The sequence below is a fragment of the Streptomyces diversicolor genome, assembly GCF_057537855.1.
Genome location: NZ_BAAJXA010000007.1, coordinates 170,438 through 228,108 on the forward strand (window position 1 = coordinate 170,438; position 57,671 = coordinate 228,108).

Annotated in this window: 33 protein-coding genes and 2 pseudogenes (2 of these 35 running past the window's edge); 9 read left to right on the forward strand and 26 right to left on the reverse strand. The window is 73.2% G+C overall.

Going from position 1 to position 57,671, the window contains the following annotated elements; translation table 11 throughout:
* The 3 genes from AC27LF_RS10610 to AC27LF_RS10620 all read right to left on the reverse strand — a co-directional run.
* On the reverse strand, positions 1-172 hold the beginning of the coding sequence (locus tag AC27LF_RS10610) for a TauD/TfdA dioxygenase family protein (protein WP_479662736.1). Its footprint begins 707 nt before the window's first position; only the first 172 of its 879 coding nucleotides appear in the window; its start codon is at positions 170-172; its stop codon lies beyond the left edge, outside the window.
* Positions 173-361: 189 nt separating this feature from the next.
* Positions 362-9,514 carry an amino acid adenylation domain-containing protein gene (locus tag AC27LF_RS10615; protein ID WP_479662737.1) on the reverse strand — a complete coding sequence of 3,051 codons (9,153 nt, stop codon included), beginning with the start codon at positions 9,512-9,514 and terminating at the stop codon, positions 362-364.
* A complete protein-coding gene (locus AC27LF_RS10620; protein WP_479662738.1) occupies positions 9,514-13,494 on the reverse strand; it encodes a non-ribosomal peptide synthetase in 3,981 nt (1,326 codons plus the stop codon). Before AC27LF_RS10620 ends, AC27LF_RS10615 begins: the two co-directional genes overlap by 1 nt.
* Positions 13,495-14,199: 705 nt before the next feature.
* Here AC27LF_RS10620 and AC27LF_RS10625 point away from each other — a divergent pair.
* Positions 14,200-15,939: a sensor histidine kinase gene (locus tag AC27LF_RS10625; protein WP_479662739.1), complete on the forward strand. Its 1,740-nt coding sequence runs from the start codon at positions 14,200-14,202 to the stop codon at positions 15,937-15,939.
* Positions 15,940-15,992: 53 nt separating this feature from the next.
* Here the strand turns inward: AC27LF_RS10625 and AC27LF_RS10630 are convergent, their stop codons facing one another.
* From AC27LF_RS10630 to AC27LF_RS10675, 10 genes are all read right to left on the reverse strand, one after another.
* Complete coding sequence (locus AC27LF_RS10630; protein WP_479662797.1) at positions 15,993-16,502, reverse strand: MFS transporter; 510 nt, start codon at positions 16,500-16,502, stop codon at positions 15,993-15,995.
* Positions 16,503-17,145: 643 nt separating this feature from the next.
* Complete coding sequence (locus tag AC27LF_RS10635; RefSeq protein ID WP_479662740.1) at positions 17,146-17,646, reverse strand: hypothetical protein; 501 nt, start codon at positions 17,644-17,646, stop codon at positions 17,146-17,148.
* Positions 17,647-17,793: 147 nt separating this feature from the next.
* The gene (locus tag AC27LF_RS10640) at positions 17,794-18,807 is read right to left on the reverse strand and encodes a 2-hydroxyacid dehydrogenase (RefSeq protein ID WP_479662741.1); all 1,014 of its coding nucleotides are present in this window, start codon (positions 18,805-18,807) and stop codon (positions 17,794-17,796) included.
* A gap of 180 nt (positions 18,808-18,987) precedes the next feature.
* Positions 18,988-19,737, reverse strand: coding sequence for a pyruvate formate-lyase-activating protein (gene pflA / locus AC27LF_RS10645; protein WP_479662742.1), 750 nt, complete (start codon positions 19,735-19,737; stop codon positions 18,988-18,990).
* Positions 19,734-21,995, reverse strand: a complete 2,262-nt coding sequence (pflB, locus tag AC27LF_RS10650; RefSeq protein ID WP_479662798.1) for a formate C-acetyltransferase — start codon at positions 21,993-21,995, stop codon at positions 19,734-19,736. Before pflB ends, pflA begins: the two co-directional genes overlap by 4 nt.
* 174 nt (positions 21,996-22,169) lie before the next feature.
* Entirely contained in the window at positions 22,170-22,571 is a 402-nt protein-coding gene (locus AC27LF_RS10655) for a pyridoxamine 5'-phosphate oxidase family protein (protein WP_479662743.1), read from the reverse strand.
* Positions 22,572-22,864: 293 nt separating this feature from the next.
* Positions 22,865-23,857 carry an XdhC family protein gene (locus AC27LF_RS10660; RefSeq protein ID WP_479662744.1) on the reverse strand — a complete coding sequence of 331 codons (993 nt, stop codon included), beginning with the start codon at positions 23,855-23,857 and terminating at the stop codon, positions 22,865-22,867.
* A 35-nt stretch (positions 23,858-23,892) separates the two neighbouring features.
* Positions 23,893-26,082 (reverse strand): xanthine dehydrogenase family protein molybdopterin-binding subunit, encoded by a 2,190-nt coding sequence (locus AC27LF_RS10665; protein WP_479662745.1) that lies wholly within the window; start codon positions 26,080-26,082, stop codon positions 23,893-23,895.
* 38 nt (positions 26,083-26,120) lie between these two features.
* Entirely contained in the window at positions 26,121-27,110 is a 990-nt protein-coding gene (locus AC27LF_RS10670; RefSeq protein ID WP_479662746.1) for an FAD binding domain-containing protein, read from the reverse strand.
* The gene (locus tag AC27LF_RS10675; RefSeq protein ID WP_479662747.1) at positions 27,107-27,649 is read right to left on the reverse strand and encodes a (2Fe-2S)-binding protein; all 543 of its coding nucleotides are present in this window, start codon (positions 27,647-27,649) and stop codon (positions 27,107-27,109) included. Before AC27LF_RS10675 ends, AC27LF_RS10670 begins: the two co-directional genes overlap by 4 nt.
* A 186-nt stretch (positions 27,650-27,835) precedes the next feature.
* On the opposite strand from AC27LF_RS10675, the pseudogene AC27LF_RS10680 reads away from it, so the two are divergent.
* Positions 27,836-28,050: pseudogene (locus AC27LF_RS10680) on the forward strand (AraC family transcriptional regulator); the annotation flags it as partial.
* 12 nt (positions 28,051-28,062) lie between these two features.
* Here the strand turns inward: AC27LF_RS10680 and AC27LF_RS10685 are convergent.
* Positions 28,063-29,805 carry a pyruvate dehydrogenase gene (locus tag AC27LF_RS10685; RefSeq protein WP_479662748.1) on the reverse strand — a complete coding sequence of 581 codons (1,743 nt, stop codon included), beginning with the start codon at positions 29,803-29,805 and terminating at the stop codon, positions 28,063-28,065.
* A 245-nt stretch (positions 29,806-30,050) separates the two neighbouring features.
* Between AC27LF_RS10685 and AC27LF_RS10690 the strand changes: the two genes are divergently transcribed.
* The gene (locus AC27LF_RS10690) at positions 30,051-30,626 is read left to right on the forward strand and encodes a Dps family protein (RefSeq protein ID WP_479662749.1); all 576 of its coding nucleotides are present in this window, start codon (positions 30,051-30,053) and stop codon (positions 30,624-30,626) included.
* 69 nt (positions 30,627-30,695) lie between these two features.
* Here AC27LF_RS10690 and AC27LF_RS10695 read toward each other — a convergent pair whose 3' ends face one another.
* From AC27LF_RS10695 to AC27LF_RS10720, 6 genes and pseudogenes are all read right to left on the reverse strand, one after another.
* Positions 30,696-30,929 carry a hypothetical protein gene (locus AC27LF_RS10695; RefSeq protein ID WP_479662750.1) on the reverse strand — a complete coding sequence of 78 codons (234 nt, stop codon included), beginning with the start codon at positions 30,927-30,929 and terminating at the stop codon, positions 30,696-30,698.
* 112 nt (positions 30,930-31,041) lie between these two features.
* Entirely contained in the window at positions 31,042-32,010 is a 969-nt protein-coding gene (locus AC27LF_RS10700; protein WP_479662751.1) for a helix-turn-helix domain-containing protein, read from the reverse strand.
* A complete protein-coding gene (locus AC27LF_RS10705) occupies positions 32,004-33,044 on the reverse strand; it encodes a helix-turn-helix domain-containing protein (protein ID WP_479662752.1) in 1,041 nt (346 codons plus the stop codon). Before AC27LF_RS10705 ends, AC27LF_RS10700 begins: the two co-directional genes overlap by 7 nt.
* A gap of 72 nt (positions 33,045-33,116) precedes the next feature.
* Positions 33,117-34,103, reverse strand: a complete 987-nt coding sequence (locus tag AC27LF_RS10710; protein WP_479662753.1) for an alpha/beta hydrolase — start codon at positions 34,101-34,103, stop codon at positions 33,117-33,119.
* Positions 34,104-34,172: 69 nt separating this feature from the next.
* Complete coding sequence (locus tag AC27LF_RS10715; protein ID WP_479662799.1) at positions 34,173-36,677, reverse strand: helix-turn-helix transcriptional regulator; 2,505 nt, start codon at positions 36,675-36,677, stop codon at positions 34,173-34,175.
* Between the two features lie 585 nt (positions 36,678-37,262).
* Positions 37,263-37,658 (reverse strand): annotated as a pseudogene (locus tag AC27LF_RS10720) (ATP-binding protein); the annotation flags it as partial.
* Positions 37,659-37,726: 68 nt separating this feature from the next.
* Between AC27LF_RS10720 and AC27LF_RS10725 the strand changes: the two are divergent.
* Positions 37,727-40,537: a helix-turn-helix transcriptional regulator gene (locus AC27LF_RS10725; RefSeq protein WP_479662754.1), complete on the forward strand. Its 2,811-nt coding sequence runs from the start codon at positions 37,727-37,729 to the stop codon at positions 40,535-40,537.
* Between the two features lie 175 nt (positions 40,538-40,712).
* On the opposite strand, the gene AC27LF_RS10730 is transcribed toward AC27LF_RS10725, so the two are convergent.
* Positions 40,713-41,633 (reverse strand): UTP--glucose-1-phosphate uridylyltransferase, encoded by a 921-nt coding sequence (locus tag AC27LF_RS10730; protein WP_479662755.1) that lies wholly within the window; start codon positions 41,631-41,633, stop codon positions 40,713-40,715.
* A 358-nt stretch (positions 41,634-41,991) separates the two neighbouring features.
* Here AC27LF_RS10730 and AC27LF_RS10735 point away from each other — a divergent pair, with 358 nt between their 5' ends.
* Together AC27LF_RS10735 and AC27LF_RS10740 are read left to right on the forward strand one after the other, a co-directional pair.
* Entirely contained in the window at positions 41,992-42,327 is a 336-nt protein-coding gene (locus tag AC27LF_RS10735) for a trypco2 family protein (RefSeq protein ID WP_479662756.1), read from the forward strand.
* Positions 42,314-46,660: a trypsin-like peptidase domain-containing protein gene (locus AC27LF_RS10740; protein ID WP_479662757.1), complete on the forward strand. Its 4,347-nt coding sequence runs from the start codon at positions 42,314-42,316 to the stop codon at positions 46,658-46,660. Before AC27LF_RS10735 ends, AC27LF_RS10740 begins: the two co-directional genes overlap by 14 nt.
* 78 nt (positions 46,661-46,738) lie before the next feature.
* Here the strand turns inward: AC27LF_RS10740 and AC27LF_RS10745 are convergent, their stop codons facing one another.
* A complete protein-coding gene (locus AC27LF_RS10745; RefSeq protein WP_479662758.1) occupies positions 46,739-48,562 on the reverse strand; it encodes a heavy-metal-associated domain-containing protein in 1,824 nt (607 codons plus the stop codon).
* A 17-nt stretch (positions 48,563-48,579) separates the two neighbouring features.
* Here AC27LF_RS10745 and AC27LF_RS10750 point away from each other — a divergent pair, with 17 nt between their 5' ends.
* Together AC27LF_RS10750 and AC27LF_RS10755 are read left to right on the forward strand one after the other, a co-directional pair.
* Positions 48,580-49,890, forward strand: coding sequence for a magnesium transporter MgtE N-terminal domain-containing protein (locus AC27LF_RS10750; RefSeq protein ID WP_479662759.1), 1,311 nt, complete (start codon positions 48,580-48,582; stop codon positions 49,888-49,890).
* Between the two features lie 437 nt (positions 49,891-50,327).
* Entirely contained in the window at positions 50,328-51,893 is a 1,566-nt protein-coding gene (locus AC27LF_RS10755) for an NRAMP family divalent metal transporter (protein WP_479662800.1), read from the forward strand.
* 280 nt (positions 51,894-52,173) lie between these two features.
* Here the strand turns inward: AC27LF_RS10755 and AC27LF_RS10760 are convergent, their stop codons facing one another.
* On the reverse strand, positions 52,174-52,836 hold the full coding sequence (locus tag AC27LF_RS10760) for a phosphoribosyltransferase (protein ID WP_479662760.1): 663 nt from the start codon (positions 52,834-52,836) through the stop codon (positions 52,174-52,176).
* 285 nt (positions 52,837-53,121) lie between these two features.
* On the opposite strand from AC27LF_RS10760, the gene AC27LF_RS10765 reads away from it, so the two are divergent.
* A complete protein-coding gene (locus AC27LF_RS10765) occupies positions 53,122-54,813 on the forward strand; it encodes a PP2C family protein-serine/threonine phosphatase (protein WP_479662761.1) in 1,692 nt (563 codons plus the stop codon).
* 56 nt (positions 54,814-54,869) lie between these two features.
* Here the strand turns inward: AC27LF_RS10765 and AC27LF_RS10770 are convergent, their stop codons facing one another.
* The 3 genes from AC27LF_RS10770 to AC27LF_RS10780 form a co-directional block, all read right to left on the reverse strand.
* Positions 54,870-55,616 (reverse strand): GNAT family N-acetyltransferase, encoded by a 747-nt coding sequence (locus tag AC27LF_RS10770; RefSeq protein ID WP_479662762.1) that lies wholly within the window; start codon positions 55,614-55,616, stop codon positions 54,870-54,872.
* 136 nt (positions 55,617-55,752) lie between these two features.
* Complete coding sequence (locus AC27LF_RS10775) at positions 55,753-56,853, reverse strand: glycoside hydrolase family 172 protein (RefSeq protein WP_479662763.1); 1,101 nt, start codon at positions 56,851-56,853, stop codon at positions 55,753-55,755.
* Positions 56,854-56,913: 60 nt separating this feature from the next.
* Positions 56,914-57,671 carry the 3' portion of a carbohydrate ABC transporter permease gene (locus tag AC27LF_RS10780; protein ID WP_479662801.1) on the reverse strand. The gene runs 31 nt beyond the window's last position, so only the last 758 of its 789 coding nucleotides appear in the window; the start codon falls outside the window, past its right edge; the stop codon is at positions 56,914-56,916.

Sequence of the window (57,671 nt, forward strand, 5' to 3'; positions counted from 1 at the left end):
GGAAGGCGTGCTTGAGTTCCTTCTCCTGCTGGGGCGTCAGCTCCCGCGACAGGTCGAGCCCGGTGATCTCGGCGCCCAACACCGGGGTGAGGGGGGCGACGGTGATGGTGTCGTAGCATCCGGCGGGACGGGTGGTGAGCCGTTCGACGGCCCGCAGTGCGTGGTCCTCCATGAGGAACCTCCCTGGGATCGAGTGGGCGGGGGCGGAGTCACCGTCCGCGGTCGAGGAGTTCGGCGACCACGAGGCGGCCGAAGGCGAGGTTGCCGCGGATCGTGTCGCCGTCCGGGTTCGGGGAGCGCGGTGCGCCAGAAGGACCGGGCGGGCAGGCGCGGACAGGGGTGCCGCACGCGGGTCCCCTCCTCAGGGCCGTCCGGCCGGGTCCGGCACGTCGGGCGGGGCCGCCGCGAGGACGGCGGCGATGTCCCGGGCGTGGGGCTCGGTGACGAGTTCGTAGTGGTCGGCGTCGACGCGGTGGACGCGCAGCGGCCGGGGCAGACGGTCGGCCCAGTCGTCCGGTGCGGTCGGTTCCGGCGCGAGGTGTCCTTCGGCGACGGGGCGTCCGGCGAGCCACAGGGTGGTGGGTGTGGCGTCGAGGCGCGGCAGCCGGTGTTCGGCCATGGCGGCGAGGTTGGCGCGGCAGCAGCGCGCGAGGCGTTCGGCGTAGCCGCGGCCCCGCTCCGTCAGCCGTTCCGTGCCGTTGCCGCTCAGCTCGCGGGTGAAGACGGCGCGCACCTGTTCCTCGTCGTAGCCGACGAGGCGTCGCCCGGCGCCGGGCGGGGGCGGATCGAGCAGATACAGGGCGTCCACGGGACGGTTCTCGGACTCGGCCCGCGCTGCCATGGACAGGGCGGTCCAGGCGCCGAACGACCAGCCGCCGAGCCGCAGTCGCCGGTCGGGGCCGGGCAACGCGTCCCGTACGGCCGACAGATAGCGTTCGGCGCGGTCGCTGATCGACCAGGAGGGCAGCGTCGGGTCGCGCAGCGCCGGGTCGGCGATCAGACAGACCGTCAGGTCGCCCGGCAGGGCCGCCGCCAGGGGGCGGTAGCACTGGATGTCGCCGCCGACCGGGTGCACCAGGCACAGCACGTCCCGGCCCGCGCCGGGCTGCCACACCTCCACGTCCACGGCGTGCGACGGCCGGGTGCCGGTGCCGAGGTGGCCGAGGATCTCGGCGAGACTCACCCGGTGGCTGAGGCGGGACAGTTCGATGTCGGCGCCGAGACGGCGCTTGATCTCGTCGAGGAGTTCCAGGAGGGTCAGCGAGTCGGCGCCCAGGTCGTACAGTGCGGCCCGCGGATCGATGGTGTCCACGCCGAGCAGGTCGAGCAGGATGCCGGTGAGTTCGGCGGCGGGGTCGGCGACCGCGGGGACCGGGCGCGTCTCGGCTGCCGGTCGGTGGTCGGCCACGGGGACCCAGCGGGTCTCGGACGCCGGGCAGGTCTCGGACGCCTGGCGGGTCTCGGACGCCGGTTCGTAGTGGGCCCGTGCGGTGGTCAGGTCCGTGGTGCTGACCAGCAGGTGCGGCAGTTGCAGGTGCAGGGCACGCTCGAACACGGCCGTGCCCTCCGCGGGCGTGAGCGCGACCGCCAGGTGTGCCTGGTGACGGGCGTCGCCGCGCAGCGCGTCCGTCGCCATGCCGACGTCCCGCCACGCGTCCCAGCCGACGCTCGTACGCACGGTGGTGTCGCCGCCCGGGGACGCGTAGTGGGCGTAGGCGTCCAGGCAGGCGTTGGCCGCCGCGTAGTCGAACTGGCCGAGTCCGCCGAACCGGGCGGCCATCGACGAGCAGTAGAGCGCGTAGTCGGGGTGGTGCCGGGCGATGAGGACTTCCATGAGCAGGGCGGCGCGCAGCTTGGCCGCCGTGCCGCGGCGGGCGGTGCCGGGCTCACGCCGGGCGAGCAGGCCGCCGGCGCCGGTTCCGGCGGCGTGGACGATGCCGGTCAGAGCGCCCAGGTGCGGGGCCAGCCGGTCCGCGACCGCCTCCGGTTCCTCGGTGGCGAGGTCGGCGGGGACCAGGGTGACGCGGTCGGTGAACGCCGTGAGCGCGGCCGGCGCGTCGGTGCCGCGCGCGACGAGCACGACGCGGTTGCCGGGGTGTGCCAGCAGGTGTGCGGCCAGGGTGCTGCCGATGCCGCCGGTGCCGCCGAGCACGAGGTGGGTGCCCGTGGCGGCCGGGCGGAGCGGGTCCGCGACGGTGTGCGGCGCCCGGACGGGCTGGGTCGTGCGGTGCCACCAGAACCCGTCGCGCAGCGCCGTCGCCGTCACCGCCCGGGCAAGGCCGGTGTCGAGGAGCAGATCCGGCAGTCGGGCCGCCCAGTCGGCGGGCCGGGGCCCGGGCAGGTCGGCCCAGCGCAGGGACACACCCAGTTCCTGCCGGGGTACGTCGAGGGCCGCGGCGAGCAGGCCGGCCTCGGGGGTGCGGACGGCGCCGGTGACCGGCTGCGCCTGGTGGGACAGCAGCCAGGCGCGCGGCCGTCGGCCTTCGGGGACGTCGGCGAGTGCCCGGGCGAGCGCGGCGACGGTGTCGAGGCAGGCCCATCGGGCCGCCTCCAGGGCCGAGGTGCGCGGGCGGCCGTCCAGGGCGAGCGGCAGCGCGTGCAGCCAGTCCACGTCGGGTGCGGCGGGGCCGGTGACGCGGGCGAGCAGGGCGGCGAGGTGCGCGGGCTCGGCCGGGTCGGCCTCGTAGCGGTCCTCGTCGAGGCGGACGAGGCGGTCACCGGCGCGCACGGTCACGACGCGGGCGTAGTGCGGTGCGAGGGACCGCCACGACTCGTCGTCCGAGTCGGGTGCGGTGACCACCACAGCGGTGCGGCGGGGTGTGCGGGCGGTGACGCGGGCGCGGCGCAGCCGCGTCCACAGCGGCTGGTGCAGCCAGTGGGCCGCGGGCAGCCGGACCCCGGCCTCGGACCCGGATGCTTCGTCCGGTCCGCCCGCCGACGGGACGGAGTCAGGCCGGTGGGGTGCGCGCGGGAAGTCGTACTCGGCCGTCTCGAAGGCGGGCGGCGGGAAGTCCCAGGGTGCGCCGGCGGGGCCCGCGGGCCATACGAGGTCCTGTCCTGCCGTCCATGCCGCGGCGAGGGCCTGCGCGTCGAGGCCGTCGACGGGCAGCGGCGGGGTGGCGGACGGTGGTGCGGCGGTCGTCGTCAAGGAGCGCAGCCAGACGGCGGCGGACGCCGCGTCCGGGCAGACGGCCGCCGCCCGGTGGCCGAGCGCGGGCCGGCCGGCCTGGAGGTGGCGCAGCACCCGCGGATAGGCGTCGGGGTGTGCGTCCAGGTAGTCGGCGACGCGGCGGGCGTCGGCGTGTACGGCGGCTGGGGAACCGCCCGACAGCGTCAGGCAGGGCACCGTCTCCGGCATGGGCGGGGTCCGCGTGTCCGGCGGCCGTTCCAGCAGCACATGGGCGTTGGTGCCGCCGATGCCGAAGCTGCTCACGGCGGCCACCCTCGCCACGTTTGCCGGCCAGGGCTCGGCGGCGACCGGTACGCGGAACGGGCCGTCGTCGATCTCGGGGTTGAGCCGGTCGAAGTCGGCGGTGGGCGGGACGACCCCGTGGTGCACGGCGAGCACGGCCCGTACCAGGCCGACCACACCGGCGGCGGCGCCGAGGTGTCCGATCTGGCTCTTCACCGACGACAGCGGTACACGGGCGTCGTCCGCCAGTTCGTAGGCCTGGCGCAACGCGGCGGCCTCCACGGGGTCGCCGAGCCGGGTGCCGGTGCCGTGTGCCTCGATGTAGCCGAGGTCGGTGGCGTGACGACCGCTGCGTATCAGGGCGGCCCGGATGGCGGCCCGCTGTCCGGCGAGGGCGGGGGCGCTGTAACCGAGCTTGCCTGAGCCGTCGTTGTTGACGCCCGAGCCGGTGAGGACGGCGTACACGGTGTCGCCGTCGCGGCGGGCGGCACAGAGCGGTTTGAGGACGACGACGCCGGTGCCGCTGGCCGCGACGGTGCCCTCGGCGTCCGCGCTGAAGGGCCGGCAGTGTCCGTCCGGCGAGAAGATGTGCTGCGGCCGGTAGGTGTAGCCGTCGGTCAGTTCGGTGTCGACGAGGACCCCGCCGACGAGCATCACGTCGGCATCGCCCTGCCGCAGCATCCCGGCGGCGACGTGCACGCCGACGAGGGAACTGGAGCACGCCGACTGGAGGGTGAACGCCGGGCCCGTCAGTCCCAGGTGGTAGGCGGCCTTGGTGGCGAGGAAGTCCTTCTCGTGGTGCTGGGCGAGGCGGAAGGCGTCGGGCAGGGCGTCCGGGTCGCCCTCGCGCAGCATGCGCTGGAAGTAGGTGTTCTCGCCGCAGGAGGCGATGATCCCCACCCGCCGGGTGCCTGGGTCGCCGAGACCGGCGTGGGCGAGCGCTTCGACGCAGTTCATCAGCAGGTGGCGTTGCTGGGGATCCATCAGCCGGGCCTCGTGCGGGCTGATCCTGAACCGGCCGGGGTCGAAGTCGAGCAGGCCCGCCAGCTGGCTGCGGGCGCCGGTGCGGCCGTCGGTCGTGGGAAAGTGCTCGATGCCCCGGCGGCCGGTGGTGACCAGCTCCCAGAAGGCGGCCAGGTCGGGCGCGCCGGGCAGCCGCACGGCCATTCCGACGACGGCGACGGGGTCGTCGGCGGCGGGTTCGGCCGCTCGCGCCGCGGCGTTCGCACGGGCCGGGGCGGCGGTGGTGGACCCGTCCGTGATGACCCGGGCCAGCGCGCGGAGGCTGACGTGCTCGAACAGGTCGGGGACGGTGAAGGGGAGGTCGCCCTCCGCCGCGCATCGCAGATGGAAGCGCATCAGGTCCAGGCTGGTCGCCCCGGCGTCGAAGAACCGCTGGTCCACGCCGGCCGTCCTGCCGGTCGCCGTCTCGAACAGGCCGGCAAGGCGTCGTTCGAGGGGCGTAAGCGTGCCGGACGTCGCGGCGGCCGGCAGCAGGTCCCGGCCCGGTGCGGTGAGCGCCGCCCGGCGGTCCAGCTTGCCGCTCGGTGTGCGGGGCAGGGCGGCGAGCAGGCGGAAGCGGGCGACGCGTACATACGCCGGGAGCAGGCCGGCGAGGTGTGCGGCGAGGCCGGCCGGGTCGGGGTCCTCGCCCCGGCACTGGAGGACGGCCAGCAGCCGGCCCTCCGCCACGGCGGCGACGGCGCCCGTCACCCCGGGGTACTGGAGCAGTGCGGCCTCGACCTGTCCCAACTCCAGCCGGTGACCGCCGATTTTGACCTGTCCGTCGTCGCGGCCCGCGTAGTGCAGCAGGCCCCGCCGGTCGAAGTGGGCCCGGTCGCCGGTGCGGTAGAAGGTGCCGAGGTCCGGGTCCTCGACGAACCGGTCGTGGTGTGCGCCGTCGTCGCCGACGTAGCAGCGTGTGGCCATCGGGCCGCCGATGAGCAGGTCGCCGGTGACCCCGGCCGGGGCGGGGAGGCCGGCCTCGTCGACCACGCGGAGCACGGCCCCCGCCACCGGGCGTCCGATCGCGGGGCGGACCGGCCAGTGGGCGGGGTCCCCTTCGAGGCACAGGCCGCTGACGACGTGGGTCTCGGTCGGGCCGTAGTGGTTGAACAGCCGGGCGCCGGAAAGCCCGGCGAACCAGCGGCGGATGGCGTCGGTGCACACCAGTTGCTCGCCGGCGGTCACGACGTCACGCAGCCGGGACGGGAACCGCCCGAGGCGCACGCCGTGTTCGGCGAGCAGGTGCAGGGCCACGTACGGCAGGAAGATCCGTTCCACCGACCCGTTCTCCAACTGTTCCAGCAGGGCCGGCATGTCCTGCCGCCAGGCCGGTTTCACCAGGCGCAGCTCGCCGCCGGAGCACAGGGTGGTCAGGATCTCCTGGAAGGAGACGTCGAAGGACAGCATGGAGAACTGCTGGGTGACGGCGGGCCCGCGCAGTGCGCCCTCGGCGCGCTGCCAGGTCAGCAGGTTGCACAGGGTACGGTCGGGGACCCGGACGCCCTTGGGCGTGCCGGTGGAGCCGGAGGTGAACAGGGTGTACAGCGGGCGCAGCCCCGCATGCCGGTGGGGTACGCGGGCGGCCCGGGGGGTGTCGGTGCGGGTGACCGTGTGCCGTGGCAGGTGGGGCGGTGCGATGGTGTCGAGGGCGTCGGTGTCCTCGGGTGCCACCACGACGCACAGCGGATCGGCCTGGTCGAGCACGTGCCGCAGCAGGGCCGGCGGATAGGCGGGGTCGAGGGGGACGACGGTCAGGTTGAGCCGGGCCGCCGCGAGCAGGGCGACGATGTGTTCGACGGAGGGCTGGAGGTAGAGGGCGACGGCCGCCGGCGCGGCGGGGTCGGCCGGCCGGTGGACGCTGAGGACGGAGGCGAACTCGTCGGCCTGTGCGTCGAGTTCGGCGTAGGTGAGGGTGGTTTCCTCGACGGTGACGGCGGGCGCCCTGGGGCTGCGGGCGACCTGGCGGGCGAATCCGTCGGCCACGGTGGCGAAGTCCGGCTCCGGCTCGGCTCCGCGGCCGGCGCCGGCCGTCGTACGGCGGTAGGGGGCGACCAGTTCACGCAGGGTGATCCCGGTGTCGGCGCTCAGATGGTCGAGGGTGTCGCAAAAGAGCCGGGCGGCGGCCTCGGCCCGCTCGGTGCCGATGTCGTCGCGGTACTCCCACAGGCAGTCGAAGCCGGATTCGTGCTCGATCACCGACAGGGTGAGGGCGCACTTGGCGCCCGTCGGCTGTGGCCAGTACGGCCGGACCTCGCAGCCGTCCAGGCGCAGCCGGGAGAACTCGGTGTTCTCCAGCACGAACAGGTAGTCGAACAGGGGGGTGCGGTCGTGGAAGGCCGGGTCGGCGAGGACGTCGGCGAGGGCGACCTCCTGTCCTTCCAGGACGGCGCGTACGGTGTCGGCGTGCTCGGCGAGTTGGGCGTTCAGGGTGTCGTGCGGCCGGGCGGTCAGGTCGAGGAGCACGGTGTTGGCGAACATGCCGACCGCTTCGGCGAACTCGGGGCGCAGGCGGCCTGCGACCGGGGTGGCGACCAGCGGGCGGGTCTGTCCCGTCACCGCGTACAGGGCCGCGGTGAACGCGGACACCAGCAGTTGGAACCGTGTCAGGCCGGTGGCCGCAGCGCGCCGGTCCAGGGCGGTGCGGCGGACCAGGTCGAGGGAGGTGCGCAGCAGCCTCGCCCGCGGTGGGCCCGTGCGCTCGACGGCGGGCAGGGCGGGTGAGTGCGGTGTGCCGCCGCCGTAGTGGGCGAGCAGCCGCGTGCGGCGGCGTGCGTAGCCGTCGCTGGTGTGCCAGTCGCGTCGCCAGCGTGCGAAGTCGAGGGGTGTGGTGTCCGGTGCCGGACGGTTGCCGGTCCCCGCGTATGCCTCGCTGAGGTCGCGCAGGAGCAGGTTGAGGGACCAGCCGTCCACGGCCACGTGGTGCAGATGGAGGAGCAGGAGACCGCCGTCGGCCCGTGCGGCCCAGGCGGCGCGGAGCATCCGGGGCTCGGTGAGGTCGAAGCGGTGGGCGAAGAAACGGTCGGCGGTGTCCTGCCACCGCTCCCCCGGCCGGCCGTCGAGCGGTCGCCAGGGGTCGTAGGGCTCTTCGACGCGCTGGAGCAGCCCGTGCGCGGCGGGGATGAGCCGGGTGCGCAGGGCGGGGTGCCGCTCCACCAGGGAGCGCACCGCGCGGTGCAGCGCTTCCGGGTCGGCGCGGCCCTTGATCCGGAAGACGAGCGGCACGTCGTAGGAGCGGTCGTGCGGGTCTCGTGCGTGCAGCAGCCAGAGGCGTTCCTGCTCGCCGGTGGCCGGTGCGATCGGCTCGCCCGCCTGGGGCGGCACCGGCGGGTGCTCGCCCGCGGCGGGTCGCGGGGCGTGGACCGCGTCCGCGAGGGCGGCGAAGTCGACGCGCAGCACCAGGTCCTGGGGCAGGTCCACGGCGAAGCGGTTGAGGATTTCGAAGCGGAACCGCAGCGCCTGCAGTGAGTCGCCGCCGCTTGCGGCCCAGCGGTCGCCCGGGCGCAGCCCGCGGACGCCGAGGATCTTCTCGGCGACGTCCAGCACCGGCCGCTGCTCGGCGCCGATGTGTGCGGCGCCCGTCCGGGTGCCCCGCCACGGTGTTCCCGCGGCGCCGAGCAGGGCGGCCCGGTCGACCTTTCCGTTGCCGGTCAGCGGGAACGCTTTGACGAGGTAGGTGTGGTGGGGGCGCAGATACGGCGGCAGGGCGGTGGTGAGGTGGCGTTCGTAGGCGTCGAAGGCGAGGCCGTCACCGGGGACGAGGAAGGCCAGCAGTTCGTTGCGGTCCGCCGCGTCGCGCCGGGTGCACACGTATGCCTGGCGGACGGCGGGCAGGGCGAGGAGCTGCCGTTCGACCTCGCCGGGTTCGATGCGGAAGCCGCGCACCTTGACCTGCCGGTCGGCCCGGCCGACGTAGGTCACGCGTCCCTGCGCGTCGCCGCGCACGAGGTCGCCGGTGCGGTACCAGCGGCGGGTGGCACCGCTTGCGTCCGGCAGTTCGACGAAGCTGCGCGCCGTCTGCTCCGGCAGGTTGCGGTAGCCGCGGGCCAACGCCGGTCCGGACAGCAGCAGTTCGGCCAGTTCGCCCGGCTCCGCGATGCGGCCGTCCTGGGTGCGCAGCAGCAGGCCGGTGCCGGGCAGTGCGGTGCCGATCGGTACGGAGTCGCCGTCGAAGTCCCGTGGGATGGGGTGGCACAGGGCGAACGTCGTCGCCTCCGTCGGCCCGTACACGTTGTGCAGGACCGTGCCCGCGTCGGGGTTGGCCGCGTACCAGCGGCGTATCACCCCCGCGTCGAGGCGTTCGCCGCCGACGAGGACCTGGGCGGCGTCGGCGAAGCAGTGGGGCGCCTGCTCGACGACCGCGTTGAACAGGGCCACGGTGATGAACAGGGTGTCCACGCGGCGCTCGCGCAGTGCGGCCGTGAGCCGGTGCGGGCTGTGCACCTGGGTGTCGTCGAGTACGACGCAGACGCCGCCGGTCAGCAGCGGGGTCCACACCTCGAAGCTGAGGGCGTCGAAGGCCGGGTTGGCCAGGCAGGCGTAGCGGCTGCCCGGTTTCAGGTCGATGTAGCCGGGGCGGGCCAGTCGCAGCACGCCGGTGTCGGTGACCTCGACGCCCTTGGGGCGGCCCGTGCTGCCGGAGGTGTAGAAGACGAAGCTGGCCCCCGTGGTGTCGTGGTGCGCCGGTGCGGGCCCGGCGGCCGGCTCCGGGGACAGGAGCTGGTCGACGTGGAGTCCGCCGGGGTGGGTGCTGTGTCCGTCGTGGACCACGCTCACGGCTCCGGAGTCCTCAAGGATGTGCCGCTGCCTCTCGTGCGGGCTGAGCCGGTCGAGGGGGACGACGGTGGCGCCGGCCCGCCGGATGCCGAGCAGTACGCACACCAGCTGCCAGGAGCGGGGCAGGCAGACGGCGACGGCCTGGCCGGGGCCCGCTCCGCGGCGGCGCAGCCGCGCGGCGACCCGGCCGCTGAGCCGGTCGAGTTCCGCGTAGCCCAGGACCCGCCCGCCGTCCTCGACGGCGGGGGCCGTGGGTGTGCGGCGGGCCCGGTCGAGCACGGCCTCGGCGAGCGAGGCGGACGCCGGGAACGCAGGGGTGTCCATCACGCCTCACCCACCGGCGCGGCGACGGCGTCCGGCCGCGGTGTCAGCCGTGGGTCGTGGTGGGCGAGTTCGGCGGCCAGCAGCGCGGCGACCCGGGCGCCTGTGGCGCCTTCCAGGATCTCCCAGTGGTCGCAGTCCATCGTCTCGACCCGGTACTCGCCCTGTGCGCGGCGTCGCCAGAACGCGCGGACCTGGGCGTGGAAGGGGGTGTCGGTGCCCTCCGGCACGGCCTGGGCGAGGACGAGGCGGGCCGGGGAGACGGCCGGCACATGGTCCCGGGCGGTGAGCCTGTTGTGGTTGTACAGGCGGAAGTAGCGGTCCACCTGGGCGTCGTCGATGCCGGGGTACATGCCGTTGAACCTGACAAGTTTCTCGCGGAACTCGGCCGCGTCGACGGCGGTGATCGCTTCTCGGGCCGCGGCGTCGTCGGTGGCCTGTGTGTCGAGCAGGACGACACTGATGTCACCGCGTCCGGCGCGGCCGAGCAGGCGGCCCATCTCGTGGGCGACGAGCCCGCCGTAGGACAGGCCGGTCAGCACGAGCGGTCCCTCGCCGAGCGGTTGGAGCAGGCGCAGATATTCCTCGGCCATGGCCTCGACCGTGGGCAGGACGTGCTCCCCGGGGTTCACACCCGGGGACTGGATGCCGTACAGACCGGTGTGTTCGGGCAGGTGGGCGGCCAGCGGCAGATAGCAGAAGGCGGTGCCTCCGGCGGGGTGCACGCAGATCACCCGGGGGCCGGTGCCCCGGCGGAACTCGATCAGGCTGCCCGGCGCGCGGTGGGTGCCGTCCTCGCGCAGCAGCGCGGCGAGCGATTCGATGGTGGGACGCATCATCACCTCGGCGACCGGCAGCCGGCGCCCGAAGGTCTCGCTGACGTGGTGGGCCATCTTGATGGCGGACAGCGACGTGCCGCCGATGGCGAAGAAGTCGTCGCCGACCCCGATGGCGGGATGCAGCAGGACGCGCTGCCATATCCGGTACAGGGCGTGTTCGACGTGGTCGCGTGGGCTGGCGGTGTTGACCTGGTCGGGCGTCTGTTCGTGGGCGAGCCGCACCAGTGCGGGGCGGTCGAGTTTGCCGTTGCGGTTCAGCGGGAGGTCCGCAAGGTCCAGGACCACGGCGGGGATCATGTGGTCGGGCAGGGTGCGGGCGAGCGCGGTGCGCCAGTCGTCGCGCGGCGGCGCGGTCCCCCTGCCGACGCCGGCGATCAGCCGTGGCCGGCCGGCCGGGTCGTGGTCGGCGAGGACGACGGCCTCGCGGACGCCCGGCAGGCGCAGCAACGCCGCCTCGATCTCGGCGGGTTCGATCCGGAAGCCGCGGAGCTTGATCTGGTCGTCGGCGCGTCCCGCGTAGTGGGCCTGGCCGTCGTCGTCCCAGCGGGCGAGGTCGCCGGTGCGGTAGACGCGGGCGCCGGGCACGAACGGGTCGGGCAGGAAGCGTTCCCCGGTGAGGTCGGGGCGGTTCAGGTAGCCGCGGGCCAGACAGGCGCCGCTGAGGTAGACCTCGCCCACGACGCCGGGCGGCACCGGCTGCATCCGGGCGTCGAGCACATAGCAGCGGGTGCCGGGCAGCGGCCGGCCGATGGGGCAGGGGCGCTCCAGCGGGCGGGGCCGGTAGTAGGCGGTGCTGTACAGCGTCGCCTCGGTGGGGCCGTACCCGAAGCAGACGCGCAGGCCCGGCAGGTGCTCTGTCATGCGGTGCAGTGCGGCCTCGGTCAGCGACTCGACGCCGGTCAGCAGCTTGCGCAGGGGCAGGCCGCGCAGGCGCGTGGCGGGATCCTCGTCGATCCACCGGACGTAGGCGGGCGGCAGGAAAGCCTGTGTCACCCGGTGTTCGCGCATCCACTCCAGCAGGGCGTCCGGGTCGGCGCGCAGTTCCTCGGGGACGATGTGCAGTTCGCCGCCGGTGGTCAGGGGCAGCAGCAGTTCGTGGACGGAGGCGTCGAAGGCGATGCTCGACCAGGCCGAGCCGACCTCGCCCACGGCGGTGCCCATCCGGTCGTGCCAGGCCGTGAAGAGGTTGAGGACGCTGCGGTGCTCGACGGCGACGCCCTTGGGCCGTCCCGTGGACCCGGACGTGAAGATCACGTACGCGATCCGGTCCGGGGCGCGGCCGACGCCGGACGGCGGCCGGTCCTGCGTCGCGCCCTCGGCCGTCACGGCGTTCAGGTCCAGCCATGGCTCGGGGCGCTCCCCGGCGGCGTGGTCGCTGAGGACGACGGGGCAGCGGGCGTCCTCGACCATGGCGGCGAGGCGGGCGAGGGGCTGTCCGGGGTCGAGCGGGAGATAACCGGCCCCCGCCTTGAGGATGCCCAGGATGCCGACCACCAGGTCATGGGTCCGTCGCGCGTGCAGTCCCACCACATCACCGGGACGCACACGGCGGGCGGCGAGGGCGTGCGCGAGCCGGTTGGCGCGCCGGTCGAGGGTCGCGTAGTCCATCGCGTGGGCGTCGTCGACGACGGCCGTACGGGCGGGGTGCTCGCGGGCGCGGGCCTCGAAGAGCTCGGTGATTCCCGTGGCCGTGCGCAGGGCCGTCGCCATCGGGTCGCCCGGTGTGGCCTCGTCCGGGTGCTGTGCCGCGTCCCCCTGGCCGATCAGTCGTAGGCGCTCCGGCGCCGTCATCAGCTCCAGGGTGCGGATGTCGCGGTCCGGGTGCCGGGCCATGTCGGTGAGCAGGTGGCGCAGGTGTCCGGCCCAGCGCTCGACGGTGGTGGTGTCGAACAGGGCGGTCGCGTGGTCGAGGTGTCCGGTCAGGCGTCCCCGGGACTCGGTCACCGACAGGGCGAGGTCGAACTTGGCCGGGGCGTGCGCGATCGGCAGCGGCTTCGCCGTCACCCCGGGCAGCCGCAGCAGGTCGTGCCGGTCCGGAACCCACGCCAGCATGGTCTGGAACAGCGGGGTGCGGGAGGCGCTGCGCGGCGGGTTCACCAGCTCGACGATGCGTTCGAAGGGCACGTCCTGGTGGTCGAGTGCGGCACGGACGACGGCACGGGTACGGGCCAGCGCCTCGGCCGCGGTGGGGGTACCGCCCAGATCGATGCGCAGCGGCAGGGAGTTGACGAGGAAGCCGATGAGGCCGGCGGCACCGGGTCCGCGCCGGCCGGCGACGGGGCTTCCGACAACGATGTCGTCCTGCCCGGACAGCCGGGACAGCAGGGCGGCCCAGCCGGTCAGCACGGCGACGAACAGGGTGGCCCCCCGGGACCGGGCGAGGTCGCGGAGCGCGGCCGTGACATCGGCGTCGAGGGTGAACTCGACGCGCCCGCCCGCATAGCGCTGTTCCGCCGGGCGCGGTCCCCGGGTGGGCAGTTCCAGGGCGGGCGGCGCATCACCGAGCACGCGTTTCCAGTAGTCCTCCTGGGCGGCGAGGGCGCCGCCGAGAACGGCCTCGCGCTGACGCCGCGCGTGGTCCGCGTACTGCGCCCCGAGTTCCGGCAGTCCGGCCGTGGTGTGTGTCACCGACGCCGTGTAGAGGAGGGAGACCTCCTTCATCATCACGTTCATCGAGGCGCCGTCGTAGATGCTGTGGTGGAACGTCAGCAGCAGCACATGGCGCTCGGCGTCCAGCGCGATCAGCCGGCCGCGCCCGAGCGGTCCGGCCGCCAGGTCGAACGGCCGCTCCGCCTCCGCCCGTTGGCGCTCGGCCACGCGCTCGTCGGGGTCGGTGTGCGCGCTCAGGTCCTCGATGTCGAGGGCGAACCCGGCTCCGGGCGGGTCGATGTGCTGGCTGACGCCGCCCGCCTCGGCCACCAGCCGTGTCCGCAGGCTCTCGTGACGGTCGGTCAGCGAGTCGAAGGCACGCGCCAGGGCGTTCCGGTCGAGCGGGCCGGTGAGCGTGAAGGCGAGGGTTTCGTTGTATGCGGCGCTCGCGCCCGGGAGTTGGGCGAGGAACCACAGTCGCTGCTGGGCGAAGGAGGCTGGGCGGACAACGGGCCCAGCTGCGGGGACGGGGTGGGGCGTGTTCTGCACCGGCAAGGCCTGGCCTCCTATGGGGGGTGGGACCGGGGGCGGTACGAAGGCGCGGCGAATGACGGCACCGTGCGGAGTGCCGAATTCGGGGGAAATCAGGGAAGGCAGGGATAGCGGCAAAGCAGGGTGTCTCGGATGAATTCGGGGAGACGTCGTTCGACGGGTGAGATGTGCCGGAGAGTGCGATGTATGTACCTGGTCACAGTGATGCACTGGTCATGTGGAGTTGCCAAGGGGACTCCGTGACACACCTGTGATGGTCAGCCAGACCCCGAGGGCCTGTCAACACCCCACCTTTGTCGGTGAGTTGACAAAAGCACACGGAATCGCGCGGCCCGGACACCACCCGCGCCGGCGGGTGTGGATCGCCATGGCACTGGCCCGGCAGACGGATCCGCTGCTGCGCGACGAGCCGTACGGGTCCTGTACGGCATGGACAGCCGCGTCATCGAGGACGCCCTCTCCGGCACACCCCTCGTCCTGCCCATCGGCCGTCACCACGCACCCCGCGTACATTTTCTGCCGCGCCGACCTGCTGTGACGGCACGGCGAGCGGGAACCGGCGGCCTGCCACCGCGGTGACCCGGTGACGGGCGAGCGCGGGGGCGGACGACGCCACGCGCCGCGCCCCGCCCGCAGCCCCGGGTGCCGTCCGACGGGTTCGGCCCGTGCGGCATTCTGGGGGTGGGTCATGTCGTGAGGGGAGCTGTGGTGGACGAGCACGCGCGGGTTTCGCGTGAGGTGGAGGCATCCGGGCTGGCTCCCCAGTTGCGGCTGGACGCACTGCTGGACGACCTCCAGCAGCAGGTGGCGCAGGTCCGCGGGGCCCGGGACCGGGTGCACACACTGCTGGACGCCGTGCTGGCGGTCGGCTCCGACCTGGACCTGGAGGTGGTGCTGCACCGCATCGTGCAGTCCGCGGCCACGCTGGTCGACGCCCGGTACGGGGCGCTGGGCGTGCTCGGCGAGGAAGGCACGATCAAGCAGTTCGTCACGGTCGGCATCGACGACGAGGCGATCGCCCGCATCGGGCACTACCCGCGCGGCGAGGGCATCCTGGGGCTGCTCATCCGGCGCCCGGAGCCGCTGCGCCTGGCGAACCTGACGGAGCATCCGGCCTCGGCCGGCTTCCCGGCCGGGCACCCCGCGATGACCAGCTTCCTCGGCGCCCCCGTCCGGGTGCGCGACCAGGTGTTCGGCAACCTGTATCTGACGAACAAGAAGAGCGGCGCGGAGTTCGACAGCGACGACGAGGCGGTGCTGCGCACCCTGGCCGCGGCGGCCGGTGTGGCCATCGACAACGCCCGGCTGTACGACGACGCGCGCCGCCGGCAGCGCTGGCTCGCGGCCAGCAACGAACTGACCCGCAGTCTGCTCTCGGGCGCGGAGCCCGCCGCGGTGCTGGCGTCCTTCACCGGCACCGTGCGGGAGATCGCCCGCGCGGACCTGGTCACCTTGGCGGTGCCCGTCGGCGATCGGGGCGAGTTGGTCATCGAGGCCGCCTCGGGAGCGGGGGCCGAGGAGGTCCGCGGTCTGGTGCTGCCCGCCACCGCGCTGGCCGCGAAGGTCTACACGTCCGGGGAGACGATCACCAGTGAGGCGGTGAGCGCCGACCCGCGCGCCGAGGGCGGCAGCGCCTCGGTGGTGGAGCTGGGGCCGGCGTTCTTCGTACCGCTCGGCACCCGGGAGCATGTCCGCGGGGTGCTCCAGGTCGCGCATCTGCCGGGCGGTGCCCTCTTCACCGACGCCGTGATCGACATGGTCACCGGGTTCGGCCATCAGGCCGCGTTGGCGCTGGACGTCGCCGAGCACCGGCGGGACAGCGAACGCATGGTCGTGCTGGGCGACCGCGACCGGATCGCGCGAGACCTGCACGACCTCGTCATCCAGCGGATGTTCGCCGGCGCGCTGACGCTGCAGTCCACGCTGGGTCACATCTCCGACCGGCCCGGGGTGAGCGAGCGGATCCAGCGGGTCGTGGACGACCTGGACGACACCATCAAGATCATTCGGGGCACCGTCTACGCCCTCCGGGAGCACGATCAGGACCGTCGTGGCTGCGGGCTGCGCGCCCAGTTGGTGGCGGCCACCGAACGGGCCACCGAATCGCTCGGCTTCGCTCCCGCGCTGCGCATGACCGGGCTGCTGGACACGGCCGTCTCCGCCGAGCAGGCCGAGCATCTGCTGGCCGTGCTCGGCGAGGCCCTGTCCAACGCCGCCCGGCACGCGGACGCCACCGCCGTCGATGTCGGTGTCGAGGTCACCGATGCCGTCGTGAAGCTGCGGGTGGCCGACAACGGCCGCGGGATCGACCCCGCGGTCACCCGCCGCAGCGGCCTGGCGAACCTTCGCGAGCGCGCGGAGGAACGGGGCGGCGAGTTCACCCTGTCCGCAAACCGGCCGAGCGGCACCGTCGTCGAATGGGTGGTCCCGCTGGCCCCCACCGGCTGACGCCGCCGCCCGTGCCCGGCCCCGTTCCCGTTCCCGTGCGCCGGTTCCTGTTCCTACGCCGTGGTGCCCGCGGTGCGGACACCGGTGAGGGTGTAGGCGAGTGCGGCGGCGGCCACGATCGCGAGCAGCGCGAGCCCGGCCGCGTAGGTGCCGTACTCGCCGTAGAGCGAGCCCATCACCAGCGGCGGGAGGAAGCCGCCGAGGCCGCCCGCGGCGCCGACCACGCCGGTGACCGAGCCGACCTGGGCGGCCGGGGTCATGAGGGCCACGTTCACGAGCGGCACGCCGACGGCGAACGCGGTGCCGCCGATCCCGAGGAAGAAACCTCCCACCAGCAAGGCGGCGAGCGAGGAGTGTCCGGCCAGGCCGAGGTAGAGCACGGGCACGATGGTGGCGGCCGAGACCAGCGGAGACATCACGCGCCCGCCGTAGCGGTCGGTGAGCGCGCCCACCGGGATCCCTCCCAGCGAGCCGACCACCACCGGGACCGCCACCAGCAGCGACTGCTGGAACGAGCTGAGACCGAGGCCGTCCTTGAAGCGCGGGCCGAGCGGGCTGAGCAGCGTGCGGCGTGGCGGCGGCGCCGGACAGCAGCGCGGCCAGTTCGCGTTGGCGGGGGAAGGACCCGGCCGGTAGCCGCACCAGGGCTCCTCGGCGAAGGGGTCGCCGGTGCCGCCGTAGGCCGCGACGTCCTGGTGCTGTCGGCGGATCACTCGGGCGGCGCTCACCAGGCGCTCCGTGCGCGATGGGTGCGTATCGTACGTCCGGCCGCCCGGGAGTCAGGGCAGACGTGGCGGGCGGCCGGGCCGTGACCGGACCGGACCGTGCGCAGCACCCGTGTCGGGGGACGGCCGTGTCGACGGCCGCATGGATGCCGGTTGCAGTGGTGCACGGGATTCCTCCGGATCGGTCGAGAGCCAGCATGCGGCATCGGACGCCGGGGCGCGGCGGCCGATGCGCCCCTCGGCATGGGCCGAGGGTCCCCGGTTCCGGCGGCTGCGGCAGGGCCGGACGGTCCGTCGGAAATCGTGCCGAAGGACTCCGGCGCGCCGCCTTCGCGCCCCGTCAACTGCCGCCGCCGGAACGGGACATGCTCAAGCGGGGTCGGTCGTGAACGGCCGGGACGTGGTGTCCCGCACGACGTGGGTGGGCCGCCGGGCTGTCGGCCGGCGGCCCACTCGGCGAGCACGGACGGTGCAGGGCAGGTCAGGGGTGGTGCCGGTCCGCGCCCAAGGCGTTGGCCGTGGCGACCAGCGCCGCGCCGAGGCCGGTCAGCGCCCCGCCCAGGCCCATGACCAGCGTGGTGAGGTGCCATGCCTGGTAGGCGGACAGCAGGGAGCCGCGCAGGGTTTCGCCCATGAAGGCGGTCTGGCGCAGCTCGGCGAGCTTTTCGTCGTCGTTCCCGGTGGCGTGCAGCTCTTCGGTGATCTCCGCGTAGGTGCGGCCGCCGGTCGCCTGGGCGACATGGTCCTTGATCAGCTCGGCGTATGCGTGGGCCTGGGGGCCGGTCTCGACGCGCTGCCCGGTGAAGGGGGCGAGATGGGCGGGCAGCCCGTGCCGGGGGAACGTGATTTTCTGGGCGGCCAGTTCGCCGCGGATCTCCTTGCGGCCCTTGCCGCCCTGCAGCAGCATGACGGGTCCGGCGGCCACCAGGGCCGCGCCGACCGCCCTGACCAGCGCGGCGGTCCGCAGGTGTGCTCTGTCCATGACGTGCCTTCCTGTCCTGTCAAGTGATGCGCCCACGGTCATGTCCGCGCAACCCCGTTGGGCCGCCGTCCGGGGTCAGGGCCGGGCTTCCCCCGGCGGCAGGGCCCATCGGTCCGGTCCCCGGGAGCGTGCGGCATCCCGCGGGTGTCACGCCGCCGCCGGGTGGACGAGCGTGTTGTCGCTGGTGTTGCCTGCGAGGTGGTCCACGATGTTGGCCACGGTGGTCTGGGCGATCTGCCCGACGGCGTCCCTGGTGAAGTACGCCTGGTGCGAGGTGACCAGGACGTTGCTGAAGGTCATCAGCCGCGCGAGGCGTTCGTCGGTCATCACCTCCAGGGACTTGTCCAGGAAGAACACGCCGGCCTCCTCCTCGTACACGTCGAGGCCGACACCGCTCAGCCGTCCGGCGCGCAGTGTCCCGAGCAGGGCGTCCGTGTCCACCAGGCCGCCGCGGCTGGAGTTGACCAGGATGGCGTCGTCCTTCATGAGAGCCAGGGCCTCGGCGTCGACGAGGTGATGGGTCTGCGGCAGCAGCGGCACATGGAGGCTGACCAGGTCCGCTTCGGCGAACAGCCGCTCGCGCGGCACGTACTGCATGCCGAGGGCGAGGCAGTCGGGATTCTCCGCGACGTCCCAGCCCAGCAGCCGCATGCCGAACCCGTGGGCGATCCGGGTGAACGCGGCCCCGATCTTCCCGGTGCCCACCACGCCGGCCGTGCGGCCGCGCAGGTCGCGACCCATCAGCCCGTCGAGCCGGAAGTCGAAGTCCCGGGTGCGTTGCGCGGCCCGGACGATCCGGCGATCGACCGCGAGCGCGAGGGTCCAGGCGAACTCGGCGACCGAGTACGGCGAGTAGGAGGACACCCGGGCCACTGTCAGGCCGAGTTCCCGGGCGGCGGTCACGTCGATGTTGTTGTAGCCGGTGGACCGCTGGGCGATCATCCGGGTGCCGCCGTCGGCCAGCGCCCGCAGTACGCCGGCGTCCAGGGTGTCGTTGACGCTGCTGAGCACGACCTCGTGACCCGCGGCGGTCAGCACGGTGTCCCGGTCCAGGAAGAGCCTCAGACAGCGCAGCTCGTGACGGTCCGCGAACGCCCTGTCGAACTCCTCGCGCAGCAACGGCTCCTCGTCCACCAGGACGCCGTACGCGACGATCTCCACTTGGCTCTCCTCCTGCCGCTTCGGGTGATCTCCTCTTCCACCGTAGGCCGAGATCACGGCCGCGATGCGGACCGATGGTCCCGAGGACGGTGCCCCGCCGGCCCGGGCCTGGGGCCACGTCGCCGGTGCGAGGAAGCCCTTCGTCGGGAACGTGTCCGCGGGTGCGGCGTGCCGCTTTGCTCAGATCGCCCTCAGCCCGTGTTCCCGGAGCTGTTCACGCACCCGTTCCGTCAGCTCGGGGGCCGGGACGGGGGTGTCGCGCAGCGGGAAGTCGATGCCGAGGGCGTCGTACTTGTGGGCGCCGAGCTTGTGGAACGGCAGCACGTCCACCCGGTCGACGTTGCCCAGCCCGGACAGGAAGGCGCCGAGGCCGTCGACGGCGGACGGGTCGTCCGTCCAGCCGGGGACGAGGACGTAGCGGATGTGGACGGGGACACCCAGCCGGTCCAGGCGGGCGGCGAAGCTGAGGGTGGGGGCCAGCCGGCCACCGGTGAGCCTGTGGTAGGCGGCGATGTCGAAGGACTTGATGTCCAGCAGTACCAGGTCGACGTCGGCCAGGAGGTCGTCGCGGGCACGGGCGCCGAGGAACCCGGAGGTGTCCAGTGCCGTGTGCAGTCCGGCCTCCTTGCAGCGCCGCAGCAGGGACCCGGTGAAGGCCGGCTGGAGCAGCGGCTCGCCGCCGGTGACCGTCACCCCTCCCCCGGCCGTGGTCACGAAGCCCCGGTACTTCCCGATCTCGGTCATGACCTCGTCGACCGAGGTCTTCCGCCCGTCCCGCAGGCGCCAGGTGTCGGGGTTGGCGCAGTAGAGGCAGCGCAACGGGCAGCCGCTGACGAACAGGACGAACCGGGTCCCGGGACCGTCCACGCCGGTGGACAGGTCCCAGGAGTGGATCCGGCCGGTCGTCGCCGGCGCCGTCGTGGCGTTCACAGCGACCCGTGGAACGTCCGGCTGATCACGTCGAGTTGCTGCTCGCGTGTCAGACGGACGAACTTGACCGCGTATCCGGAGACCCGGATGGTCAGCTCCGGGTACTTCTCCGGGTGTTCCATGGCGTCCTCAAGGGTCGCCCGGTTCAGCACGTTGACGTTCATGTGGAAGCCGCCGGTGTTCGTGTACCCGTCGAGGATGCCGACCAGGTTGCCCGCGCGTTCGGAGGGGTTGTGGCCCAGTCCCTCGGGTGTGATGGTCGTGGTCAGGGAGATCCCGTCGGACGCCTGCTCGTAGGGCAGTTTCGCCACCGACAGGGCCGACGCGACGACCCCGTGCCGGTCCCGGCCGTTCATCGGGTTCGCACCGGGCGCGAAGGGCTGTCCGGCGCGTCGGCCGTCAGGAGTGTTGCCGGTGCGCTTGCCGTAGACCACGTTGGAGGTGATGGTCAGCACGGACTGGGTGTGCTCGGCGTCCCGGTGGGTGGGGTGCTCGCGCACCTTGGCCATGAAGGATTCCACCAGGTCGACGGCGATGCCGTCGGCGCGGTCGTCGTTGTTGCCGTACGCCGGGTACTCGCCCTCGACCTCGTAGTCCACGGCCAGCCCGGTGTCGTCCCGGATCACCTTCACCCGGGCGTATTTGACGGCGGACAGGCTGTCGACGGCGACCGAGAGGCCGGCGATGCCGCAGGCCATGTAGCGGTGCACGGGATGGTTGTGCAGGGCCATCTCGATCCGCTCGTAGGCGTATTTGTCGTGCATGTAGTGGATGACGTTGAGGGTGTTGACGTATGTCCGCGCCAGCCAGTCCAGCATCCGGTCGTACGCGGCCGACAGTTCCCCGTGGTCCAGGTACTCGCCGGTCAGCGCGGGCGTCTCGGGCGCGACCTGTTCACCGGTCATCTCGTCCCGGCCGCCGTTGATCGCGTACAGCAGTGCCTTGGCGAGGTTGACGCGGGCGCCGAAGAACTGCATCTGCCTGCCCACCGCCATCGCGGAGACACAGCAGGCGATCGCGGTGTCGTCGCCGGTGCGGGGGCGCATCAGGTCGTCGGACTCGTACTGGATGGAGCTGGTGTCGATGGAGACCTGGGCGCAGAACTCCTTGAACGCTTCGGGCAGTCGGGGCGACCACAGCACCGTGAGATTCGGCTCCGGGGCGGGCCCGAGGTTGTAGAGGGTGTGCAGGAAACGGAAGGAGGTGCGGGTGACGAGGGTGCGGCCGTCGGTGCCGATGCCGCCGATGGACTCCGTCACCCAGGTCGGGTCGCCGGAGAACAGCGCGTCGTACTCGGGGGTGCGCAGGAAGCGCACGACCCGCAGCTTGATGACGAAGTCGTCGACCAGCTCCTGCGCCCGCGTCTCGTCGATGCGCCCCTCGGCCAGATCGCGCTGGAGGTAGACGTCCAGGAAGGTCGAGGTGCGGCCGAGGGACATCGCGGCGCCGTTCTGCTCCTTCACCGCGGCCAGGAAGCCGAGGTAGAGCCACTGCACCGCTTGGCGCGCGGTGGACGCGGGGCGGGTGACGTCGCAGCCGTAGGAGGCGGCCATGCGTGTCAGCTCGCCCAACGCGCGGATCTGCTCGGCCAGTTCCTCGCGGTCGCGGATGACGTACGGTGTGGAGGGCCGGTCGTCCAGCAGGGCACGCTCGGCCCGCTTGGCCTCGATGAGCCGGTCGGTGCCGTAGAGCGCCACCCGCCGGTAGTCGCCGATGATCCGGCCGCGGCCGTAGGCGTCCGGCAGCCCGGTGATGATCCCGGCCTTGCGTGCGGCCCGCATCTCGGGGGTGTAGGCGTCGAAGACGCCGTCGTTGTGTGTCTTGCGGTAGGTGCCGAAGACCGTGGTCACGAACGGGTCGGGCTCGTAGCCGTAGGCCCTCAGGCCGTTCTCGACCATCCGCAGTCCGCCGGCCGGCATGATCGCCCGCTTCAGCGGGGCGTCGGTCTGCAGCCCGACGATCAGCTCACGCTCCCGATCGATGTAGCCAGGGCCGTGCGAGGTGATCGTGGAAGGGACGGCGGTGTCCACGTCGAGGACGCCCTTGCGCCGTTCCTCGGGGAACAGGGCGCTGACCTTGTGCCAGACGGCGCGCGTGCGCTCGGTCGGGCCGGCCAGGAACTCCGGGCCGCCCTCGTACGGCGTGTAGTTGGCCTGGATGAAGTCGCGTACGTCGATCCGGTCGCGCCAGCGCCGGCCGACGAATCCGCGCCAAGCCTCGGCGGGCACCTCCACGTCCGGACGGGTTGCCACGGTCATCACTGCCTCCGCATCGTTCATGACACCGCTCCCGGTGGACACCGTGGGCGGCTCCGCTGACGATGTTCGTCGCCGCCCGCCGTACGCGGCAGGGCCCGCGGGAACCTGTCCGCGTGCCGTACGGCCCCTCGTCACAGGGCCGTTCGGTCCAGGGCGGGGGGCCGGAGCCGCCGTTCAGACCGACATGTGCGGGCCGTGGATCGCGCGCCCGCAGGGAAGTTCACACCCGGTGACCAGGTCGGGTCCGACACGCACGAAGACCTCCTCGGGTGAGGGAGCCCAGGAGCGCAGGCCGGTCCGTGCCAGGCGGTCGCGTTCGGTCCGGTCGGTCACGACGACGCTCCATCCGGAGCACTTGTCGACGTCGACGGCGTCCGCCGCGAAGGCGACGAGCGCCCCGTCGACGGCGCGCGCCAGGACCGAGGCCGCGAAGGTGCGCAGTTGCACCGCCCCGTCGCCGTCCACGCGGAACCTGACCGGCGACACCGCGGGCAGGGCGTGGCGCGTGCACACGCTACGGCCGACCTGTGCCGTGGCCGGCAGGCGCAGGCACTCCTGTCGGCCGAGTTCACGCAAGGCATCGTTCGCATCCCTGAGTCGGCCCGCCCTTCGGCCGGTGGAGGGGGATCGCGCTCCATGCTGAGCCCGCCGCCGGGCACGGTGAGGGACCACCTGTCCCAGCCCGACCGGAGAGCGGCCCGCAGAAGCGGGGCGTCCGAGGGCCCCGGTCGGCCCTCCGCTTTCCCTGACGTGCCCGCTTCCTCTTGTCGTGACTTCCGCCGGGCCGGCCAGGCGGCCGCCGGCGGCGCTCTGTCCTTCGCCGGCGGCTTCCGTCCCTTCGCGGCGCACGCCGCGCCACCCCGGCCGGCTCAGACGGACGTGGCCTTCGTCGCGCGGGACGTGGTGTGGATCGGCAGGTCGCCGTCGCGGAGCCGGTTGCCGCCGCGGCCGTTCTCCACGGCGACCAGTTCGGCGAGCACGGACAGGGCCGTCTCGGCGGGTGAGACTCCTCCGAGGTCGAGGCCGGCGGGGCCGGACAGCCGGTCGATCCCCGGGGTGCCGGCCAGGCGTCGCAGGCGTCGGGCGTGAGTGGCCCGGCTGCCCAGCACGGCGATGTGCCCTGCGTCGGCGGCGAGTGCGGCGCGGACGGCGGGGTCGTCGATGCGTGGGTCATGGCTGAGGATCACCACGGCGTCGCGGGTGCCGAGGCCGTGTCGGCCGATCCATTCGTCGGGCCAGGCACGGACGAGGGTGGCGCTTTTCGGGAAGGCTCCGGATGTGATGTGCCGGGGCCGTGGGTCGAGGACGACGACGCTGCGGTGCAGCGGCTCGGCCATGACCGCCACGGCCGCGGCGAGGTCCGTGGCGCCGACGAGCACGAGCCGCCGGCGTGGTGGCAGCACCTCGGTGAAGCCCGGTCCGCTGCCTTGCAGTTGGCCGGTGCCGGGCGCGACGGACCATGCGTAGGGGGGTTCCAGGCCGACCCGGACCGCCAGCGGACGGTCGTCGGCCAGCGCCGCGGTGATCGCGGAATGGACCGGATCGGCCGGCGCGGGGGTCATCAGCACCCGCAGTTCGCCCGCGCACGCGGGTGTCTCCTCCCAGGGCAGAAGGTGTTCCCCTGGCGTCACGGACATGAGGTGCGGCCCGGCGCCGTCGAGTACGCGGCGGGCCGCGTCGAGGATGCCCCCTTCGACGCAGCCGCCGGACAGGGAGCCCCGCCATGTGCCGTCGGCGGCCACGGCCATGGTGGCGCCCAGTGGCCGGGAGCCGGGACCGTCGCGGCCCACCAGGCGGGCCAGGACGACGGGCCGGCCCAAGCGGTGGTGCGCGTCGACGAACGGCCAGACCTCACCCAGCACGGTGTCCCTCCTTACGGTCGGACGATCGACGCGGTTCACCCGGCGGGCTCATGGCACCGGTTCGGCGGATGTGCTTCGAGTACGCGGTCCAGTCGGATCGGGAGTCTCCGCTGGCGGCGCCCGGTGGCGTGCCAGACGGCGTTCGCGATCGCGGCGGCCGTGCTGACGGTGCCGATTTCACCGAGACCCTTGATGCCCGAGGGGTCGCCGGGTTCGTAGTCGGGTACGAAGTCGGCCTCGATGTCCGGTACATCGGCGTGGGCGGCGATGTGGTAGCCGGCGAGGTCGGTGTTGACGTGACGGCCGGTGGCCCGGTCCCGGACGCCTTCTTCGTGCAGGGCCATCGACAGGCCCATGATCATGCCGCCGGCCAGCTGACTGCGTGCGAGCAGCGGGTTGATCACACGGCCCACGGCGAACATGCCGAGAAGGCGCCGCACCCGCACCTCGCCGGTCCCCGGATCGACGGTGACCTCGCCGAACACGGCGCTGTAGGAGTGGCGTTCCATGAGGGGCAGCCGGCCGAGCGATTCCGTGGTGTCGCAGGAGACGGTCAGCGGCAGAGCGGCGCCGTCCAGGCGTGAGCGCAGCTCGGCCGCGGCCTCGGTGATCGCCCAGGACCAGGAGGTCGTGCCCCGGGAGCCGCCGGCGCCCCAGGCGGGGCCGAGGTCGCTGTCCGCGATCAGCAGCCGTATCCGCTCGGGAGGTACCCGCAGTGCGTCGGCGGCGACCGCGGTCAGCGCGGTGCGCGCGCCCGTGCCGATGTCACTGGCGCCGACGGCGACCGTGAAGGTTCCGTCGGTCTCGGCGGTGATCGACGCCGTCGAGGGCAGCGCTCCCGCTCCGAAGGAGGCGGCCGCCATTCCGGTGCCGACGAGCAGGTGCCCCTCCTTCCTTCTGCGTGGCCGGTGGTCGCGTGCGGCCCAGCCGAACCGGCGGGCGCCCTCGGTCAGGCACGCGATGAGGTTGCGGCGGCTGAAGGGCAGCCCGGAGACGGGGCCGGCGGAGGGCTCGTTGTGCAGCCGGAGTTCCAGGGGGTCCATCCGCAGTCGCTCCGCCACCTCGTCCATGGCGGATTCCAGCGCGAAGGAACCGGGGGTCGCGCCGGGTCCGCGCACCGAGAACGGCGGCAGGATGTCGACCGGGACCGCGGTGCGGCGGGTACGGATCGCCCGTGCCGTGTAGAGCGTGTTGGTCAGTTCGGTGCAGTTCTCCAGGTAGTCCGCGATTCTGGAGACCTCGAAGGCCGCTGTGTGGTCGATGGCGCGCAGCCGGCCGTCGGCATCGGCCCCGATGCGTATACGCTGCTCGGTGGCGGGCCGCATGGAGACCGTCTGGAACACCTGGTTCCGGGTCAGGGTGACGCGTACGGGACGGTCGAGTACGGTCGCGGCCATCACCGCCAGGACCAGTTGGGGGCCGCACGCTCCTGATTTGGACCCGAAGCCGCCGCCGACATGCGCGGACCGGACGCGTACCTGCTTCGGTTCGAGCCGGAACAACGTGGCCACGGTCATGGCCACCATGTAGGGCCCCTGGTTGGAGTCGATGATCTGCAGGCGTCCGTCCTGCCACCAGGCGGTCGCGGTGTGCGGCTCCATGGCGGCGCCGTGCACCTCGGGGGTGACGTAGCGCTCGTCGACGACCACGGTGCTCGCGGCCAGCTCCGTGTCCACGTCGCCGACGGTGGCGTCTTCACCGAAGAACGATGTCGCCGGCCGGGCGGCCGGGTGGTCGAGGCGGAAGTCGACGTCGTACGGTTCCTCTTCGTACGTCACCCGCAGCGCCATGCCCGCCGCGCGGGCCTGCTCGGGTGTCTCGGCCACCACCAGGGCGATCGGCCGGCCGGAGTGGGGTACCTCGTCGCTCTGCAGCAGGTGGAGGCCGCCGTCGGGTCCGAAGAACGGTCCGGCCTCCGGGTCGAGCCGGGGCGCGCCCCGGTGGTCGATCACGCCCAGGACTCCGGGCATGGCCAGCGCGGTGGAGGTGTCGATCTCGCGGATGCGTCCGCGGGTCACCGTGGAGGTGACGACCCAGCCGTGCGCCAGGTCGCTCGCCGGTTCGTCCGCGGCGTACCGCACCGCGCCGGTGACCTTGGCCGTTCCCTCCATACGGGGCCGCGCCGTGCCGACGGCTCCCGAAGGCGGCTCGCTCGTGGCGGCCGTGTCCGCGGTTGCCGGGTGCCCGGCCGGTGCCGGGGACGGACCGGTCGAGGAGGCGGTCATGTGGTGATCTCCTTCAGGACGTGTGAGGAACCCGTCCGTCACTCGGCCCGGTGGGCGAGTTCGGTCAGGACGGCCTCGATGAGGTTGCGGGCGAGCGTGACTTTGTACGCGTTGTCGCGCAGTGGCCGGGCGGCGGCCAGTTCGGCTTGCGCGGCGGAACCGAACCGTTCGGCGGTGGCGGGGGCGTCCCGCAGGGCGGACTCGGCGGTGCGGGCCCGCCAGGGCCGTGCGGCGAGGCCGCCGAGCGCGATCCGTGCGTCGCGCACGCGGCCGTCCTCGACGTCCAGGGCGGCTGCGACGGACACGGTGGCGAAGGCGTAGGACGCACGCTCGCGGACCTTGCGGTAGCACGATCGCGGACGTGCCGCGGCAGCCGGGAGGCGGACCGCGGTGATCAGGGCGCCCGGGGGCAGCACCGTCTCCTGCTGAGGGGTCTCGCCGACCGGCAGGTAGAACGCGGACAGCGGGATCTCGTGCCTGCCGTCCAGGGTCTCGTAGTGCACGAGAGCGTCGAACGCGGTCAGCGCCACGGTCATGTCCGAGGGATGGGTGGCCACGCAGTGCTCGGACCAGTCGAGGACGGCATGGTTGTGGTGCTCTCCGGCGAGCGCGGAGCAGCCGCTGCCGGGCTCGCGCTTGTTGCACGGCTGCGAGGAATCGGCGAAGTAGCCGCACCGGGTCCGCTGGAGCAGGTTGCCGCCCACCGTGGCCATGTTGCGCAGTTGCCCCGAGGCGCCCGCGAGCACGGCCTGGCTGAGTGCCGGATACCGGCGGCGCACCTCGGGGTGGGCCGCCAGGTCGCTGTTGGTCGTCGTCGCGCCGATGACGAGCCCGCCGTCGGGCGCCTCGCGGACACCGTCCAGCGGCAGCCGGCGCACGTCCACCAGCCGGGTGGGCGTCTCGATGCCGTCCTTCATGAGGTCGACGAGATTGGTGCCGCCGCCGAGGAACCGGGCGCCGTCGTCGCCGGCGACGAGGGTCAGCGCCTCCCGGACCTCGCTGGGCCGCCGGTAGCCGAACTCCTTCATCCCGCCGCCTTTGCCCGGGACGCGGTCTCCAGCACGGCGCGCACGATCGACGGATACGCGCCGCAGCGGCACAGGTTGCCGCTCAGGCGCTCGCGCACCTCTTCTGCGTCCAGTTCCGGTGCCGGCCGCTCGGGTGAGACGTCGGCGGTGACCGCGCTGGGCCAGCCCGCCGCGTGTTCGGCGAGCATCCCGACCGCGGAGCACAGCTGCCCGGGCGTGCAGTAGCCGCACTGGAAACCGTCGAGCTGCACGAACGCCCGCTGCAACGGGCGCAGTTCACCGTCCTGTGCCAGGCCCTCGACGGTCGTGACGTCCGAGCCGTCGGTGGCGACCGCCAGCGTCAGGCACGACACGATCCGCCGGCCGTCCAGGAGCACCGTGCAGGCGCCGCACTGGCCGCGGTCGCAGCCCTTCTTCGGTCCTGTGTGGCCCGTGTCCTCGCGGAGCACGTCGAGGAGTGTGCGTCGGTGGTCAACGGTCAGACGGTGTGCCAGGCCGTTGACGCGAAGAAGTATCCCGCTGCGGGTTCCGTCCGTCATACCGCTTGCCCTTCCCCATTTCCGTGCCTGGGCACAAAGCGTTGTCAAAGACTTCGGACATTCAATCAGCCCGCCCCGGGAATGGCTTTGCCCAATAGTGTCGAAACCTTGCACGATCCTCTCTGCGTCGCGCGCGGACCGGACAGCATTACTGGACCGGTTGTCGCGCCCTGGATTTCGGTCCGCGTCGCAAAAGCCGTGCAGTGGATTCGGGAGAATTACCGGGAGCCGTTCCGGGTGGATGAGGTCGCGGGGCTGATCGGAATGAGCACGTCCGCCTTCTGCCGGAATTTCCGGGCCGTCACCGGGATCAGCCCTCTTCAGTGGGATACGACGGCGCGTCCCGGTTCGGCCGGGAGTACCGGCGCCTGTTCGGCGCGCCGCCCGGTCAGGACGCCGTCACATGCCCGGGCTCAGGGGCGGGGGATGTTGCGCAGGTTGGCCCGCGCCAGATGGGCCATGCGGCCCACTCCTCCGGTCAGGACCGTCCGGCTCGCGGACAGCGCGAAACCGGTGAGCTGTTCGGTGGTGATCTTCGGTGGGACGGCAAGCGCGGCGGGGTCGGTGACGACGTCGATCAGCGCGGGCCCGTCATGGGCGAACGCCTCGCGCAGCGCGTCGCGTACCTCGGCGGGCTTCTCCACCCGGATGCCCAGCGCCCCTGCGGCCCTGGCGATGGCGGCGTAGTCGGTGTGCGGGTAGGTCGTGCCGTGCGGGGGCAGACCGTCCACCATCATCTCCAGGTCGACCATGCCCAGGGAGGAGTTGTCGAAGACGACCACCTTCACCGGCAGCCCGTACTGGACGAGGGTGAGGAAGTCGCCCATCAGCATGGAGAAGCCGCCGTCCCCGGAGAGGGAGACGACCTGCCGGCCGCGGTCAAGGAACTGCGCGCCGATCGCCTGGGGCAGCGCGTTGGCCATGGAACCGTGCACGAAGGAACCCAGGATGCGGCGGCGGCCGTTGGGGGTGAGATAACGCGCGGCCCACACACAGCACATGCCGGTGTCGACGGTGAACACCGCGTCGTCGGCGGCCTCTTCGTCGATCACCGAGGCCACGTACTCGGGGTGGACCGGGGTGTGCTTGTCGACGTCGCGGGTGTAGGCGTGCACTGCGCCCTCAAGGGCGTGCGCGTGCCGCTCCAGCATGCGGTCGAGGAAGCGGCGCGAGGTCTTCGCGCGCACCGCGGGCGTGAGGCAGCGCAGGGTCTCGCGGACGTCCCCCCAGACGGCCAGGTCGAGTGGGGTGCGCCGCCCCAGCCGCTCGGGCTGCACATCGACCTGGACCGTGCGCACATGGCGGGGCAGGAAGTCGGTGTACGGGAAGTCGGTGCCCAGCAGGAGCAGCAGATCGCACTGGTGCATGGCCTCGTAGGCGGATCCGTAGCCGAGCAGGCCTGACATGCCGACGTCGTACGGGTTGTCGTACTGGATGTGCTCCTTGCCGCGCAGGGCGTGGCCGACCGGTGCTTTCACCTTCTCGGCGAAGGCCATGACCTCGGCGTGGGCGCCGGCGACGCCCCGGCCGCAGAACACCATGACGCGTTCGGCGCCGTCCACCAGGGCGGTGAGCCGGGCGAGTTCGGTCTCGCTCGGACGGATGGCGGGCAGGCCCAGGGGCATGGCGGGTTCGGGTGCCGCCTGCGGTGAGTCCTCGGCGGCGGTGTCGCCGGACAGGGCCACCACCGACACACCGCGCCGGCCCACCGCGTGCTGGATCGCCGTCCGCACCACACGCGGCATCTGGCGGGGCGAGGAGATCAGCTCCGAGTAGTGGCTGCACTCGGCGAACAGCCGGTCGGGGTGGGTCTCCTGGAAGTATCCGGTGCCGATCTCGCCGCTGGGTATGTGGGCGGCCAGGGCGAGCACGGGTGCCATCGAACGGTGGGCGTCGTAGAGGCCGTTGATCAGGTGGAGGTTGCCGGGGCCGCAGGAGCCCGCGCAGGCCGCGAGCCGGCCGGTGAGCTGGGCCTCCGCGCCGGCGGCGAACGCGGCGACCTCCTCGTGGCGTACCTGGATCCACTCGACGTCGTCGTGCCGTCTGACCGCGTCGACGACGGGGTTGAGGCTGTCCCCGACCACCCCGTACATGCGGCGCACACCCGCACGCGCCATCAGGTCGACGTAACTCTCGGCGATGGTCTGCCTGGACATGGAACTCCTCGGGTCTTGGCATGACGGCGCGCGCCGGCCGGTCAGGCGTACCGGGGCCGCCGCGCGACTCGGTCACGTTAACGAGCGGGGAGCGGCCCTCTTGACCGTCCGCGCACCAGGTCCGGTCCCGGAGCGACCCGGTGCGCTGACGGGCAGTCGGGTGTGCGCTCCCGGGCAACACGGCCCACGGTCCGGCCCCTAGCCTCGACCGCGCACGTTCGGCACCACATCGCAGGAGGCACGTCATGACCACCGGCTCCACGCCCACGGGCAGCCAGCCCTGGCTGCACCAGAAGGGCGCGGTCATCCAGGAGTTCGGGACCGTCAAGCAGTTCCCCGTCGCCCTGTCCTACGAGGCACGTATGTACTCCTGCCAGCGCCTGAACAAGGTGCTGGCGGACACCCAGATCCTCTACGGCCTCTACAAGAAGCACCACTGGATCATGCGGGGCGCGACCTTCTACCAGCTGCACCTGCTGCTGGACAAGCACGCGGGAGAGCAGCTGGCGCTCGTCGACACCCTCGCCGAGCGCGTCCAGACGCTGGGCGGCGTCGCCGTGGGCGATTCCCGGCACGTCGCCGAGATCACGTCGATTCCGCGCCCGCCGGACGGTGTGGAGGAGGTGCCGGCCATGCTCTCGCGGCTGCTGGAGGCCCACGAGATCATCCTGACGCAGGCCCATGACGCGGCCGGCCGCACCGCCGAGCTGGGCGACGACGGCACCAACGACCTGCTGGTCTCGCAGATCATCCGCACCGGTGAACTCCAGGCATGGTTCCTGGCCGAGCACCTGGTCGACACCCCACTGGTGCGTTCCTGACCCGACGACGGCCCGCCCGGTGCCCCGCTCTCGCATGACGGCACCGGACGGGCCGCAGCGCCGCCGAGGTCAGGGACGCGGTTCCGTTCCGAGATCCGCCTCGATGTCGTAACCGAGTTCGGCCCGGCCTGCCGTGGGATGCGCGATGTCGGCCGCCAGGTCGAACGCCGCTCCGTCGATCGCGTTCTCCAACGCGGCCTCCTCACGCTCGGCCCGTGCACGGTGATGATGCTCGGCCGCCCTCTCCAGGAGGTGCCGCACATGCGGGTGACGGTCGGCGCCGTTCGGGTCTGTAGTGTTCATGCGGTGATCCTCCCTCGGGGAAACATGAACCGGACGATAGGCGCCGGGCCCGGGGGCGATCATGCCGACAGCGTCCCGGATGGTGCCCTTCCGGGAACAGCGGGCCCGGATCTCAGGTCGGTCGCCGCGCACCGCGCCACTGCACCGGCGACATCCCGTAGGTCTCCCGGAACGTCCGGCTGAAATGGGAGGGGTTGGCGAAGCCCCAGCGTGCGGCCACCGCCGCGATCGACGTGTGGGCCGCGCCGGTCTGGGCCAGTTCCTCGCGTGCCGCCTCCAGCCGTCGCGTCCGTACCCAGGCGTTCACGGTGGTGCCCTGCCGCTGGAAGAGCCGGTGCAGGTAGCGCAGGGAGATGCCGTGCTGGTCGGCGATGTCCTGAGGGGTGAGTCCGGGCTCGCGCAACCGGTCCTGGACGGATGCCGTGATCCGCTCCCACAGCGCCGGCGCGGGCCGCCTGCCGGCCTGTTCCACGGCCAGGGTGCCCAGCATCTGGGCGGCGAGCGGCGCGAGTCGGGCGCGCCGGGCCGGGTCGGCCCGGACGGCCTCGTCGACGAGCCCGCTCAGCGTCGGCAGCAGCAGCGCCGCCGCGCCCTCACCGGCATCCACCGCGGTGGCCGTCAGGGCGGACAGCTGCCCTTCCTCCAGCCGGAGCAGGGCTCGGGGCATCATGAGGATCCGGGCCCGCTGCCGGCCCGGCAGCACGAGCCGGTACGGGCGCCGCGCGTCGTGGAACGCCAGGTCGCCGGCCCGGAGTTCGGCGCTGCGGCCGTCCTGCAACAGCAGCGCGGTGCCGTCCAGTTGCAGACGCGCGAGGATGTGTGTGCGGGGATCGGCGGCCACCGACCGGGCGCTGCGCAGGATCGTTCCCGGGCCGAAGTCCTCCGTGGCGATCTGCAGGGCGCCCAGGCGCTCGGCGGTCAGCTCACCCGTCCACGGCCGGTCGCCCCGCACGGTGACCTCAAGGTCGACGAAGACCTGTGACAGCGCGCGTTCCCAGGCGGCGACGCGATCGCCGGACGGCAGGCCCCGGGTGGAGAAGGACACACCCTGCCCGGGGACGGACAGCGATCCCGTCAGCACGGCGCTTGTCCCGCCGCGCGGCTCGCCCGCTCCCGGTCGAGCCAGTCCGTGGGAGAGACCCCGAAGGCACTGCGGAAGACCCTGCTGAACCGGGCGGCACTGGGGAAACCCCAGCGCCGGGCCACCTGGCCCAGGCTGACGGATCCCGGTGCCCGTACGGCGAGTTCCCTGCGGCACTCGTGCAGGCGCAGTTCACGGATCCACCGGCTCACGGTGGTGCCCTCCGCCTCGAACATCCGGTGCAGATAGCGGACCGAGATGCCGTGGGCGTCGGCGATGGCCCGGGGGGTCAGGCCGGGGTCCGACAGGTGCCAGCGGACGAAGGTCTTGATCCGCAGCAGCAGGACCCGGTCGGCACCGGGCAGGACGGCGGGGTCCTCGCCCAGCCGGTCCGCCGCCGTGGCCGCCATCAGGTCGATGACGCCCTCGGCCAGTCGCTCGGCCACCGGTGTCGCATAGGAGTCGGAGGTGTCCGCCAGCCGTTCGAGCATCGGGGCGAGCAGGGCGGGCAGGCCGCCGCTCGGGCGCACGGCCAGCGCGGTGAGCTGCCGTAGCTCGGCCTCCGACCGCCCGAGCAGGGCCCGCGGCACCGCGAAGACCCGCAACCGGAAGCGTTCGGGGAAGGCGGTGCGGAAGGGCCGGACGGTCTCGAAGAACCCGATGTCGCCGGCCCGCAGCTCCGTGCTGCGGCCGTCCTGTTCGACCTGGGCCCGGCCGGTGCTCTGGACCGCCACGAAGACGTCTCGCCCGTCGCCGTGGGCGATGTGGCGCGGCGAGCGGTGGACGCGGCCGGGATCGCATTCCACCGTGGTGATCTGGAGGGCTCCGACGCGGTCGGTGCGCAGGGTCGCGTCATAGGTGCGGCCTTCGGTGGCGATGTCCATCCCGACGAGGGTCGCGAGCACGGCGTCGTGCCAGAAGTTCAGGCTTTCGCGCGGGGGGACGGAACGGGTGCTCAGCACCCGGGCTCGCGGACCGGCGAACGGGTCCGGACCTGGGCGACTGTCCTCGAAGGAACCGATCACGGTTGGCATGCTCCGAGCATGCCGGGCCGGTACGGCCGGCGCATCAGTCGGTCGACTGGTCCCCGGTCGGTGCCGCGCGGTTCAGCGCAGTCGGGCCCGCAGGAACGCACACCCCATCGTGACGGCCGCCCGGGTGGGCGGGCTGTCGCGCAGGGCGTGCAGGGCCACGAAGTCGTGGATCGTGCCGAGGACCCGCACGGCGGACGCCTCGACGCCGGCCGCGCGCAGATGGCGCGCGTACTGCTCGCCCTCGTCCCGGGTCACATCGGCCTCGGCGGTGACGACCAGCGCCGGCGGCAGCCCCACCAGGTCCTGTCTTCGCGCCCGCAGCGGGGAGGCGGTGGGCTCGTCGCGCAGGTCCGGGTCCGTGACGTAGCGCGCCCAGTAGCCGCGCAGCGCCGGCCGGGTGAGCAGATAGCCGGTGGCGAACTCCCGCTGCGAGGGGCTGTCGCAGCGGGAGTCGGTGAGCGGGTAGTAGAGGAGCTGTGCGCTCAGCCGCGGCCCGCCGCGCGCCTTCGCCAGCATGGTCACCGCGGCGGCCAGCGTGGCACCGGCGCAGTCGCCCGCGACGGCCAGCCGGCGCGCGTCGAGACCGAGTTCGCCGGCCCGGGCTGCCGCCCAGACCAGCAGGGCGTAGCACTCCTCCAGAGCCACGGGATAGCGGACCTCGGGGGTACGGCTGTACTCGGGGACGACGGCGCACACGCCCGCGCCGTGGACGAGTTCGCTGATGAGCCGGGCGTGGGTCTGTGCGTCGCCGAGCGCCCACCGGCCGCCGTGGAGGTACAGGAGCGCGGGCAGCGGGCCGGTCGCACCGGCCGGGCGGACGGTCCAGAACCCGAGCAGCCCGGAGGGGCCGAGGGAGGCCACGCGGTAGACCGCGTCCACGGCGAAGTCCTCGAACCGGTCCACCTGGGTCTCCCGCAGCGCCTGCCGCGCCGTCACCGGCCCGAGGTCGTCGAGGGACGGGGGCGTGGCGGACGCGTCGACGACGCGCTGCACCGCGGGGTCGAGGAGGACGGCCGGGCGTGCGTCACCGCCGGGCCGGTCCCCGGAGACTCCCGGCATCACGCACTCCCCTCTGGCTGGGCCGCGCCGCCCGCCGTCGGCTCCGCACGGCACCGGCCGGTTTGCGCCTCACCTGTCCTGGAGGAGGTCACGCAGTTGCTGGCGGCGGCTGATGCCGAGCTTCGGGTAGACGTTGTACAGGTGGGAGCCCACGGTACGCGGCGAGAGGAAGAGCTGTTCACCGATCTCCCGATTCGACAGGCCGCGCGCGGCCAGCTGCACGATGTGTCTCTGCTGGGCCGTCAACCGCTCCAGTGTGCCCGAGGTGTCCGGGGTGGACGCCGCTCCGCTGGCGCGCAGTTCGCCGCCGGCCGCCGCGGCGAGGGCGCCGGCACCGAGGCGTTCGGCGGTCTCCAGCACGCTGGTCAGCTGCTGGCGCGCCTCGCGTGTGCGCCGGGCACGCCGCAGCCAGATGCCGTAGTTGAGGCGGACATGGGCGCGTTCCCAGGGCCACCGGTCCGCCTCGTGGTTGACCAGCGCGAGCTGGAAGTGCTGCTCGGCGTCCTCGCCCGGGTCGACCAGGGCGGTGGCATGGTGCAGGAGCAGCGTCATCCTGGTGCTCGGGCGTTCCCCCTGCTCCGCGCGGACCCGGCTGAGCACCGGCACCACCGCATCGGACCGGCCGGTGCGCTGGGCCGCCGCCGCGAGGTCGGCGATGCTCCGGGGCGACAGGACCGGGTGCAGGGGTGGGCCGTCGGCGGTGAACAGCTCGCGCAGATGTCGCCAGCCGCCGTCCCAGTCGCCCAGCGCGATGGCGGCGAGTCCCCGGGCGCGCAGCAGACGTGCGTGGGTGGCCCGGTTCTCGTCCAGGCAGACGGCACGCCACACCGAGGGGGTGAGCCAGGGCTCCGGCGGCACGGTTCCGCGCAGCGCGTGCAGGGCGAGGGCCTGCGCCTCAAGGTCCGCCCGCAGGCGCGGCAGGCGCAGCACCGCGGCCTCGGCCGTGGCCTCCCGGATCAGGGCCTCCGCGTCGGTGAACCGGCCGACGCCCATGAGGGTGTCCGCGAGGGCGAGGACCTGCCGGCCGCGGACGCCGAAGGCACGGGAGGCCCGCAGCCGGGCGTCTCTCTCGCGGAACTGTCCCAGGCGTACGTCGGCCTCGTCGGCGAGGTGGGCCGCCGCGAGGAGCGCCGCCCGGCAGGCCGGTGTCCGCGAGCCGTCCAGGGGCACACCGTGCGGGCCAAGGGGGCGGGCCGAGAAGCCCGTGCCGGCCTGCGGCCCCCGTACGGCGGTGGCCGGCGCGTCCAGCGCCTGCTGGATGTCCGGCTCGTCCAGCAGGCCCAGAAACCCGGCCGCCGACGGCGGGAGCCGCAGGGCACGGTCGGTACCCCCGGCGCGGTCGGTGTCCCGGGTTCGGTCGGCGCTCCGGGCTCGGTCGGTGTCTTGGGTTCGGTCGGTGTCTTGGGCTCGGTCGAGCAGCGTGGCCAGGCCGGTCCTGTGTTCCGGCAGACCGGACTGGGCGGCGATGCCCGCCGCGACCGCCGTCACCGCGAGCGCCATGGGACGGCCGGCCGCCGCGAAGTGCCGGGAGACGTCGACCAGCAGGTCGAATGCCTCCCGCTGGGCGGACTCAAGGGACAGGATCGAGGCCAGGGCACCGGCCGCCGCGCAGATCTGCTCCGGTTCCCCGAGGTCGTGGACGAGCCTGCCGTACAGGTCCCGCACCCAGCCGGGATCGCCCACCGCGTGTGCCGCCACCAGGGCTTCGGCCAGCCGGCGTGCCCGCTCCGGCCGCCGTGGGCTGAGCCGGGCCGCCTGCTCCAGGGCACGCGCGGTGCCCACGACGTCCCCGTGCCGCCAGGCGGAGTCCTCCAGCGCGGCGGCCACGGACTCGTCGCCGCGCAAGGTGGCGGCGGCCAGGTGACGGGCCCTGTGCTCGGGCCGCGTGGCGGTCTCGGCGAGGTCCAGATGGGCGCGCTGCCGCTCGCTCGCGGGATGCCGGCAGTACGCGGCCGACCGCGCCAGCGGATGCCGGAAGACGAGGCGGTCCTCGACCAGCGAGACCAGACCCGCCGCCTCCGCCGGGGCCCACACGGCGAGGTCGTCGGTGTCCAGGGCGGCCATGAGGACGGCGACGCTCTCCCCCGGCCCCGCCGCCGCGGCGTACAGCAGGGCCCGTGCCGTCTTCGGGGGCAGCGCGTCGAGGCGTGCCGCGAAGGCGTGGCCCGTCGGCGGGCGCCGCGCCGGTGTGGTTCCGGCGCCTTCCGCTCGGGGGGCGGCGGGCACACGGCGGCTCAGTTCCACCAGGGCCGACGGGTTGCCTTCGGCCTCCTCCAGGATCTCCAGCCTGCGCCTGCCGGTCGGCGCCGTGGGCTGCCGGTCCAGCAGCGCCGCGGCCGAGGGGGCGCTCAGCGGGCCCAGGTGCAGGCACTCCAGGGCGGGGGGCAGGCCGGGCGGTGGCGTCTCGCCCCGTGCGGTGAGCACAATCCTGAGCGGGCGGCCGGCCAGGAGCCGGATTCCCGCGCAGAGCGCGTCGAGGAAGGCGCGGTCGCAGGCGTGGATGTCGTCCACGCACAGCAGCACCGGCCGGGACGCGGCGAGCCGGTCCAGCAACGCCAGCAGGGCGACCCGCACCTGTCCGTCGTGCGGCGCACGGTCCCCGGACGCGCCGTAGCGGAGCCCACGATCGTGAGACCCGCCCTCGCGAGACCCACCGTGCGGGGATGCACCCTCGTGGCGCCCACCGCCGTCAGAGCCAAGCCCTTGAGCCCCGCCGCCATGGGCCCCGCCCTCGCGAGACCCAACCCTGTACGACCCACCACCGTAAGACTCACCGCCACGGGGCCCACCACCGCGGGGCCCACCACCGTGGGGCCCACCACCGTGAGGCCCACCACCGTGAGACCCGCCGTCATACGGCCCACCCTCGCGAGACCCACCGCCATGGGGCCCACCCGCGTGAGACCCGCCGTCATACGGCCTACCCTCGCGAGACCCACCGCCGTGAGGCCCACCCCCGTACGACCCACCACCGTCAGACCCACCGCCGTACGATCCGCCCTCGCGAGACCCACCACCGGGAGACCCCCCGTCATGGGACCCCCCGTCATGGGACCCCCCGTCATGGGATCCGCCCCCATGAGGCCCCGCGTCGGGGCGTGCGTCGGCGTGGAAGGCGGGGTCCAGGGCGGCGGTCAGGACCTCGCCGTGCGGGGCGGGCAGCCCGGGCAGCTCGTCCAGGACCGGCGCCAGCAGTTGCCGCAGACAGGCGCGGGCGTTGCGATGGTCCGCGGCCCAGCCCTGAGCGGACAGCACGAGCGTGCCGTCGGCGCCGGCCAGCTCCCGGGCGTGCCGCAGCAGGGTCGTACGCCCGATTCCCTCCTCCCCGAGCAGCAGCAGCGCCTGCGGGCCGCCCGGCGCGCGCCGCACGCACTGGAGGATGCGTTCGATCTCGCCGTCCCTGCCCAGCGGACGGGACGACGTCGTACGGCAGGATGATCGACGGGCGGCTTCCTCACCGGCCGCGGAACGGGACGGGGGGACCTTCATGCGTGTACTCCGGACCTGCTCGGCTGCCCAGGGCGTTGGACCTGTTTCCCTGGCCGGGTCCATCATCGGGACAGCGGGCGGGCCACGCTTCTGTCACATGACCGGTCGTCCGCGGCCGGCCGGACGGCCGGATCATGAACGACACCGGGAGGAACACGACCGTGGTGCACATCGGCCCCGACTACCCCGCCGATCCGGGCATCCTCGGCAGGGCCGCCGAGCTGTCCCGCCTCACGGACCTGCTCGGGGCCGTGGACGGCACAGGACCGCAGGTGCTGGTGCTGGTCGGGGAGCCGGGCGCGGGCAAGAGCACCCTCGTCGACTGGACGGCCGAGCAGGGCAGGGCCCGGGGCCTCGGGGTCCTGCGCGTGCGCGGCAGCGAGGGCGAGAGGGGACTGGGGCTCTCGGGCGTCCACCAGCTCCTGCATCCGCTGCTTCCCGGTGACGGACTGCCGGCGCCGCAGCGGGCGGCCCTCGACCGTGCGTTCGGGATGACGGCGGCACAGCACGAGGTGAACCTCGATCAGCTGTCGCTGTGCATCGGCGTGCTCGCCCTCATCGGCGAAGCCGCCGCGCGCCGACCGCTGGTCCTGCTCGTGGACGACGTGCAGTGGCTCGACCTCGGCTCGGTGGACGTGCTGGGTTTCCTCGCCCGGCGTCTGGAGGGCAAGCCGGTGGTGCTGCTGCTCACCGCCCGCGAGGAGGCCGTGCCGGCCCGCTTCGACCGGGACTTCCCGCGGGTGACCGTGGGTCCGCTGAGCAGGGCGGCGGCAGGACTGCTGCTGGACGCCCAGCCGCAGCCGCCCCGCGGCAGGGCCCGCACCCAGATCTTCCAGCAGGCCGCCGGCAACCCGCTGGCCCTCATCGAGCTGTCCCGGGCCCTCGCCCGGGGCCGGACCGGCACGGGTCAGGACGGCGGTGCCGCCCTGCCGCTCACCGCACGCCTGGAGAACCTGTTCGCCGCCGACCTGCCCGGCCTGCCCGAGCCCACGCGTGAGGCGCTGCTCCTGGTCGCCGCCGCCGGCACCGGGCGGCTCGCCGACCTCCTGCGGGCCGCGCCGTCGTCGGACGTCGTCCAGGCGCTGGACCCGGCGGAGCGCGTCGGACTGGTGCGGATCGAGGACGGCCAGGTGCTGCTCCGCCACCCGCTGGTGCGCTCGGCCATCTACCAGGCGGCGTCCTTCGCCGAGCGCCGGCACGCGCATCTCGCCCTGGCCGGCGCTCTCGCCGACGAGCCGGACCGCCGGGCCTGGCACCTGGCCGCCGCCGCGACGGGCCAGGACGCGGAGGTCGCCGACGCCCTGGCGCAGAGCGCCGAGCGCGCGCGTGCCAGGGGCGGGTACGCGGCGGCCGCCGCGGCGCTGGAACGCGCCGCGGAGCTGACCCCGGCGGCGGAGCCGCGCGCCCGGCGACTGCTGATGGCCGCGCAGGCCGCCATGTTCGCCGGCCATCCGCAGTGGGTCGGTGAGATCAGCGGCCGGGTCGGCGATCTGACCGAGGACGCGCGGCTGCGTGCCGAGGCATCGCTGTTGGGCGGATGGGCGCTGGGTGTCACGCTCCGCCACGAGGAGGCGCTGACCCTGCTGCTGGGCGTCGCCGAGGCCACCGCGGCCTCGGCCCCGGATCTGGCGCTCAGTACCCTGTCCACCGCCGCGACGTCCGTGTACAACTCAGGGTCGCCGTTCCACCGGGCCGAACTGCGGCGGATCGGCGCCCTGATCGATGAGCGCGACGATCCCGCCGGGCTCGCCTGGTCCCAGGCCGTCATCGACCCGCACCGAGGGCGGACGCGGCTGCTCGGGCTGTTGAAGGACGCGCTGGCCGCCGTGGAGCGGGAGTCCCTGAGTGACCTCACCGCGCTCGGCGGCACGACCTGGATCCTGGACGAGACCGAGGACGCGGTACGGATTCTCGGGCAGACCATGGACGTCCTGCGGCGGGCCGGCAGCGCGGGCACGAACGCGACCGTCACGCAGGCGCTCGCCCTCGCGCTGTTCGAGAGCGGTTCGTGGACGGCGGCCCAGGACGCGGCGGACGAGGCGTTCTGGATGGCGACCGAGGCGGGAGCCGACAACGTGACCGTGGGCTCCTGCGTCCTCCAGGCCACCCTGCGCGCGCTGCGGGGCGACCATGCGACGGCGCGGGCGCAGGCCCTGGAAGCCGTTCGGGGCGTGGACCTGCGCAGGTCCCTGAGCCTCCAGGTGCGGCACCGGCACGCCCTTGCCATGGCCGCGTTCGTCGCCGGGGACCACGCCGACGCCTACGAGCAGTTGCGCGCCACGTTCACCCGGGACTTCCGCCCGGCCCCCGTCCACTACCACGCCTCCCTCTACTATCTGGGCGACCTGGCCGCCGCTGCGGTCCGTGCCGGGCGGCGGGACGACGCACGTACGGTGGTCGAGGCCGTCGAGGACAGCCTGGAACCCGACAGGTCGCCCCGGCTCGCCGCCGTCCTGCACCGGGCCGCGGCCCTGCTGAGCGACACCGATGACACCGATGACACCGAGAAGCGCTTCAGCGCCGCCCTGGCCGATTCCACCACCGACTGCTGGCCCTTCGAAAAGGCGCTCATTCAGCTCGACTTCGGTGAGTGGCTGCGCCGGCGGCGGCGCAGCGCCGAGGCACGCCCGCACCTCGCGGCGGCCCTGGAGTGCTTCCAACGACTCGACGCCCGGCCCTGGACCGATCGCGCCGCCGCCGAACTACGGGCGGCGGGAGCCCCGGCGGGGGCGGCCACGGCCACCAGTACCGCCGGCCAACTCACCGCGCAGGAACGGCAGATAGCCGAACTGGCGGCGCAGGGTCTGACCAACCGCGACATCGCTGCCCGGCTGTACCTCTCGCCCCGCACCGTCGGCTACCACCTGCACAAGATCTTCCCCAAGCTGGGTGTCAGCGCCCGGGCACAACTCCGCGACGCCCTGGCCCAGGATCCGCCGCGGTGACGGCTGGCGGACCACGCGGTCACCGGGCCGCTTCCGCCGAGGCGAGCCGCGGCGCAGCAGCGGACTTGGGGGTGAAGCGCAGCCCGCAGCGGACCAGGAACCGGTACCCGGCGGCCGGAGCCCGCTCTGTCTTTGGCCACGCGGTGCCCGACGGCGGCCCGGGAACGCAAGCGGCTCAGGCGGCAGGGGGGTTGTCCAGCCGGTGGACCAGGTCGCGCAGGACGGGCCCGTACTCGGGGTGGGCCAGGGCGTGCGCCATCTGGGCCACGAGGTAGTCGGCGGGGTTGCCGGTGTCGTACCAGGTGCCGCGGATGACCTGTCCGTACACCGCGCGGCTGGCGGCGTAGGCGTTGATCGCGTCGGTCAGATAGACCTCGCCCACCGGTCGGCCCTTGTCCCGGGCCTCGTACCAGCGCCGGGTCTGCTCACGCAGTTCGTCCACGATGCCGGGGGTGATGACGTAGCCGCCGATGGCCGCGTACTCCGAGGGGGCGTCGGCCGGTTCGGGCTTCTCCACAAGACCGGTGATCCGCAGCTGTCCGCCGCCCAGGTCCTCCTTCACGATCGGCACACCGTAGCGCTGGGACTCGTCGCGGTCCATCGGCAGCAGGGCCAGCACCGGGCAGCCGGTCTGCTCGTAGGCGCGGATCAGTTGCTGGGCGCGCGGCACCTCAGCGACGAACACGTCATCGGGCCACAGGACGAGGACGGGCTCGTCGCTGAAGGAGCGGGCGGCGTTCAGGACAGGGGTGCCGTTGCCGTACGGGCCGTGCTGGTCGAGGTAGGTGATGTGACCGCTGCGGGCGAGTTCGGCGACCTCCTCCACCGCGTCCGCGTACGCCGTCTTGCCGTCGGCGCGCAGTTGGTCCACGAGGCCCGGGTTCGGCCGAAAATGGTCCTGGATCAAGGACTTGCCGCCGCTGACGACGATGGTGATGTCGGTGATACCGGAGTCCACGAGTTCGCGCACCGTGTGCTCGATGACCGGTTTGTCGCCGACCGGAAGCATTTCCTTCGGGATCGCCTTGGTCAGGGGCAGCAGGCGTGAGCCGAGTCCAGCGGCGGGGATCACGGCCCTGCGGATCGTCGGAGGCATCGGGTCTCTCTCGGTCGATCGGCGCGCCGTGCCGGCCGACGCGGCGCGTCCCGACGCTACCAACGCTGTGCGGGGCCGCACGAACGCCGGGGACCCGATCCCGCTCCCCGCGTGCCGCCCCTACGGTCGCGCCGGGTGAGGAGACGACCCCGAGGTGCGACGGGGCCCCTCGGGACGCAGCCGGAGCTGTCGGCGGCACCGCCGCGCCCTCCTGGCCCGCCAAGTGACGCAAGCAGGGCATTCCGGGACGGCTCCGAGCCCCGGCACGGCACGGTGATGCAGGAAGCCCCCGGAAGGGTCAGCCGGCCCGGGCCGGAATCCCTGGACTTCGGGCCAGGGATCACGTCAAAATCCCGCTATGGCAGCGAACGGGGAACGCGGGATCGAACTCGCGGAGCTGGTGCGTCAGTTGCGGCAGGAGCTCAAGGCCGCGGCGGCCGAGGGCGCGGAGGCGGGCGACTCCCTCCAGTTCGAGGTGGGGCCCGTCGAGGTCGAGGCGACCGTCGCGGTCTCACGCGAGGGGGGCGCGCACGGCAAGGTGCGGTTCTGGGTCGTCGAGGCCGGCGCGGACGGCAAGGCGGCCCGGTCCACGACCCAACGGCTCAAGCTCACACTGCATCCCAAGGCGGTGGCACAGGACGGTACGACCCGCTCGCCCCTGATCTCCGGTGACGAGGTAGATGGCGAACGCTGAGGTCATCGGGCGCGGGGCCACGGGGTGGGACGCACCCGGCCGTGTCGCGGAGGTGATCGTCAGCCGCTCGGCGGGCAGGGGCGCACGTGCCTCCGGCTATCTCGTCGCCAACGGCAGGGTGTTGACCGCGTGGCATCCGCTCGACGGAGCGTCCGGTGTGCGCGTGCGGTTCAACGCCGACCGGCAGGACGAGGCCGGCTACGAAGCGTCGGTGGGGTGGGCGAACGCCGAGATCGATGTCGCCGTGCTCGTCTTCACCCCCTCGGCCCCGGGCCCTTCGGCTCCCTCCCCCGGTCACCCCGCCCCTCCCCCACGTCCCGCACCGGCGACGGTGCCCGCGTCGTTCGGCTGTGTCGGCGAGGGCGCCGCCCGCGTCGAATGCATGGCCTTCGGTTTTCCGCTCTTCAAGCTCCGCGGGGGCCGCTACCGTGACCTGGAGGCCGCGCAGGCCACGTGTGTGCCGCTGTCCAACCGACGGGAACGCACCCTCGACCTGAAGATCGTGGGCCCTCCCTCACCGGACGACGACCCTCGCCCGGTGACGAGACGGTCGCGCACGGACGGCGGCGACGGCGGCGACGGCAGCAACGGCGAGCCGTACAAGCCGTGGGAAGGCATGTCGGGAGCGGCCGTCTTCAGCCGCGGGCGGATCATCGGCGTCGTCATCAGGCACTACGCCTCCGACGGTGCCGCTCTCACCGCGGCCCGGATCGACAGCCTCCAGGACCGCGTGGCGCCCGACGAACTGCGCCGGCTGGAGCGGTTGCTGGGCTGCGGCAGCCTGCGCCCCGACGACCTCGCCGATGTCGGACTGCCTCCACTGCCCAGTGGCATCCGCACCCACCGGCAGACCCTCGGCAGGAACTCCAACCGTGACAAGTATCTGACGGACGACCAGATCCGCTTCGTCAGCCCCGGCGAGGGCCACCGGGCGGACCCGGACAACCTGCTGACGCGGCTGACGGCGGCGTCCGCGCCGGGTTCGACGTCCCTGGGGGTGGTGCTCGTCGGCGCCGCGGGGACCGGCAAGACACGTACCTGTTTCGAGGTGGCGGCCCGGGCCGACCGGCAGGGCTGGACCGTACTGCACCTGGCACCGAAGAAGCCGGTCACGGCGGAGGAACTGACCGGGGTCGTCCGCGACATGCACGCGCGGAACCGGGACGTGCTGCTCGTGCTCGACTACCTCGACGGGTATGAGCATCTGGACCTCTTCGACTTCGCGGACGAGGTCAGGGCGGAAAGCACCTCATCGGCCCGGCTGGCGTGCATCGCCTCGCTGCGCCCCGGAGCGGTACCGCGCGCCGAGGCCCTGGGGCGTCTCCGGTTCCTCGACCGGGTGGAGGTCTCACAGGACGGAGAGCACCAGAGGGCCGTCGCCGACCGGATCATCAACAGCGTCGCCAGGAAGGCCGTGGATGCCTACGGCGCGGAGCGGATCGCCGCGGTCTGCGGGCACCGCCCGGTGCTCACCCTGCTGATCGCGCGGGCCGTCGAGTCCCGTGTGAGCGACGGCGAGCAGGCGGCGCTGGATCTGTCGGGGCTGCGCAACGTCCAGGATCTGTCCTACTGGCTGCGGGAGCGCACCGGGGAAGAACTCAGCGACTCGCGCACCGACCTGCTCGCCTCCGCGGTGGCCGCCGCCTGCTGCCCCCAGGAGAAGGAGTCGGTGGAGGCCGCCGTCGGCACCTTCCTCCAACTGCATCAGGACCGCGCCTTCGACGCCGGCCGGATCGGCGTCGTCGGGCATCTGTGCAAGCTGGGCTGGCTCTTCGCCTCCGAGGGCGAAGTCCTCGACGTCATCCATGACTTCGTGGCCGACGAACTCCTCCAGCAGGCGCTTGTTCCCCGAGCGGGACGGCTCGAAGCCGACGCCGCCACGCGGATGTTCTCCGCGTTCCTGACGAGCACACACACCTTCCGGCTCGCCGCCGACACCGTACGGCGGTGGTCGGCCGATCTCGATCCGGCGGTGGGCGACGATGTGCGCCGGGTCTGCGCACAGTGGCTCGCGGACCCGGCGGGCCCCGCCGGGCGGCTGGCCGGCGAGGCCGATCTTGAGGAGACCGGCCGGACCCTTTTGACCCTGCTGTCGGGGCCGCCGTGGCAGGCCGGGGTCATCGCGTCCTGGGACACACTGGTGCGGCCCTGGCTGGGGCGGGCCGAGGCCGAGGGCCCGCGCCCGGCGCGCACGCTGTTCGCCAACGCGATCCGCAACACCTCCGACGCCGTGCCCGCACGTCTGGCTTCGGCCGCCTTGGAGTGGCAGGCGGCCAACCGCCATCGGCTGTACGAGACCCGTCCGGTCCTCGAAGCCCTGCTCCGGGCGCCCGGCGTACCGGCCGGGCACCTGGACACGGCCGCCGAGGAAGCGGTCGCATGGCTACGCCACCCCGTGATGAAGGGAAGTCTCTCCCTCGCCAGTGCGCTGCTGGCCCGAACCGATCTGCCCGGGGACCGCATCGCACAGGCGGTCGAGGCGGGCCTCGGTGTGGCCGGCCGGCGCCTGCCGTCGGCCGCGACCGCCCATGTGCTGCGCGCGCTCCTGTGCCGTGAGGACCTGGGGGACGAGCAGAGGGGCAGGGCGCTGAAACTCGCTTTCGACTGGCTCAGGCTCCACCCCGACGCCGACACCGCCACGTTCGTCCTCGCCGAACTGCTCAAACGGGACGACCTGGACGACAGCCGGACCAGGGGCGTCATCGACCGCTCCCTCAACTGGCTCGGAAGCCACGGCACTTCCCTCATGGCTTCGTTCGTGCTGAGGGGTCTGCTGGAACACCCGGCCCTGCGGGGAAAACCCGCCGACACGGTCGTGGGCCTCGCCTGCGCCTGGCTCGCCGAGCACGGCACCTCGCACGAGGCGACGTTCGTACTGGACCCCCTGCTCGTGCGTGTCCCCGTCCCGGACGGTAAGCACGACGCCGTCGGCCCGGCCCTCGCCTGGCTTGAGGAGCACAGCCGGCGCGGGGACGCCTTCTTCGTGCTGCGCAGGCTGCTGGAGAACACGGACCTGTCCCCCGGGGCGGCCACCAGTGCCGCGGAGCACGCGGTGAGATGGCTGGCCACCGGGCACCACGCCGCACAGGACGTCGCCAAGTGGGTCCTCGCGCCCCTGCTCAAGCGGCGCGGACTGCCGGACGCCGACCGGCACTGCGCGGCGGCGGTCCGCTGGCTCGGCTCCCCCGCCAATCTGAGCGGGGACGACGCCAGCTTCGTCCTCCAGCCGTTGCTGGCCCATCCACGGCTCGACCCGCACAGCGAGACCGCTGCCCGGCACGCCCTCACCTGGCTCAGGGACCACGGCGCATCACCGAACATCTCCTACGTGCTCCAGCATCTGCTCCCCCTCGACGCCCGCATCGGCCCGCATGACCCGCACACCTCGGGTGCCGTGGCCGACGGCGAGGGAGTCGACGCCGTCGGCGCGGCGTTCGGCTGGCTCACCGCAGACACACACGGCACGTCTCCTCAGGCACGCTTCGTACTGGAACCCCTGCTCAAGCACCCGGCGGTCGGGGCACGCGCCGCTCCGCTCGCCCTCGCATGGCTCGCCGAGCACGACAACGCCCTCAGCAACACGGCGTCGTTCGTGCTGGAAGCCCTGCTCATCTGCCCGGATCTGGCCGAGCCCGCCCAGGCCCAGGGCCTGCGCCGCGCCCTCGACTGGCTGGAGATCCACCACACCGCCGAGAACGCACCGCGGATACTGAAACGCCTGCCCGGCTGCCGGGTGTCCGGCCAGGAACTGCGCCGGCGCACCGTGGAGCGGGTGCTGGACTGCGTGGGCCACGGCCATATGGTGCTGGCGAAGGAGAAACTTCCCGCGCTGTGCCGGCTGGGACTGGTGCCGCTCCCGGACGCGACACGAGCCGTCCTCGTGGACCTCGCGCTGCGCGAGGCGTGCGGGGGAGAGCCGATCAGTTCGCGGGGCAGGAAGGTGCTGCGCGCTCTGCTGGAGCGGACGGATCTCGACCCTGACCGTGCGGGCGCCGTCACGGCACGGGCACGGACGTGGCTCGCCGAACAGGAAGGGCTCTCGCCGTTCACCGGGGCCATCCTGGGGCCGCTCCTCGACCCGCGCCTGCCCGCGTCCGGACAGATCGAGCGGGCCGCCGTCGTGGACATGGCGCTCAGCTGGCTGGAGACCTACGCCGGGTGCCGGTACGCCGGGCATGTGCTGGCCGCGCTGCTCGAAGGACCCGGCCTGACCCGGTCGCAGACCGACGACTGCCTGGCCAGGGCCGCCGACTGGCTGAGCAGCCCGGAGCACACCGGCATGGGCCCGGACGACGAGCACGCCACCCGTCTGGCGAAGCTCCTCGGACGCTGACGGCGTGTCACCCGAACTCGCCCCGCATACCGCCGAGTTCGGACATACCAGCACAGGGCGGCCGAAGGCGTGCGGATGTCAAGGGCTCGCGGTGGCGGCGGGTGTGCGGGCGGCGCGGCGAGCGGTCGCCGCCGCCCACAGCAAGGCGACCAGGCTCGCGATGTGCATGGGGGTGAGGGCGTGGAGGACGCCGTGCCTTCGCCCGAGGAGGGCGAGCAGAACGCCGAGCGCCGAAGCCGCGAAGGCCAGCCGGACGGAGCGTTCCGAGACCGTGCGGGCAGCGGTCACCGCCCGCAGCACGCGCCACGCGTCCTCCAGTCCGTTCAGGGACACCAGATCCGCCGACCAGGACGCCTCGGCACCGGGTTCGCCGGGGACGGCCACCGCCACATCCGCGGTGGCCAGCGCCTCCGCGTCCCTGCCGGAGACGACCAGTACCGCCTCGCCCTGTCTCTGCAACTCGCGCACCCTGTCGGCGACGCGTCCACCCGGGCCGGTGATCTGCTCGACCGGTGCCGGCAGCCCGTGCACGCGTGCATCGTCGGTGAGCACGACGCGTGCCCCGGTGGCGCGGGCCGCGGCCAGCACGGGCACGGTCAGCGGGTCGAGGCCGCCCTCGGGCCCCCGCCCGTTCACCAGCAGCGCCGAGTCGATCACGACGGCGGAGACCAGATCGAGCAGCCGCAGCGCCGACGGGTCGAGCGGTACGACACCGTGCCGGGCCAGATCGCGTCCGACCGCCGCGGCGAAACCCTCCCGCCCGTAACGGGCGGCCCGGGGCACGGCGACGAGCAGCGCGTCCGCGGCCCGCCCGGGGCTGCCGGTCAGCGCGAGCACCGAGGCCGCGGTGAGCGGGGCGAACGGCGCAAGCCGCGCCTCCCACCGCTCGACGGGGCCGGAGCGCCGGGCCCTGGCACGCAGGTGCCGGGCCGGTCGAGTCCGCGGCACACAGTCCGGGCCCGGGCACAGCTCCCGTTCGCGCCGCTCCCAGACCCGGCGCCGGGCATGCCTCTCGCCGAACTGGAACGCACGGCTCACCGCGTCGACCATCGGCATGCCGACGCCGTCGCACAGTCCGTTGAGCGTGGCGCTCGCCAACGACATCACCAGATCGGCCTGCACCGGCCCGATGCGCCGCACCAACGGGCCGCGCAGTTCCCGCTCCAGTTCCAGCGCGGCCACGGCGGCGGGCACCGCCCGGGGCAGCACCGGGAGGCGCAGGACCCGCTGGACGACGGCGGCGGCCACCGCGGCGCAGTCGACGAGCAGTTCGGTCGCCGCGGTGGCGACCGGCACGTCGTCGCCCGGAGTGACCGGCTGCGCCCAGGCGAACTCCGCGTCCCGCACGCCGTGGGCGTCCTCCACCGCCCTGACCGTGTCCAGGAGCCGGTCGACGCCGACCCTGCGCTCGTCGAACGACAGCAGCACCTGGCCCGTGACCGCGTTGACCTCGGCCCACCGCACCCCGCTCAGTGCGCGCAGCGACCGGGTCACCCCGCGGCTCAGCCGTTCACGGCTCGGATCCCCACGGTCCGCGCGGTCGAGCCCCCGTACCTCGATGTGCGCGCGCCCGTGACCGGTCCACACACGACGGATGTGCCGCCGCGGATGGAGATCGACCAGGGCCTGTCCCAGGCGTACGGCCCGTCCGGGCAGTGCCGCCGCTACGGAGCCACCGTGCCGGGCCGCCGACGCCCCGGCGCTCCCGGTCCGGCGGGCGACGCGCCATCCCACTCCGGTCACCCCGCCGGCCGCGCCACCGACCGCACCGACCGCACCGGCCGCCGCCCGTCCCGCGCTTCCCGCCGTGCGGACGCCCATCCAGCCCACGAGGCCGAGCACACCGCGCCCCGCACGAGTCCAGGACACGTCACCGCCCGTTCTGTACCCGATGGCGCCCATATGTCTAGCGTGGGGGTGTGGATCGCATCGTGCATCTCGCCCAACTGCTCCGCCGACCGGTGATCGGGGGCGACGGTGAGGTGGTGGGGCGGCTCGCGGATGTCATCGTGCGGCTGCGGGGACCTGGCTACCCGCTGGTCACCGGCCTGGTCGCCCGGGTGGGCAGGCGCGAGGTCTTCCTGCCGGCCGAGCAGGTCGCCGACCTGGACGCGGAGAAGATCACGCTGGCCAGCCCACGGGTCGACCTGCGCCACTTCGAACGGCGCGAGGGCGAGGTGCTGCTGCGCGCCGACGTGCTGGGCCACCGCGTCATCGACGTGGCCGACGCCGAACTGGTCCGGGCGTACGACATCGAACTGGAGCAGCGGCTGGACCAATGGGTGCTGACCTGCCTGGACACGCGGCGGCCCGCGCGGTTGCGGAGCCTGTTCAGGGGGCGTGCCCCGCAGCCCCACTGGCGGGACTGGACGTCCTTCGAGCCGTTGATCGGACATGCCCGCTCGGCCCGGATACGAAGGTCGTTCGCCCGGCTCAGACGGCTCAGGCCGGCCGACCTCGCCGATCTGCTGGAGGACGCCAGTCGCACCGAGTCGCACGAGATCCTGCAGACCGTCCACGCCGACCCCGAGCTCGAAGCCGATGTGTTCGAGGAACTGGAACCGGACTCGCAGACGCGGCTGCTGGGCGAGCGCAGCGACGCCGAGATCGCCCAGGTGCTGGCCCGTATGCGCGCCGACGACGCCGCGGACGCGGTCAACGAGCTGCCGCAGCACCGGCGCCAGCCGATCCTCGACGCGCTGCCCGCCGGGCAGCGCACCAAGGTGCTGACGCTGATGGGCTTCAACCCTTCCAGCGCCGGGGGGCTGATGGCGCTCGACGTCCTCGCCATGACGGGCGACAGCACCGTCGCGCAGGCGCTGCGCTCGGCCGGTGCCGCCCACACCCTGCAACCCCAGGCGCTGACCAGCGTGTATCTGGTCGGGGAAGCCGGGGAAGGCGAGCGGCTGCTCGGCGTGGTCACCCTGGTCGAGTTGCTGCAGGCCGATCCGGCCGCGCGGCTGGACGAGGTGGCCGACCGTGATCCGGTCCGGGCCGGGCCGGACACCGATGTCGAGGACGTGGCGCTGCTCATGACCGACTACAACCTGCTCACCGTCCCGGTGGTCGACGACGAGGACCGCATCCTGGGCGTGATCACGGTCGATGACGTCCTGGAGGAGGTCATCCCGGAGGACTGGCGGCGACGCGAGCCCGCCGCGCACGCGACCCGTCACCTGGAGGAGCCCGGTCCCACGGACGCGCCGCACGACATGCCGTCCGGATCATGAGCGGGGAGGAACGGCCCCCCGGCGGAACCGGCCGCCCCGAGCCGTCCGCCCGGCCCGGGCCCGAGCATCCCCAGTCGCCGCCGAGCCGCACCGACCACCCCGCCGAACCGCCCGCGTACCGTCCGGCGGAGCCCCGCCCGACCGAGCCCCGCCCCGCGGACCGCCGTCCGGCAGAGCCCCAGCCGGCCGAGCCCCGTCCCGCGGAGCGCCGTCCGGCAGAGCCTCGTCCCGTCGAGCGTCGTCCGGCCGACCGCCGTCCGGCAGAGCACGAGCCCGTCCCCGGGCCTGCTGAGCCACCGCGGGAAAGGCGTCGGCCCGGACCGCCCGCGAAGCGCGCCGCCGAAGCCCCCGCGCGGACACCGGCGGCCCGTCCGGCCGCGCCACCCAGCCGAGCGGCACGGGCCGGCACCGTACGCGACGAGGCACACCTCGGCGAGATCCAGGGCGCCTTCGGCCGTGTCCCGCGCGAACGCCCCGGCGGGCGCCCCGGTCTCAAGGCCCGGCTGCTGACCCTGCTGGCCATCGTCGGCCCGGGCATCATCGTGATGGTCGGCGACAACGACGCGGGCGGCATCGCCACCTACGCGCAGGCGGGCCAGAACTACGGCTACTCGCTGCTGTGGGTGCTGCTCCTGCTCGTTCCGGTCCTGATCGTCAACCAGGAGATGGTCGTACGGCTGGGCGCGGTCACCGGCGTCGGCCACGCACGCCTGATCACCGAGCGGTTCGGGCGGTTCTGGGGCTGGTTCAGCGTCGGCGACCTGTTCCTGCTCAACTTCCTCACCATCGTCACCGAGTTCATCGGCGTCTCGCTGGCCGCGCAGCACCTCGGTGTCTCCCCGTACGTCGTCGTCCCGGTGGCCGCCGCCGTCCTGATCGCCGTGACCGCCAGCGGTTCGTTCCGCCGCTGGGAGCGCGCGATGTTCGCCTTCATCGGTGCCAGCCTGCTGCTGGTTCCCCTGACCCTGATGTCCGGGCCGCAGTGGGGCCGGGCGGCGCACGACTTCGTGGTGCCCGGCATCCAGGGCGGCGCCGGCGGCGAGGCCGTCCTTCTGATCATCGCGATGGTCGGCACCACCGTCGCGCCCTGGCAGCTGTTCTTCCAGCAGTCCAACGTCATCGACAAGCGCATCACCCCGCGCTTCATCGGCTACGAGCGTGCCGACACGGTGATCGGCTCCCTCGTGGTCGTCGCGGGCGCCGCCTCGTTGATCATGGTCGCCGACTTCGCGGCCCGCGGCACGGCCGCCCAGGGCCACTACACCGACGCCGCCGGCGTGGCCGACGCCCTCAGTCAGCACGCCCCCGTGCTGGGCGTGCTGTTCGCCGTCGTCCTGCTGGACGCCAGCATCATCGGCGCGGCCGCCGTCACCCTGGCCACCAGCTACGCCTTCGGTGACGTCTTCAATCTGCGTCACTCCCTGCGCCGCAGCTTCGGCGAGGCCAAGCAGTTCTACTCCTCCTACAGCCTGCTGGTGCTGGTCGCGGCGGCCATCGTCCTCATCCCGGGCGCACCGCTCGGTCTGATCACCGAGGCGGTCCAGGCGCTGGCCGGACTGCTGCTGCCCTCGGCGAGCGTGTTCCTGCTCCTGCTGTGCAACGACACCCAGGTGCTCGGCCCCTGGGTCAATCCGCGCTGGCTGAACGTGCTGGCCACCGTCATCATCGCCGTCCTGCTGATGCTCTCCGGCACGCTGATGGCGACCACGCTGTTCCCGGAGATCAATGTCACCCGGCTCACGGTCTGGCTGGCGATCGCGCTGGTCACCGGCCTGACCGCCGCCGCCGTCGCGCTCCGGGCCGCCCGGCGGCGCACACCCGCGCGACCGGTGCCGGTGCTGTCGCAGGCCGAGAAGCTGGCCTGGCGCATGCCGCCCCTGGCCCTCCTGCAGCCGGTGCGCTGGTCCGCCGGCACCCGGCTGGGCATGATGGCGCTGCGCGGCTATCTGGCCCTCAGCGCCCTGCTGCTGCTCATCAAGGCGATCCGGCTCGGCGGTGCCTGAGCACGCGTCCGGCCCAGTTCCAGCGCCGCCCGGCAGGAGACCTCCGGGCGCGCCGCTCACAGGGGAGGTGACGGACCCGGCGACCGCCGGGGCGTCGAGGTCCGCCGCGGAACGCTTCGACCTGGCTGTGCCGGAGGTGCTTGACACCGCCCTCGCACCGGAGCGCTGCCCGCGGACATCCGCGAGCTGCTGCCCTGGGCGTGCCACCGAGGGCGAGAGCGGACACGCGGGCGTTCACGTGTGGCCGTAGAGCTGAGTCGTAGAGCTGACACGCGGGCGTTCACGTGTGGGGCGTGGAGATCCTGAGTTCGTCCAGGAGCCGGATGACCTGGTCGTCGCTCACCTGCTCGAAGTCGTCGTACCAGAGGCCGACCGCCCGGAAGTCCCAGGGCCGCTGCAGACAGACGACGTCATCGGCTTCCGAGCGCATCTCGGTGGCGGTCTCGGCGGCGCAGACCGGCACGGCGAGGATCAGCCGGGCGGGTTCCAGACGGCGGAGGTGGCGCAGGGCGGCGCGTGCGGTGGCGCCGGTGGCCAGTCCGTCGTCGACGAGGACGACGGTGCGGCCCTGGACGTCGGGCGCGGGCCTGCCGCCCCGGTAGAGCAGGGCGCGGCGCTTCAGTTCCCCGCGTTCACGGGCGACGTCCTCGACGAGGCGGTCCTCACTGAGGCCCAGCATCTGAAGTGCCCGCCGGTCGAACAGCGGCGGGTCGTCGCCCACGAGCGCGCCGATGCCCGTCTCCGACCGGCCGGGAAGACCGATCTTCCGTGCGACGAGCACGTCCAGCGGTGCCCCGAGGGCCCGGGCGATCTCGGCGGCCACCGGCACACCGCCTCGGGGCAGCGCGAGGACGAGGGGATTCGGAAGCTCGCCCTCGGACGCCCACTCCATGAGCCGAAGGCCGAGCTCCTGGCCGGCTTCCCGGCGGTTGCGGAATCGCATGACGTGGCCTCTGCCTCTCTTCCGTTCTTCCGTGAACGACTCGGCACGGGCTCTCGGAGTTTCCCGCCGGCCGGCGCTGAAACGGCGGTTCCGCCGCCGCGGCGGTGACACGCCGGCCCGGCGGTGCGCACGGCGGACGGCCCGGCGCTCCGCACGGCCGGTGGCCTCGGGGCGGAGCCGGCGGCGCCCGTCGTGCCGGACACGGGTGCGGTGACGGCATCACCGCCGGCCCTGGGGGAACCCCGAGGAGGCGGAGGTCGTTCTTCCTGCGACGGGAGGCGGGTCATGGTGGGCCTCGGTGGTGCTCGGGAGGCGGTGGCCGGGGCCCTGGACGCGCTGGGCGCGGGTGCCTACCTCGCGGACGAGCAGGGCTCCATCGTCGCCGTCAACGCGCGCGGCGAGGAACTGCTGGCCCGCCCCGCCTCCGGCCTGCTCGGCCGGGACGCGCACGACCTGCTGCACCGCACCAGCCGCGGGGAGCCCGTACCGAGGGCCCAGTGCCGGATCCGCGAGAGCATGCTCGTCGGGCGCACGGAGCAGGGTGCCGACGCATGGTTCGAGCGCGGCGACGGCACGGTGCTGCCGGTGGCATGGCTGGCCACCCCCTGTGACATCGGGGTTCGCCCGTCGGCCACGCTCGTCCTCTTTCACTCCGCGGGACCCCCGGGGCGGCCGGTCCGGCGGACACCGGCGAGCGGGCGGCTGTCCGAACTGGAACGGCTCGCGCTGCTCGCCGAGACGACCACCCTGCTCACCTCGACCCTGGACATCGACGAGGCGTTGCGCCGCCTGATCGGCCTCGTCGTGCCCCGGCTCGGGGACTGGGCCGTCATCGACCTGATCGACGAGCAGAACGACGTGTGGCGCTTCGCGGTCGCCCATGCGGGAGGCGACACCCTGGTGTTCCGGGAGGATCTGCAGGGGCCCATGCCGCCGGTGCCGCAGGAGTCCTCGATGCCCCTGTCCCGCGCTCTGCGCGGCATCGCGTCCTCCCTCGCCGGTCCCAGGAACTATCAGGGGCCGCCGGACTCCGGCATCGCCGTCGAGCAGCGGCGTCTGTTCGAGGCGACCGGGATGCACTCGGCGGTCATGGTCCCCCTGCGCAGCCTGCACGACGTCCTGGGCGCGCTCACCCTCGGCCGCGCCGACCAGCCCGAACGGTTCACCGCGAGCGACACCGCCCTGCTGGAGGACATCGCCCGCCGCGCCAGCCTCGCCCTGGAGAACGCCCGCCTCTACCAGCGGCAGCGCAAGGTCGCCGAGACCATGCAGCGCCATCTGCTGCCGAAGCTGCCGCGCGGTCCCGGCCACGGCATGACCGCCCGCTATCTGCCCGCGCCTGACGCCTCCCAGGTCGGCGGCGACTGGTACGACGCGTTCGCCTTGGCGGACGGCGCCACCGCCCTCGCCATCGGCGATGTCGTCGGTCATGATCTGGACGCGGCGGCCGGCATGGCGCAGTTGCGCAGCATGCTCCGCGCGTACGCCCTGTCCCAGACGAAGCCGCCCAGCAAGATCGTGGAATGGCTCGACCAGGCCACCTCGGACATCGCGGAGGTCTCCATGGCGACGCTGGTCTTCGCCCGCATGACACAGACCGACGCCGGCCGGTGCGAGCTGACCTGGACCAACGCGGGCCACCCGCCTCCGCTGCTGGTCACCCACGAGGGAGTGGCCCGCTATCTGACCGAGGGACACGGGGTCCTGCTGGGCGTCGCACCCGATGAGACACGCCCCGACGCGACGGCGGAGCTGCCGCCCGGGTCGACGCTGCTGCTCTACACCGACGGCCTGATCGAGTCCCCGGGCCGCACCCTGGACGAGGGGCTGAGCCGTCTGCGCCGACATGCGGCGTCCTTGGCGCACCGTCCGTTGGAGTCCTTCATGGACCGGTTGCTGGCGCGGGCGCGCCCACCGGACAACGAGGACGACGTCGCCCTGCTGGCCGTGCGGCGGGCACCCGGCCCGTCCTCCTGAGGCCGCCGGGGGCAGGGCGGATCCCGGCGGCGGGCAGGGCGGTGCGCCGTAGGGGCCTACGGCACCACGACGGTCAGCGATGTGGCGGTCAGCTCGAAGCCGAGTCTCTCGTACACGCGGCGCGCCGGGTTACCGTCGCTCACGACGAGGGTGATGTCGCTCAGCCCGTCGGCCGCGGCGGCGCCGAGTACGCGACGCAGCAGTTCGGCGCCGACTCCCGCGTAACGGGTCCCGGGGCGGCGGAACACATCCGCCACCCAGGGCCGGCCGTCGCGGTCGGTGACGATCGCGCCGGCGACCACCTGGTCCGCCTCGTCCACCACCAGGGCACTGCACCCGAGGACCGGACCGAGGACAGAGCCCGCCAGCAGCGGGGCAAGACGCTCCTTCAGCGCCTGTTCGTCGCTGCCCGGGTGGTGGTCGGGGTGGCCGGCCGGGAAGGCGGCCCGCCATGCCGGGAAGACCGCCTCGGCGGCACGGTCGCACGGAACCGCGCGCAGCCCCTCGCCGAGGGGACGAGATGACCAGTCGGCCGGTGGCGGCGTCGCGATCAGATCCCTTCGCATCTCATGGGCGTGCCGCATCACCCGGGCACCACGGCGCAGCAGTTGCTCACCGAGTTCCACGGACCCCGACACCGCCCAACCGGACATCTCGGAGACGATGATGTCCACGGGGTCGGGCCCGACCACTTCGGCCATATCCGCCCACGGGTGCCCGTCACGGACGCCGCGCTCGTAGGTCAGGACGGGCACGCCGTGCGCGTTCGTCAGGGTCTGGCGCTGCTCATCGTTCTCAGTCACTCAACGTCCTCGGTAGATCATCTGCGATCGGCGCTGACATCTTCCGGTTCCGCGTCCGACGCGGCAACGGGATTGACACGCGCGGGCGCAGTGCCACGGCCTCGTCCGGGGTGTGCGCGCCCGCCGGTGCTCCTGCTCAGCGGGGCCGGCGCTCGGCAGCGGGCGGCAGGGCGGCACGGGCGCCCTCCGGTGCGTCCTGGTACCAGTACGCGGTGGTGCTCACATCGTCCTGCCGTTCGAACAGGCCGTGGTCCCAGGCGCCGATCTGTTGCAGCGTCACCTTCAGCCGCTCCTCGAAGTACACCGGGTCCGGCAGGTGCCAGCGGTACAGGCCGTGCATGGGCGGCATGTGGGTCGCGAAGGGCGACGCCTTCGTGGTGTCGCGCGCCGAGTGGTAGGGGTAGCCGCAGTACGGGGCGTTGAAGGTGAGCACCGTGGGTTCCGGGTCGTTGCGCAGCTCGTCCTGGAACGCCCACGCCCCGCCGGCGTAGTCCTCAAGGCCGGTGCTGCACAGGGTCGGCAGTTCCTCGTCGTCGTCCACGAAGAACTTCACCTCGCCCTCGCCCCACCAGTACCGGTGCAGTGAGGCCAGAGCGATGTACGTGCCGACGTAGGTGCCACGGCCGCGTACCGCGTCGAGCACGACATGGTCCGTGCCCAGCGGTGTGGACCCGTTGGAGCGGCGCCACTGGGCGTGGAAGTAGCCGGTGTCCGCGCCGATCTCGTCGCCCGTGGTGTAGTCCACCTGGTAGAAGACGTGGGGCAGGTCGGCGCCGTGCTGGCTCTCCAGGGTGAGTCGGGCGTGGCTGCGGAACGGCATCGGGAAGTACGCGTTCATGCCGCCCGTCGGAGCGACGACGATCGGAACGGACGTCACCAGGGCTCGGGTGGCGAACCCGTTGCAGAAGAAGTCGCCCAGGGGGACTTCGACGGCGGGCACCTCGGAGCCCTCCCAGTAGGCGCGCAGCACGAGGTCGCGGAGGACGAACGGGCCGCCGTCGGCCGTCCGGTCGGCGACGGTGATCCAGATGTGCCGGATGACACCGGGCCCTTCGATCTCCGCGAGGGTCAGGGACTCACCGGCGGGCAGGGGCAGATAGGCCGCCCCCTTGCGGCCGGGGCCGAGCGCCGATGCCGCACGGCCCGCGGCGCCGGCCGCACCGGTGCGGTTCTCGGCGTTGATGGACCGGCTGCGAACGCCCCTGTTCGGGCTCAGGGCACTCCAGTGGGTGAACACGTATGCTCCTCGGACGGTGCTGGTGCGCGGATACGGCGGCGAACGGCCGGGTACGCGCGCTCACTTGACGGCTCCGGCGGTGACACCTCGGCTGAGGGTCCGCTGGAACACCAGGAAGAAGACGAGGGTGGGCAGAAGGGAGAGCAGCGACCCCGCGTTGAGGACGGTGATGTCGATCGAGTGCTGGCCGCGGAGGGTGGCCAGGGCGATCGGTACCGTCTGTGCCGACGGGTCGTTGAGCAGGATGAGCGGAAGGTAGAACTCGTTCCACGTCCAGATGAAGAAGAACACGACGAGGACGGACAGCGTCGGCCGCAGGACGGGGAAGACGACCCGCCACAGGATCTGCCACCTCGACGCGCCGTCGATCACGGCGGCTTCGAGGAGCTCCTTGGGCAGGGTGGTCATGACGCTGGCGAGCAGATAGGTGCCGAACGCGGCCTGGAGCACGGTGAACACGATCACCACGGACCAGACGCTGTTGAGCAGCCCCACCCTTTCCGCGCCGTAGAACAGCGGGTAGATCAGCGCCTCCTGCGGCACCATCGTGGCGAGCAGGAGCAGGACGAGGATCACGCCGTTGCACCGCACCCTGCCGATGCCGATGGCGTAGGCGCTGATCAGGGACAGCGCGGCGCCCAGGAAGGCGACGGAGCCCGAGATGAGCACGGAGTTGCCGAGCGCGACCGGGAAGTCGACGAGCGACAGATAGCGGGAAAACGCGTCCGGTGTGAAGGTGCTCGGCCAGGAGAGCGGGCCGTGCGTCGAGTAGTCCGCGCTGGTCTTGAAGGCGTTGAGGACCAGGAGCAGAAACGGAG

Bases quoted from the DNA above. Each gene is read 5' to 3' on its own strand.
- AC27LF_RS10710 (WP_479662753.1), bottom strand. From the start codon at position 34,103: ATGCCGGGAGTCTCCGGGGACCGGCCCGGCGGTGACGCACGCCCGGCC.
- AC27LF_RS10675 (WP_479662747.1), bottom strand. From the start codon at position 27,649: ATGACGGACGGAACCCGCAGCGGGATACTTCTTCGCGTCAACGGCCTG.
- AC27LF_RS10735 (WP_479662756.1), top strand. From the start codon at position 41,992: ATGGCAGCGAACGGGGAACGCGGGATCGAACTCGCGGAGCTGGTGCGT.
- AC27LF_RS10695 (WP_479662750.1), bottom strand. From the start codon at position 30,929: ATGAACACTACAGACCCGAACGGCGCCGACCGTCACCCGCATGTGCGG.
- AC27LF_RS10665 (WP_479662745.1), bottom strand. From the start codon at position 26,082: ATGACCGCCTCCTCGACCGGTCCGTCCCCGGCACCGGCCGGGCACCCG.
- AC27LF_RS10760 (WP_479662760.1), bottom strand. From the start codon at position 52,836: ATGCGATTCCGCAACCGCCGGGAAGCCGGCCAGGAGCTCGGCCTTCGG.
- AC27LF_RS10690 (WP_479662749.1), top strand. From the start codon at position 30,051: ATGACCACCGGCTCCACGCCCACGGGCAGCCAGCCCTGGCTGCACCAG.
- AC27LF_RS10725 (WP_479662754.1), top strand. From the start codon at position 37,727: ATGAACGACACCGGGAGGAACACGACCGTGGTGCACATCGGCCCCGAC.
- AC27LF_RS10765 (WP_479662761.1), top strand. From the start codon at position 53,122: ATGGTGGGCCTCGGTGGTGCTCGGGAGGCGGTGGCCGGGGCCCTGGAC.
- AC27LF_RS10635 (WP_479662740.1), bottom strand. From the start codon at position 17,646: ATGGACAGAGCACACCTGCGGACCGCCGCGCTGGTCAGGGCGGTCGGC.
- AC27LF_RS10685 (WP_479662748.1), bottom strand. From the start codon at position 29,805: ATGTCCAGGCAGACCATCGCCGAGAGTTACGTCGACCTGATGGCGCGT.
- AC27LF_RS10730 (WP_479662755.1), bottom strand. From the start codon at position 41,633: ATGCCTCCGACGATCCGCAGGGCCGTGATCCCCGCCGCTGGACTCGGC.
- AC27LF_RS10740 (WP_479662757.1), top strand. From the start codon at position 42,314: ATGGCGAACGCTGAGGTCATCGGGCGCGGGGCCACGGGGTGGGACGCA.
- AC27LF_RS10670 (WP_479662746.1), bottom strand. From the start codon at position 27,110: ATGAAGGAGTTCGGCTACCGGCGGCCCAGCGAGGTCCGGGAGGCGCTG.
- AC27LF_RS10745 (WP_479662758.1), bottom strand. From the start codon at position 48,562: ATGGGCGCCATCGGGTACAGAACGGGCGGTGACGTGTCCTGGACTCGT.
- AC27LF_RS10615 (WP_479662737.1), bottom strand. From the start codon at position 9,514: ATGGACACCCCTGCGTTCCCGGCGTCCGCCTCGCTCGCCGAGGCCGTG.
- pflB (WP_479662798.1), bottom strand. From the start codon at position 21,995: ATGACCGTGGCAACCCGTCCGGACGTGGAGGTGCCCGCCGAGGCTTGG.
- AC27LF_RS10705 (WP_479662752.1), bottom strand. From the start codon at position 33,044: ATGCCAACCGTGATCGGTTCCTTCGAGGACAGTCGCCCAGGTCCGGAC.